The sequence below is a fragment of the Billgrantia saliphila genome (genome assembly GCF_002930105.1).
Classification (GTDB): Bacteria; Pseudomonadota; Gammaproteobacteria; order Pseudomonadales; family Halomonadaceae; genus Halomonas; species Halomonas saliphila.
In genome coordinates this window covers 55838-111041 of sequence record NZ_PJRN01000015.1, presented here as the reverse complement: position 1 = coordinate 111041, position 55204 = coordinate 55838, and the positions used below count along the sequence as shown (strand labels likewise).

The following is a 55204-nucleotide window of genomic DNA, read 5'->3' as shown; positions in this document are numbered from 1 at the left end:
CCTCGAGCACCACCGCGCCGTCGCGGAAGCGCGCGATGCGGATCTTGGGCCCCTGCAGGTCGCCCAGCGCGGCGACGCTCCTGCCCAGGCGGTCGGCGATCTGGCGCACGGCGATGAGTCGGCGGCGGTGGTCGGCGGCGCTGCCGTGGGAGAAGTTGAGGCGCACCACGTCGACGCCGGTGCGGATCATGGCCTCCAGCACGCCCTCGCGGTCGCTGGCCGGGCCCAGGGTGGCGACGATCTTGGTGCGACGGATGGGCTCGTGGATGGGAGCGTGGGGGGGCAGCGTCATGGTGTCCTCGGCAAGACCAGAATGGCACGGAAATCGTTGACGTTGGTACGGGTCGGTCCGGTGACGATGAGCCGGTCCAACGCCTGAAAGAAAGTATACGCGTCGTTGCGTGACAGGTAATCGGCGGGGTCGAGGCCTTGCTCCTTGGCACGAGTCCAGTCATCGGGGGAGAACAGCGCGCCGGCATTGTCCTCGGAGCCGTCGATGCCGTCGGTATCGATGGCCAGGGCATGGATGCCCGGGGCGCCTCGCAGCGCTTCGAACAGCCCCAGCAGGTACTCGACGTTGCGCCCGCCGCGTCCATCCCCGCGCACAGTGACGCTGGTTTCGCCACCGGAGAGAATCAGCAGCGGCGTGGCGATCTCGTCGCGTGCCTCCAGAGCCATGCGTGCCTGGGCACGGCCCAGCTCGCAAGCCTCGCCCTCCAGGTCGTCGCCCAACACGCGCACTATCACCCCGGCCTCCTCCACCACATTCCTGGCGACTTCAAGGGCGTCGTGGGCTCGCGCCAGGATCACGCTGTCGTCGCGCTCGAAGGCTTCGTCGTCGGGCGAGGGTGCCGATGTGTCCCGCTCGAGATGCTGGCGCACGTGCGCCGGCACCTCGATGGCGTAGCGCTCAAGTACCATAAGAGCATCGGCCGGGGTCGAGCGATCGGGCAAGGTCGGGCCCGAGGCGATCTGCGTGGCCACGTCGCCGGGAATATCGGAAATCAGCCAGGTTACCACCTGGGCCGGATGCGCCGCCGCGGCCAGACGCCCGCCCTTGATCGCCGAGAGGTGTCGACGCACGGTGTTCATCTGGCCGATCGGTGCGCCGCAGCGCAGCAGTTCGCGATTGGTGGCCTGCTTGTCGGCAAGCGTGATGCCCTCCGCCGGCAGCGTCATCAAGGCCGAGCCGCCACCGGAGACCAGCGCGATGACGCGGTCGTCCTCGCCCAGGCCTTCGACGGCCTGGAGCATTCGGCGGGCCGCCTTCTCGCCCAGGTCGTCGGGCATCGGGTGGGAGGCCTCGAGCACTTCGATCACGTCGCAATCGGCACCATGCCCATAGCGGGTGACTACCAGGCCGGAGAGCGGCGCATCGGGACAGCGTTCCTGCCAGGCGCGCTCCAGCGCGGCGGCCATGGCAGCTGCCGCCTTACCCGCCCCCACCACCACGGTGCGCCCTGGCGGCGGGTCGGGCAGCAAGTCGGCCACCAGCGTGTCGGGATGCACGGCGGCGACGGCGATGTCGGCGAGGCGGCGCAGCCAATCCGCCACGTCCAGCTCGGGATCGAAGGGAGGAAGTTGGGGAATCATCTTGGGCACACCTCGCAGGGCGACAATCTTCGACGGTAACAGCCGGGAAGGTGAGAAAAAAGCCCGACGGCGGGCGGGGTCCAGCCGGGGATCCCGCCGCCGGGTCAAGGACCGCACGAGGTGCGGTCGGTTGGTGGACGACGACCCGACGCCCACCAGGAGGGAAACGCGGCCTACCGTCTGCGCGACTGGCAGGCCGAACGGCGCTTCCTCGTATAACGAATCAGCGCCCTACCTCATGGTCGGCCAGCGCCTCCAGCGCCCGCAGGATACCGGCGTGATCCCAGTCCTCGCCGCCATGGGCGGCGCAGGCCTGGAACAGCTGCTGGGCGTTGGCTGTGCCAGGCAGCGCCAGGTTGAGGCTGCGCGCGCCCTCCAGCGCCAGGTTGAGGTCCTTCTGGTGCAGCCGGATCTTGAAGCCCGGGTCGAAGGTACGCTTGATCATGCGCTCGCCGTGGACGTCGAGGATCTTCGACTGGGCCAGGCCGCCGAGCAGCGATTCGCGCACCTTGGCCACGTCGGCGCCCGCCTTCGAGGCGAACAACAGCCCCTCGGCCACCGCCTCGATGGTCAGCGCGACGACGATCTGGTTGGCTACCTTGCAGGTCTGGCCGGCACCGTGCCCGCCGATATGGGTAATGGTCTTGCCCATCACCTCGAGAAGCGGCTTGGCACGGGAGAAGCCCTCCTCGGTGGCCCCCACCATGATGGTCAGTGCTGCGTTGATGGCGCCGCCCTCGCCCCCCGAAACCGGCGCGTCGACATATTCGCCGCCGGCCTCATGGATGCGCTTGGCGAAGCCCTGGGTGGCAATGGGGGCGATGGAGCTCATATCGATGACCAGGGTGCCCGGCTTGAGCCCCTCGGCGACGCCGCCCTCGCCGAACAGCACCTGCTCCACATCGGGAGTATCCGGCACCATGGTGATGACCACCTCGGCCTGCTCGGCCACGGCGCGGGGGCTGTCGAGCTCGCGCATGCCCTTCTCGGCCAGGGTGGCGTCCAGCGTGCCGCGCTTGACGGTGACGAGTTCGTGGCCGGCATCCAGCAGATGCCCCGCCATGGGACGGCCCATGATGCCAAGGCCAATGAAACCGATCTTGCTCATGATGCTTCTCCTTTCAGCTTGTCTTTGTGATCGTTGGCAAACATTCTGAAACGCGTCGTGAGCGAAGGCAGGTCGACCGCCGCCTGCGCGCAGCAACCGGAGTTGACTGGGTGCTCAATGAGGATTGCGAGCACCGCCGGCGGCCGAGATGCCGAGCGCAACAGCGTTTCACCGATCCAGCCAGCCCAGCCCTTCTTTCGTTGTCGTGGCCGGCTTGTACTCGCAACCGATCCAGCCGTCGTAGCCCAGCCGATCGAGATGGGCGAACAGGAACGGGTAATTGATCTCGCCGCTGCCCGGCTCGTGGCGGCCGGGGTTGTCGGCCAACTGCACGTGGGCGATACGATCCAGGTGCTTCTCGATGGTCGGCGCCAGGTCGCCCTCCATGATCTGCATATGGTAGATGTCGTACTGCAGTTTCAAGTTGGCACTGCCCACCTCGTCGAAGATCGACAGCGCCTGCTCGGTGCGATTGAGGAAGAACCCGGGAATGTCGCGAGTGTTGACCGGCTCGGCCAGCAGCAGGATGCCGGCGGCCTCGAGCTTGTCGGCAGCATAGCGCAGGTTCTCCACCAGGGTGCGGCGCGCCTGCTCCAGGCTCACGCCTTGGGGCTGGATGCCGGCCAGGCAGTTGACCTGCTTGCAGCCGAGCACGGTAGCGTAGTCGATGGCCTTGTCGACGCCGGCGCGGAACTCCTCGACGCGATCCGGATGACAGGCGATGCCGCGCTCGCCGGCGCCCCAGTCGCCGGCCGGCAGGTTGTGTAGCACCTGGGTCAGGCCATGCTCGTCGAGCCGCGCCTTGAGTTCGACGGCTGAGTAATCGTAGGGAAAAAGATACTCCACCCCCTTGAAGCCCGCGTCGGCGGCGGCCTTGAAGCGGTCGAGGAAATCCTCCTCGGTGAACAGCATGCTGAGGTTGGCGGCGAACTTGGGCATTTGGGTCTCCTTATGCTTGTGCTGTGGCGATCTAATAGCGTCGCGACACCATCCCCAGTGTTGCCGCGACGCTCTTGCTCAAGTGAGCGAGGCGATGGATGTCGGCGCATCCGCGTTGTTCTCGGCCAGCGCCTCGAATTCGTTGATGCCGTCGAGATCGGTGCCCATGGCGATGTTGGTCACCCGCTCCAGGATGATTTCCACCACCACCGGCACACGATGTTCCCGCATCAGGGCTTTCGCTTCTTCCAGGGCCGGGGCGATCCGGTCGGGCTGGGTGACGCGCAGCGCCTTGCAGCCGAGCCCTTCCACCACCGAGACGTGATCGACACCGTAGTCGTTGATCTCGGGGCAGTTGACGTTCTCGAACGAGAGTTGCACGCAGTAGTCCATGTCGAAGCCGCGTTGGGCCTGGCGAATCAGCCCCAGATAGGAATTGTTCACCAGCACGTGAATGTAAGGCAGCTTGAACTGGGCGCCGGCAGCAAGCTCCTCGACCATGAACTGGAAATCGTAGTCGCCGGAGAGCGCGACCACTTCGGCGTCCGGGTCGGCCTTGCACACGCCCAGCGCAGCGGGAATGGTCCAGCCCAGCGGGCCCGCCTGGCCACAGTTGATCCAGTGGCGCGGCTTGTAGACGTGCAGGAACTGGGCGCCGGCTATCTGCGACAGGCCGATGGTGCTGACGTAGCGGGTGTTCTTGCCGAAGACCTTGTTCATCTCCTCGTAGACCCGCTGGGGCTTCACCGGCACGTTGTCGAAGTGGGTCTTGCGCAGCAGGGTACGCTTGCGCTCTTGGCAGGACTCGGCCCAGGCGCTGCGATCCTTGAGCGTGCCCGCTGCCTTCCGCTCACGTGCCAGCTCGACGAACAGCTCGAGCGCCGCCTTGGCGTCGGAGACGATGCCATAGTCGGGGCCGAAGATGCGCCCGATCTGGGTCGGCTCGATATCGACGTGGACGAACTTGCGCCCTTTCGTATAGGTCTCGAGGTTGCCCGTGTGGCGATTGGCCCAGCGATTGCCGATGCCCATCACGAAGTCGGATTCGAGCAGGGTAGCGTTACCGTAGCGGTGCGAGGTTTGCAGCCCCACCATGCCGGCCATCAGCGGGTGGTCGTCGGCGATACTGCCCCAGCCCATCAGCGTGGGGATGACCGGCACGCCGGTGAGTTCGGCGAACTCGACCAGCAGCTCGCTGGCATCAGCGTTGATGATGCCGCCGCCGGCAACCAGCAATGGGCGCTCGGCCTCGTCGAGCATGGCCATGGCCTTCTCGACCTGGGCGCGTGAGGCGCTGGGCTTGTAAGCCGGCAGCGGCTCGTAGGTGTCCGGATCGAACTCGATCTCGCTCAACTGCACATCGATCGGCAGGTCGATCAACACCGGTCCGGGGCGCGAAGAGCGCATCAATTGGAAGGCCTGCTGGAAGGCGCGCGGCACCTGGGCCGGCTCCAGCACGGTGACCGCCCACTTGGTCACCGGCCCGGCGATGGCCTGGATGTCGACGGCCTGGAAGTCCTCCTTGTGCAGCTTGGCGCGCGGCGCCTGGCCGGTGATGCACAGAATCGGGATGGAATCCGCGCTGGCCGAGTAGAGGCCGGTGATCATATCGGTGCCGGCGGGGCCGGAGGTGCCGATGCAGACGCCTATATTGCCGGCCTTGGTACGGGTATAGCCCTCGGCCATGTGCGACGCGCCCTCGACGTGGCGAGCCAGCACGTGATCGACACCGCCGATCTTGCGCAAGGCGGCATAGAACGGATTGATGGCGGCGCCGGGCACGCCGAAGGCGATGTCGACGCCTTCCTTGCGAAGCACGTGAACGGCGGCCTCTGCTGCGGTCATTCGAGCCATGACGGTTCCTCCCGTGAGTGGCGACCAGATTGTTTTTGGAAAATATTTCTGTATACCGAGATTAGAAGTCGGCACGCGCTGCGTCAATATTTTATGGAAAGTATTTTCAAACAATTCAAAGGAGACAAAAAAGCCAAGCCGAATTAACAGCTTGGCCTAATGAAAACCCCACTAGCCGGCTAGGAGAGACTCATGAAGCGCAGCGATGCCCGTTGCCGGGGCAGCTTCGGCGTCACACCGTACCGGTGGCAATGAAGTCAGAACCCCTTGGCTGAGCCGCGTGGCCTGGCGGGCTGCGGCTTGTCGCACTTGAGGAAGCGACCGTACCCCACGTCCACCATGGGTTCGCCGCCACGTGATACCACCCGGCCCCGGCATAGGGTCAGCACCGGGCGGCCGGTGAGCTCCATCCCCTCATAAGGGGTGTAATCCACTGCGTGGTGCAAGGCTTCGTTGCGCACCGTCATCTTCGCTTCGCTGTCCCACAGGGTCAGGTCGGCATCGCTGCCGATGGCGATGGTGCCCTTGCGCGGGTAAAGACCGTAGATCTTGGCCGGGTTGGTGGAGGTGAGCGCCACGAAGCGGGTGGCGTCGATGCGCTGCTTAACGACCCCCTCCGAGAACAGGATCGTAAGGCGCGTTTCCAGCCCCGGTATGCCGTTGGGAACATGGTGGAAGGCGGCATCCTCACCGTGCAGCTTCTTGCCCTGCGGGTCGTCGTAGCGAAAGGGAGCGTGATCGGAGGAGAAGACCTGAAAGACGCCGTTCTCCAGCGCCTGCCAGACCGCCTCCTGCGCCCGCTCGTCTCGCGGTGGCGGGCTGCACACGCACTTGGCCCCTTCGAAGCCCTCCTGGTCCAGGTCGGCAGCGGTCAGCATCAGGTACTGGGGGCACGTCTCGCCATAGACTCGCAGGCCGCGCCCCTGAGCCCAGCGGATCTGCTCGATGGCCTCGGGGCCGGAGACGTGCACGATCAGGATCGGCACATCGATCAGCTCGGCCAGGGAAATGGCGCGGTGGGTCGCCTCGCGCTCGGCGATCGCCGAGTGAGCCTCGCTATGAAAGTACGGCGCCGTCTTGCCCTGGGCCTCGAGCAGTTCGGTTAGATAGGCGATGCAGTCGGCGTTCTCCGCATGCACCATCACCATGCCGCCCTCGCGACGCGCCATGGCCAGCACCTCGAGCACCTCGCGATCGTTGAGCTTGAGGTCGTCGTAGGTCAGGTAGATCTTGAACGAGCTGTAGCCCTCCTGGATCAGGGCCGGCAGCTCCTCCTTGAGCACCGTCTCGGTAGGGTCGGTCACGATCATGTGGAAGGCGTAATCCACCATCGCCTTCCCGTCGCTGCGCCGGTGGTAATCCTCCACCGCGGCGCGCAGGCTCTGGCCCTTCTGCTGCGCGGCGAAGGGAATCACCGTGGTAGTGCCGCCGCATGCCGCCGAACGGGTGCCGGTCAGGAAGTCGTCGGCCATCACCGCGCCGTCGCCGAGGGGCTGATCCAGGTGGCAATGAGCATCGATGCCCCCCGGCATCACCCATAACCCCTGGGCGTCGATGACCTCGTCGGCCCCCTCCAGGCCCTGCCCCAGGGCGACGATGCACCCACCCTTGATGCCGATATCGGCGTCGTAGCTGTCGGCCGCGGTGATGATGCGACCGTTCTTGATCAGGGTATCGAAGCGTGTCATGTCACATACCTTGTGGTTGTCGCCGGGGTCAGCCCATGGCTTCGGGAAGCCAGAGCACCAGGCCGGGCCAGAGAATGATCAACAGCACGAACAGCAGCATGATGGCCAGGAACGGCAGGCTACCGACCATCACGTCGGTGATGGAGCCGCGCCCGCGCACGCCTTGCACCACGTAGAGGTTCATGCCGATGGGCGGGGTGATCAGCGAGATTTCCATCATCACCACGAGGAAGATGCCGAACCACACCGGGTCGAAGCCGAACTGGACGACCATGGGCACCACGATCGGTACGGTGGCGATCATCATCGACAGGGTCTCGAGGAAGCAGCCCAGCACCAGGTAGAAGACCACCAGCGCCAGGATCAACCCAAAGGGCGTGAGACCCAGGTCGGCCACCCAGCGGGTCAGGGTGGTGGGAATGCCCAGGATGCCGACAACGTAGTTGAGGAAGAAGGCCGCCACGATGATCAACATGATCATGGCCGTGGTGCGAGCCATGGAGAGGAAGCACTCGTGCAGCATCCGGAAGGTCAGCTTGCGATTCCATGCGGCGAGACCCAGGGCGGCGACCACCCCCAAGGCAGCCGCCTCGGTGGGCGTGGCCCAGCCGCTGTAGATGCTGCCGATGACGATCGCGAAGACGAACGCCGGCGGCAGCAGGTCCACCAGCGAAGCCAGGCGCTCACGAAGTGAAGCCCGCTCGGAGGCCTTCCCCACCACGCCGGGCCTCAGCAAGGCAAAGGCCATGATGGTGAGCATGAAGGCCCCGGCCAGCGCCAGCCCCGGCAGGATCCCGGCGATGAACAGCTTGCCGATCGAGGTATTGGTGATCGCGCCGTAGATGATCATGTTGATGCTCGGCGGGATCAGGATGCCCAGCGTCGCCCCGGCGGCCAGGGTGCCCAGTGCCAGTCGCTCGCTGTAGCCGCGCTCGGCGAAGGCTGGTAGCGCCACCGTACCGATGGTCGCGGCCGTCGCCACCGAGGAGCCGGACATGGCGGCGAATACCGAAGAGGCGCCAATATTGGTATGCAGCAGGCCACCGGGCAGGCGATCGAGCCATATGGACAAGGCGCTGTACATGCGCTCGGTGATACCGCTGCGCAGGAGCAGCTCACCGAGCAGGATGAACAGCGGAATGGCCGTCAGGATGAAGTCGTTGAGCGTTCCCCACAGCGTGTCGCCGAATGAGAAGAGCAACGGCGTACTCAGATATATCAGGGTGCCCAGGGTGGCGACGGTGAAGATCGCCACGGCGACGTGAATGCCGACCGCCATCATGCCCAGCATGACGAGAAAGCCGATCATTACCTCGAAGGCGCCGATCATGACGTGGCCCTCCCTGGTTCGGCGGTGATGTCGTTGCCGTAGTCCTTGCGAGCCTCGCTCAGTTCGTCGTCGGTAGAGCGCGGTCCGTACTCCCGATCCAGCGCGGCCAGTTGACCGGTGACCAGCAGGACCAGCGCGCGAAAGGCCAGCAGCAGGGTCAGCACACAGAATACCCCGAGCCCCACTACCCACAGGCTCTGCGGAATCCACAGCGGCGTCTGCAGCGGCGTGCTGGCAAGACTGCCGAATTCCAGCGTCTCCTCGAGCGTCTCGATGGCGCGCCACAGCATGAAGGAGGAGAAAGCTGCCAACATTGTAATCGCGACGACATTGAGCGGCGCCTGCAGCAGCCGCGGCAAACGAGTCAGCAGCACATCGACGCGGGTATGAGCGCGGTGCAACAACGCGTAGGCGAAGCTGAACGAGACGCCGATGGCCAATACATAGCCGCCGATCTCATCGACGCCCTGCAGGGAGAAGTGGAACAGCTTGCGTGCGATCACCTCGAAGGTGATCAGCAACGACAATCCGAGCGCGGCATAGCCGGCGGCAATCGCGGCGCCATGAGCCAGCCCGCGGGCCAGCCGATAAGGATGCGGTGTAACCATCGCATTTCTCCATGTCGCCTCGGCTACCCCCAGGCAGCCGGGGCGAGGCAGTGGCTTACTGGGAAACGGACATGCCCGCGGCCTGACCCACCGTCTCGTTCCAGACCTCGACGCAGCCGTCGTACTGAGCGCTGCAGCTCTCGGCCCATACGGGCAGAACGGCTTCCTGGGTGATCGACTCAACCAGCGCGCGTGATTCGGAATCGATATCCACCAGCGTCATGTCATAGGCTTCATGCCGTGCACACTCCGACTGGCCGGTATTGCAGGCGATGGCATCGTCGTTGACCTCGTAGGCCAGCTCCCACATTTGCTCCTCGAGCCGCGCGAAGGCCTCCGTCAAGGCCTGCTGCTGCGCTTCGTCGAAGCGGTTCCAGGTGTCCAGGTTCATGAAATGGCCCTGCACCGAGTAGGAGAGCGGCAGCGGCACGAAGGTATCGGTCACCTCGGGCCACTTGCCGTTGTTGCCGGCGGACGGCGCCGTGACGCCGCAGTCGGCCACGCCGCGCTGCAGCGCCAGGTAGACCTCGCTGAACTGCAGCGTGACCGGGGTGGCACCGAGACCTTCCACCAGCCGCGACATGGACGGAGTGAAGACGCGTACCTTCTTTCCCGAGAGATCGCCGATGTCGTCGATGTCGCCGTTGCAGAACATCATCTGCGGCCCGAAGGGCCACAGCGTCATCAGCTTGGCGTTGAAACGGGACTGCAACCGGGCATCGAATGCCTCGCGCACGGCGTCGACGGCCTCGCGCTGGGCGTGCAGGTCCGGCGAGACGCCGGCCAGATCGATGCCTTCGAAGAAGGGCTCGTCGCGGGACGCCATGCCGATCTGCACCGACATCACGTCGAAGGCGCCGGAGCGGAGGTTGCGCAGCGCATCCGCCGCCTCCACGCCGATGGCATCCATGGTGTTGTAAACCACCGTCATGTCGTCGCGCTCGCCGAGCGCTTCGAAGAAGGGACGCTCCACTTCGTCCACGTGCAACTTGTTGCCGGAGAAATTGCCGACCACGCGCAGGGTCGTTTCGGCCTGGGCCAGACCGCCGGCCAGTACGCTGGCCAGGGAAACCCCCAGCGCCAGGGTCTTGATGGTTGCCTTGCGGGGCATGGTGTCACCTCGTGATTGCTGTTGTTGGTGGGTGTTGCCGATGCGTTGCATTGCGATGCGGTCGTCCCTGTCCGTGCGCGCCGAGGCGCGCATCCTGAGCCTCACGCGCCTAAGCGCGGATCCTGGAACAGCTGGCCCCAGCCGTTGATTCGCGCGGGATCCACCCCGGCCAGCGCCAACGACTTCCACACCGTCACGCTCACCGAGTCGTAGATGGGAATGCCGATCTCCTGCTCCAGCGCCGGGACGATTCCCGCCCCGCGCAGGTTGGTGCAAAGAATGGCGATGGCCTCGGGCTCGGCCTTGGCCACTTCCCGCACGAGCCCGGCCAGCGTCGTCTCGTCGTATTCGGAGAAGGAGAAGTTGCCGCGGTCACCCAGGTGACGCTCTGCGATCACCTCGACCCCCTCAGTGGCATAGTTGGCGACGATTGCCGATTGGATATCGTCCAGGTAAGGCGTCACCAGGCCCAGCCGCGTCACGCCGGTACGCGCCAAGACTTCGTTGAGGGCCAGCACGCTGGTGGTGGCCGGCACTCCAGTGGCCTCGGTGATGGCCGCACACAGCCTGCGATCGGTCTCGAAACCCAGCCAGCTGGCCGAGGTGCCGCTCCAGGCGATGACATCCATGCGCGCATCGTTGAGTAGCCCCGCCGCCGCCAGCAGGGGCGCGGAATCGAACTGAGCCAGAGCGTCGTCGCGCATGGAAATCTCGCGGACGGTAAAGCGCTGGAAGTGGGCGGTGACGTTGGGAAAGAGATCGCGCAGGAGGGCTGCGGTGAAGGGCTCCAACACGGTATTGGAAGACGGCGTCAGCATGCCGATCAGCGTACGTTCCATGGGGTGACTCCGAGTTGTTTTTGGTATTCGGTATACTGTATCCAAGCACGACCTTAGCCTTGCACAGCCGACAAGGATTGCAAGTCAGGAAATCGAAAATCACCAGGAAACGTGTAATTTTAACAATCAAGTATTTGATTAAAATGAGTAATAAAAAATATGGTATCCAGTATTTTGTATTCTGATTGGCAATGACCTAAGGTTCACTAGAGTCGCCCTGGATGACGGGCGGCATTCACCCAACGTGAAGAGAGAGAAGCTCGGATGACAACAACAACCCGCCTTGCCCGTCGCTCCGCCACGGTCCTGCTGGCTCTGGGCCTGAGTTCCCCGCTGCTGGCCGGTGCCGAAACCCTGCGATTCAGCGGTAACTTCACCGACGATCATTCCAGCAGCCGTGCCATGGAGGTCTTTCGCGACGCCCTGGCCGAACGCACCGACGGCACGCTGAACGCCCAGCTGTTTCCCAACATGCAATTGGGCGGCGCCAGCGAGAACGTCGACCAGGTCAGTACGGGATCCATTGCCGGCACCTGGATCGGCATCTCCTATCTCTCGCGCACCGTGCCCGAGCTGGAAGCGCTGAGCCTGCCGTTCGCCTTCGACAGCCGCGAAGAGGCTTTCGAGCTGATCGACGGCGAGGTGGGAGAAATGCTCGACGAGAAGCTGGCCGAGAAGGGCTTTACCGCGCTGGGCTACATGGAGCTGGGTTTCCGTCATGTCACCAATAGCGAACGCCCGATCGAAACCATCGAGGATTTCCAGGGACTGAAGATCCGCCTGCAGCCTAACGAGACCCACCTGGACACCTTCCGCGCCATCGGCGCGAGCCCGGTGTCGATGGACATCAACGAGGTCTATGGCGCGCTGCAGCAGGGCGTACTGGATGGACAGGAGAACCCCTACAGCATCATCAGCACCAAGCGCATGGACGAGGTGCAGCAGTACCTCTCCGACAGCGGGCACTTCTACGACTTCATCGTGGTCGTGACCAACCGCAACACGTTCATGAGCCTGAGCGAGGAACATCAGCAGGCAGTACGCGAGGCGATGGAAGAGGCAGTCGCCTGGCAGCGTCAGACCGCCGCCGAGGAGGACGATGCGGCGCGCCAGACGCTGATCGAGCGCGGCATGGAGTTCACTCCCATCAGCGACGAAACCCGCGCCGCCCTGCGCGACGCCAGCCAAGACGTCATCGGCGACCTGCGCGAAAAGATCGGCAGCGAGATCGTCGACCGGGTCCTCGCGGAGCTCGACGCATGACACCCGCCTGGCAACGGCTGGAGGCGAATGCCTCCAGCCCGGTCAAGCGCCACTTCCTGCATGGGCTGGCGCTTCTCGACCGGACGTCCTACTACACCATTCTGGTCGCCATGGGCATGATGACGCTGCTGGTCTCGGTCCAGGTATTCAGCCGCTACGTGCTGTCGAGTTCCATCGACTCCGCCGATGAGCTCTCCCGGCTGTGCTTCGTGTGGGCGATCTTTCTGGCCATTCCTCACGGCATCAAGGTCGGCATTCACGTGGGCATCGATGCCTTGGTGACTCACTTCCCCGATTCTCTGCAACGACTCCTCGCCCAGTTGATGGCCTGGCTGGGCGCCGCCCTGATGGCCGCGCTGTTCTGGATCAGCCTCGCCGCCGCGATCAGCAAGTGGCAGGAGCTGATGCCGACGCTGCCGATCACTGCCGCCGTCTTCTACATCGCCGTGGTGGTCTGCGCCGGCCACAGCTGCCTGCATCTGGTGGCCCAAGCCCTGCGCCTGGAGCCACTTCCCAGCGCGCCCGAACGATATGAAGGAGCCTCCTCATGACCCCGGCCATCGTCTTCTCCTTCCTGGGGCTCGCCCTGCTGCGCATGCCGCTGGCCTTCGCCCTGGGGGTTGCCTCGCTGGTGGGCCTGTATGTGGGAGGCCTGGATTTCACGGTCCTGCCCCAACGCATGATGCACTCGGTCAATAGCTTCCCCCTCATGGCCATTCCGCTGTTCATGCTGGCGGGCGAGCTGATGGTGGCGGCCGGCATCCTGCAGCGACTGGTGGATTTCGCCAATTCTCTGGTCGGCCGCGTGCACGGCGGCCTGGCCCATGTGGCCATCGTCGCCGGCATGGTGCTGGCCGCCGTGAGCGGCGCTGCCGTCGCCAGCGCCAGCGCCCTGGGCAGTTCCCTGGTTCCGTCCATGCGCCAGCAGTACGGTACCGGCTACAGCAGCGCCGTCGTCGCTTCGGCGGCCAACCTCGGCGCCATCATCCCGCCCAGCAATGCCATGATCGTCTATGCCCTGATGGCCGGTTCCTCGGTCTCGGTAGGCGGCCTGTTCATGGCGGGCGTGATTCCGGGGATCCTCCTGGCGCTCGGTTTCATGGGGCTGGCCAGCTTCATCTCCATGCACCGACGCTATCCGCTGGCCGGCGGAGAAATCGGGCTCAAGCACGTGCTGGTGCAGACCTGGCGCGCCCTGCCCATCCTGCTGATGCCGATCGTGGTCGTCGGCGGCATCGTGGCAGGTGCCTTCACCCCCACCGAAGGTGCCGCCATCGCCGTGGTCTACGCCCTGGTCATCGGTTTCTTCGTGACCCGTCAGCTACGCCTCACCGACCTTCCACGGGCGATGTTCAACGCCGCCGTCACCGCCGCCATGGTGGGCGCCCTGATCGCCTTCGCCTCCACCATGACCTTCGCCTTCACCCTCGACCTGATTCCCATGCAGCTGACCGATTGGCTGCAGAATTTCACTCAGGATCCGCTGGTGTTCCTGCTGCTGGTAATGGCGCTGCTGATCGGCGTGGGGATGTTCATCGAGTCCAACGCCGCCTACATCATGCTGGTGCCGCTGCTGGCGCCGATCGCCCTGGCTTACGGCATCGATCCGTTGCTGTTCGGCTTCCTGTTCGTGATGAACCTGGTGGTGGGCATGATGACGCCGCCGGTGGGCGTGCTGCTGTTCGTGATGTGCGGCATCTCCAAGATCAGCCTCAACGAGCTGATGAAGAGTGCATGGCCTTTCATCGTCTTTCAGTACGCGGTGCTGATCGCCTGCATCGCTTTCCCGGGCCTCGTCACCTGGCTGCCTCGCGCCCTGGGCTACTGAGCCATCGCACCATAACCATAACGATTGAAGGAACACGCCATGAAACTGCTGGTCATCAACCCCAATATTTCAGGCGACGTGACCCGCCTGATCGAGTCTGAAGCGCGCCGCAGCATTCGACCGGGGACCGAGCTGACCATGGCCACCGCCCCGTTCGGGGTGGCCTACATCGAAACACGCGCCGAGGCGCAGATCGGCGGCTATGCCGCCATGCAGGTGGCGGCCGAGCACTATACAGAGCATGATGCAGTCGTGGTGGCGGCCTTCGGCGACCCCGGCCTGGCGGCGTTGCGTGAAATACTGCCGATCCCGGTGGTGGGCATGACCGAGTCGGCGCTGGTCAGCGCCTGCCAGCGAGGCAGCCGATTCTCCGTGATCGCCATCTCTCAGCGCATCCAGGCCTGGTACCGGGAAACCATCGCCGCCTACGGTTTCAGCGAGCGGTTGGCCAGCATTCGCGCCCTCGATGAGCCCTTGGCGCATATCGGCCGCGTGCAGGAGGATCAGGGACAACGGTTGATCGCCCTGGCGGAGCGGGCGGTGCAGGACGATGGGGCCGACGTGCTGATCCTTGCCGGTGCCCCCTTGGCAGGCCTGGCCCGCAGCGTAGCCGACCGCTTGCCGGTACCGGCCCTGGACGGCGTCACCTGTGCCCTGCAACAGGCCCAAGCGATGGTCGATCTCGGTGCCGCCGCTCCCACTGCCGGCAGCTTCGCACCGCCCCCCGAGAAACCCTGCCAGGGACTTCCCGAGGCACTCGCCAGGCTCGTGGGACGGCGCACGACCGAGCCCGTATCAACGGTCGGCTGATTGTGTCCCGATCGACAATTCGGAGACAATCGGCTCGTCTCCTCAGCAGAGAGGAATGGATGACATGACAATGGAAGGTGCCGCCTTGCTCGGGCGACGACGCATCACGACCCCCTCGCTGGCAGAGGAAGCCTATGAGGCGCTGCACGACTTGATCGTCCACGGGCGCCTCGCACCTGGCCAGCGGCTGATCGAGCCGGAGCTGTGCGAGCAGCTCGGCATTTCCCGCACGCCACTGCGCGAGGCCCTTAAGATGCTGGCCGCCGACGGCCTGGTGACACTGCGGCGCAATCGCAATGCCCAAGTCTCGTTGATCGAGCCGCAGGAGCTGGAGCATCTCTTCGAGGTGGAAGCCGGGCTAGAGAGCCTGGCCGCCAGCCTGGCTGCCAGCCGCATGACCAACACCGAACTCAAGCGACTGGAGAACCTCCAGGAGCGCCTGGAGCGGCTGCTGGAGAAGGGTGACCGGAACGCTTACTTCGAACTCAACCAGCGGATTCACGGGCTGATCGTAGCCGGGGCCAAGAACCCGGTCCTCGAAGAGACCCATCGCAGCTTGCTGGGGCGGCTGGAACGGGCGCGTTACCTAGCGCTGGATCATATCGGGCGCTGGGAAGAGTCCACTCGGGAGCACCGCGATATCCTGGAAGCCCTCAAGGCCCGGGACAGCGACTTGGCTCGACGCCTGCTAGCGGATCACGTCCAGCATACCGGCGATGCCATTGCCGCCATCAACCGTCCCCGCCATTGACGTTCCCGGCGAGCCCTCAGCCGGAAGGCTCGCTGAGTTCCCCACGTGCGTATCGTTAGCCCAGGCCCTTTATTCAAGAACGACCCGTAGCGCCAGCGGGTACTCGTCGCAGTTATTGCCCTCGCCGCCGCGATCGACGACGAGGAATTCCCCTTCGCGCTCCAGCACCGACTGGATGGCATGCCAGGTGCCGGCGCGGTAGTTGACGCCTTGGCGGCCGTCGGTGACGAAGGCGCGCACCTCGGCCGGGTCGATGCTATCTCCCGGCGGCGCCACCACGATCACGAAACGCTCCTCGTGCAACGGCATGAATGCCTGGCTGCCCTGGGGATGACGCTCGAGGAAGTCGAGCTCCAGCGGGATCGAGACCGGCTGGCTGACGAAGATGCTGATCAATGCCCTCGCCTGCTCGCCCAGGGTCTCGATTTTGGCCAGGTCGTGATAGCGCCGGGTGCGCCCGGCGTTGATGTGAAAGTAGTCCGCCGTGCGTGTATCGATGACATCACCGAAAGGCGCGAAGGCCTCCGGCGTCAGCGGCTCGGCTTTGAGTTCCAGCATGTCAAACTCCATCTCCAGGCCTCTATTATGGGAGAAACTCTTGTATGGCGAAGCAATGACAGCCACCCGAGCGAGAGGCGCCGGGGACAGGTCGCAGAGGGGGTCCTACGCCAGGGATGGCGTAGGTAGCGCCCAGGGAGGGGTTCACAGCGCCCCCTCGAAGGCCTGTCGCCGGAACAGCCTCAAGCGGCGACACTGCTGCAAGCGCTCCGCCCTGTCTCAGCGAGCCCCGAGCCGCAGCGCCGCATGACGGTTCACGTCCTTGTACAGCAAATAGCGGAACGGCCCCGGGCCACCGGCATAGCAAGCCTGCGGACAGAAGGCGCGCAGCCACATGAAATCACCCGCCTCGACCTCGACCCAGTCCTGGTTGAGGTGATAGACCGCCTTGCCCTCGAGCACGTAGAGACCGTGCTCCATGACGTGGGTCTCGTCGAAGGGGATCACCGCCCCCGGCTGGAAGGTGACGATGTTGACGTGCATGTCGTGGCGCACATCGGCCGGGTCGACGAAGCGCGTGGTGGCCCAGCGACCCTCGGTGCCGGGCATCGGGTTGGGTTCGAGATCGTTCTCGTTGACCACGAAGGCCTGCGGCACCTCGATGCCCTCGACGTATTCGTAGGCCTTGCGCACCCAGTGGAAGCGCACCGGCGCCTTGGATTCGTTGCGCAGCTGCCAGTGACAGCCCGGGGGCAGGAAGGCGTAGCCGCCCGGCGTCATCTCGTGACGCTCACCGGCGATGGTCAAGGTCATTTCGCCCTCGACCACGAACAGTACGCCCTCGGCGGCGGGATCGAGCTCGGGACGCTCGCTGCCGCCGCCCGGACTCACTTCCATGATGTATTGCGAGAAGGTCTCGGCGAAACCGGAGAGCGGGCGCGCCAGCACCCACAGTCGGGTCTCCTCCCAGAACGGCAGGTTGCTAGTGACGATGTCACGCATCACTCCCTTGGGAATGAAGGCGTAGGCCTCGGTGAACACCGCCCGGTCGGAGAGCAGTTGGGTCTGAGGCGGGTGCCCGCCGTGGGGGGCGTAGTAGGTGCGTTGGCTCATGAGAGGTCCTTAATGAAATTGGGCCAACCTTAGCCGCTCTCGGGGCTATCCTGGGAACAGGCCCTCGAGGAGGCGCTGTGAACCCATCCATGGCGCTACATTTGCCATCCATGGCAAATGATCTCCTCATCGGTCTGTCCCCGGCGCCCCTCGTCAGCCAGCCAGGCTGCCTTGTCGGAATTCGATGTCAGCGCGCCGGTGCCGGGTGGTGCTCGATCCAGTGCCGTGCGATGTCGATGCGTCGCGTCACCCACACCCGGTCATGCGCCTCGATATGATCGAGGAAGCGCTGCAGGGCACGGAAGCGGCCGGGGCGACCGAGCAGCCGGCAGTGCATCCCTACCGAGAGCATCTTGGGCGCTTCGTCACCCTCGGCATAGAGCACGTCGAAGGCGTCGCGAAGGTATGTGAAGAAGTGGTCGGCGGTATTGAAGCCCTGGGGCGCGGCGAAGCGCATGTCGTTGCTGTCCAGCGTGTAGGGCACGATCAGGTGATCGTGCTCACTGCCCTGGCTGTCGGCTTCACGGATCCAGAACGGCAGGTCGTCGCCGTAGTAGTCGCTGTCGTAGAGGAAGCCGCCCTCGTCGAGCACCAGGCGGCGGGTGTTGGGGCTGTCGCGGCCGGTGTACCAGCCCTGCGGTTTCTCGCCGTAGAGACGCTGGAAAATCTCCATGGCGCGCTGCAGGTGCTCGCGCTCGATGTGCTCAGGCACTTCCTGATAGTGAATCCAGCGGTAGCCGTGGCAGGCGATCTCGTGGCCCAACTCCTTGAAAGCGTGAGCCACTTCCGGATGGCGCTCCAGCGCCATGGCCACCCCGAACACCGTCAGCGGCAAGCCGCGGCGTTCGAACTCGCGCAGGATGCGCCACACACCGGCCCGCGAGCCGTACTCGTAGATCGACTCCATGCTGAGATGGCGGTCGGGGAAGGCCGGGGCCCCGATGATCTCGGAGAGGAACTGCTCGGAACCGGCGTCACCGTGCAGCACACAGTTCTCTCCACCTTCTTCGTAGTTGAGCACGAACTGGACGGCGATTCTCGCACGGCCGGGCCAGTTGGCGTGGGGTGGAGTTCGGCCATAGCCGATAAGGTCGCGGGGATAGTCACGACTTGCGCTCATCAGGCACCTTCCTCTTGTTTTTCATCGCTTTATCGATCGCTGCGCGGCCGAAACCCTTCCGTATCACTCGACGGCGAACCAGCGCGCGACATAAACTGTATACAATATCAAAAATAGTCTGTATCCAACCTGGTTGCAACCGACCTCGCCCCGCTGCACCCGGTCCTAATGCCCCTTGCCGGTGCATGACCGCAATTTTCGGGGCGATGCTTTTTATTTTGTATACAAAAAATGGCCTTCGATGCAACTTACGCTTCGAAAGAAGAGCCAAGCGGGAGTTTCCTCCTGCCAAGGAGCCGAGCCTGCTAACGACGCGGCGTCAGCTAGCCAGTGCAAGTGTATACACAATCATATCCAAGCAGTCGTCACTTTCGGGGCAAGCCGACCTGTGCCGACCTAAGTCTAATGCTCGCAAGTCGCAATGACGCTCCACAATATCTCTGTAAACAAATGTTTAATAAGAGAAATGCAGTCGCTCTACGAGGTTTCGACAAACCCTTGCGCCCAAGATCTGGAACGCCTATTTTGTGTACAAAGACAAAATTGATTGTTCACAAGCAACGCACCCCGGAGCTCGCATGCGCCTACGCATCATCAATCCCAACACTACCGCCGCCATGACGGCCAAGATCGGCGAAGCGGCTCGTCGGGCCGCTGCGCCGGGCACGTCGATTCAGGCCACTCAGCCCGCCTCCGGCCCGGTCTCCATCGAGAGCCACTTCGACGAGGCGATCAGCGCCGTGGGGGTGCTGGAGGAAGTGCTGGCCGGAGAAAAGGAAGAAACCGACGCCTATGTCATCGCCTGCTTCGGGGACCCCGGTCTGCTGGCGGCGCGCGAGCTGACCCGTGCGCCGGTAATCGGCATCGCCGAGGCGGCCTTCCATATGGCCAGTCTCGTCAGCACCCGTTTCTCGGTGGTCACCACGCTCGGTCGCACGGGCATCATCGCCGAGCATCTACTCGAGCAGTACGGCTTTCGCCACCACTGTCGCCGGGTTCGCGCCGCCGAGATACCGGTGCTGGATCTGGAGGAGAACAGTGCCTCGGCGCTCGGCCGCATCATCGACGAGTGCCGCCGCGCCCGCGATGAGGATGGCATCGGCTCCATCGTGCTGGGCTGCGGCGGGATGGCCGATTTGACCGAGGCCATTTCCCGAGAAGTGGGCCTGCCGGTGATCGAGGGCGTCACCGCTGCGGTGAAGCTCGCTGAAGCCCTCGTCGGCCTGGGACTCGGCACCAGCAAGCACGGCGACTTGGCCTTCCCCCGGCCCAAACCCTTCATCGGCCGCTTCGAAGCGTTCACGAATCTCACACCGGAACGCTGATTGAATCGGCGCTCCTACAACAACAGTCAATGCCGAGAGCACGTCACGCCGCAAGACCCGGTCCACCGGGAATCATAACCACAACAGTTAGCTTCGACTTGCGAGGACATCACCATGCAACACTCCACCCCTCACAGCACGGCATCCGATCCCGTCGTGTCCCCGTTGCCGAACGCGGCCAGTGCCACCAAGGCACTGGGGGATGAGTCGCTCGCGCCCCAGAAGACCCGCATCATGGGGCGCACCTCCTACTTTCTCGCCTGGTTCGGTGGCTGCGTGTCGATCGGCACCTTCACCATGGGCTCCAGCGTGGTGGGCACGCTGAATCTGCTTCAGGCGACGCTGGCGATCGCCATCGGCTGCTTCGTGATCGGTATCGCCCTGGCCGTCAATGGCGCCGCCGGCTACAAGTACGGCATTCCCTTCATGGTCCAGGCACGCAGCGCCTTCGGCTTCGCCGGCACGCGTCTGCCGGGGCTGGTGCGGGCCGTACCGGCGGTGGTGTGGTACGGCTTTCAGAGTTGGATCGGCGCCGGTGCCCTGAACATGGTTTCGGCCACTCTATTCGGCTTCGATAATCTGGTGTTCTATTTCATCACTTTCCAGTTCCTGCAAATCGGCCTGTCGGTGATGGGCTTTCAGGGCATCAAGTGGCTGGAGAACATCGGCAGCGCCTTCATCCTCGCTTCGCTGGTCTACATGTTCTACAGCACGGTGCAGCGCTACGGCGATGTGCTCTCGGCCAACCTGCTGACCATGGAAGGCTCCTGGGGCCTGCCGTTCTGGGGTGCGACCATGCTGTTCCTGGGCATCTACAGCACCATGATGCTCAACGTCGGCGACTACGCTCGTGAGCACAAGCACGGCACCGGCCAGGGGCTGCTGACCACCATCTATGCCATGTCGATCCTGCCCTGCACCCTGTTCATGGGCCTGATCGGCTTCATGGTTTCCGAGGCCACCGGCACTGCCGACCCCATCCAGGTATTCGCCAACGCCGTCGACAATACGCCGCTGCTGATGACCACTCTGCTGTTCATCGCCTTCGCCCAGGTTACGACCAACGTGCTCAACAACGTGGTGCCGCCAACCTACGTGCTGATGGACGTGTTCAAGCTCAAGTTCCGCACCGCCACCGTGATCGTCGGTCTGCTGGCTTTCGCCACCTTCCCCTGGAAGCTGGTGCAGCCGGATTCCGCCGCCGGCCTGCAGCTGTTCGTGCAGACTTATTCCGCGTTCCTGGGTCCGATCTTCGCCGTGCTGGTGGTCGATTATTATCTGATCCGCCGTCGCACCCTAGACCTGGACAAGCTCTACGATGAACACGGGCCCTACCGGGGCGTCAACATGGCGGCGCTGATCGCCACCGGGGTCGGTATCGCCGCCGCCCTGACCTTCTCGGCGGTCTCCTGGTACGCAAGCCTGATCCCGGCCGGTCTGACTTACTACGTCCTGATGCAGCATTGGGCGCCGTGCCAGCGCTTCCGTCAGTAATCTCTCGTGCCCCTGACCCGCCCCTCGGCCAAGCCGGGTGGGCGGCGTTTCTACAACGACAACGGTGACGACGATGAAAGACAACGAGCTGGATATCCAGACCATCGATCCGACGCTGTACAACGACGACCTCGCCCCGCTGAAGCCCAAGGATCGGAACTGGGGCGCCTTCGAGATCTTCAATGTCTGGTCGAACGACATTCAGAGCCTGTTCGGCTACACGCTGGCGGCTTCGCTGTTCCTGACCTACGGGTTGAACGGTTGGGCGGTCATGGCGGCCATCATTCTCGCCGGCGTGATCGTCATGTTCCTGGTCAACCTGACCGGCAAGCCCAGCGTGAAGTACGGCATTCCCTTCCCGGTGATGGTGCGCGCCAGCATGGGCGTGCGCGGCGCCAATTTGCCGGCCATGCTACGCGCGATCATCGGTATCTTCTGGTACGGGGTACAGACCTACTTCGCCTCCACCGCCGTGGCGCTGCTCATTACCGCCCTCTTCGGTGCCGGTGACGGCAGTACCTTCCTCGGCCTCTCGAGCGTGGCCTGGGTATCGTTCGTGATCGTGTGGCTGTTTCAGATCGCGATCTTCTGGTCCGGCATCGAACGCATCAAGCACTTCCTCAACTGGGCCGGCCCACTGGTCTACGTGGTGATGGTCGCACTGATGCTCATCGTCTGGTACCAGGCCGGCAGCGAGCTGCTGCCTGCAGTGAGCAGTATCTTCAGCGCCGACGGCGAACGCAGCGGCAGCGCCGTGGCCGCCTTCATGGCGATCGTCGGCACCATGGTGGCTTACTTCGCTGCGGTGGTGATCAACTTCGGCGATTTCACCCGCTTCGTCAGGACCGAGCGCCAGATGAAGCTCGGCAACCTGCTGGGGCTACCGCTGAACGTGGCGTTCTTCTCGTTCATCGCCCTGATCATCACCGCCGGTACCCTGGTGCTGTTCGGCGAAGCGCTGACCAACCCGGCCGACATCGTTGAGCGGGTCGACTCGCTGCCGCTGACCATCGTCGCCGCATTGACCTTCTTCGCCGCCACCGTGGGGATCAACCTGGTGGCCAACTTCATTCCGCCCGCCTACGATTTGGCCAACCTCTTCCCCAGCCGAATCAGCTTCAAGTTGGGAGGACTGATCACCGCCGTGGTGGCCTTCTTCGTCGGCGCACTGTGGGTCTCGGTGATCAGCCAGATAGGCGTACCGGGCTTCGTCAACGCCCTGGGCGCCGTCGTCGCGCCCTTCTACGGCATCATCGTGGTGGATTACTACCTGGTGAAGCGCCAGCGGCTCGACATGCAGGAGCTGTTCTCGTCCAAGCCGGGCAGCACATATTACTACGTGAAGGGATGGAACCACCGCGCCCTGCTGGCCTTCGGCGGGGCCGCCCTGTTCTCGATCTCCACCGTACTGGTGCCGGCGCTCTCCAGCCTGGGTGGCTACGGCTGGATGATGGGTGCGGCACTCGGCGGGCTGTTCTACTACGGGCTGATGCTGAACTATCGCAGCGTCGCCGTGACTCCGGCTGCCTGAGTACTACCCCGACCGGCGCTGGCGCCTCCGGCCTTGCCGGAGGCGCCATTATTTTGCCCTATGGCAGGCATAGCACAAGTCCATGCCGCTGCCTCCCAGGCGCCTGCTACGCTGATGAAGCGCTATCGCAGCCGCCGCCTGACGCCTGCGGTTCGCCACGCAATCCTCCTGAACAGGACGTAATATGAGGAGCCCGGTATGGACAACCAGGATCGCTTCCTGACCAACCGTCAAGGACACCCCGTCACCAACAATCAGTCCCAGCGCACCGTGGGCAGCCGCGGTCCTGCGACGCTGGAGAATTACCAGTTTCTCGAGAAGATCAGTCACTTCGACCGCGAGCGCATTCCCGAGCGTGTGGTTCACGCCCGCGGTTTTGTCTGCTACGGCGAGTTCGAAGCCACCGGCAAGATCGGCGACGAACCCGCCTCCAGGTATACACGCGCCAAGCTGTTCCAGGACGCCGGCAAGAAGACCGAGCTGGCGATTCGCTTTTCCACCGTGATCGGCGGTCGCGACTCGTCCGAAGTGGCTCGCGACCCGCGCGGCTTCGCCGTAAAGTTCTACACCGAAGACGGCAACTGGGATCTGGTCGGCAACAATCTGGCGATCTTCTTCATACGCGATGCGATCAAGTTCCCCGATGTCATTCACGCGCTCAAGCCCGACCCGGTGACCTTCCGCCAAGAGCCCAATCGCATCTTCGACTTCATGAGCCAGACTCCCGAGTCGATGCACATGCTGACGCACCTGTTCAGCCCGCGCGGCATCCCGGCGAGCTATCGCCATATGGAAGGCTTCGGCGTCAACACCTACAAGATGGTCAACGACAAGGGCGAGACGGTCCTGGTGAAGTATCACTTCCATCCGCGCTGCGGCGTGGCCAGCCTGACCGAAGAGGAGGCCGCCAAGGTGCAGGGCCAGGAGCTCGGTTCCGCCTCCAAGGACCTGTTCGAAGCGATCGAGCGCGGCGACTATCCGAAGTGGGATCTCTACGTGCAGATCATGGAGGATCACGAGCATCCCGAGCTCGACTGGGACCCGCTCGACGATACCAAGATCTGGCCGGAGAACGACTTCCCCCTGCGCCACGTCGGCGTGATGACGCTCAATCGCAACGTCGAGGACTTTCACAACGAGAACGAACAGATCGCCATGGGCACCGGCGTGCTGGTCGATGGCCTCGACTTCTCCGACGACAAGATGCTGGTCGGGCGCACCTTCTCCTACTCCGATACTCAGCGCTACCGGGTCGGGCCGAACTATCTCCAGCTGCCGGTCAACCAGCCCAAGGGCGTGAAGGGCAAGGTTTACACCAACCAGCGCGGCGGCGAGATGTCCTACGGCGTCGACTTGGCGCCCGGGCAGAACCCCCACGTCAACTACGAGCCTTCGATTCACAACGGCTTGCAGGAAGCCGCGCGCGAGGAGCCCAATCAACCGCCCGAGATCACCGGCCGAGTCACGCGCAGCGTGATCGAGCGGCGCAACGATTACGTCCAGGCACGCGGTCGCTTCAATACCATGATGGACTGGGAACGCGACGACCTGATCGATAACATGGGCAACCTGCTCGGTCAGTGCGAGCGTGACGTGCAGGAGCGAATGCTGTGGCACTTCTTCCTGGTGCATGACGAGTACGGCAAGCGGGTGGGCGAGAAGCTCGGCATGACGGCGCAGGACGTCAAGCATCTCGAGCCGCTGCCCAAGCAGGTGCTCACCGACGAGGACAAGCGTCGTCTGCAGAACCTGGGCAACAACGGCGATACCATCGATCCCACGGTGTGGGGCCAGTGGACCAGCTCAGTGCAAAACCATCAGGCCAGGGCCGATGACGTGCTGGCCGGCCACGTGGGCGGTCATGCCTACACCGACCAGGGGCAGGCAAGCCGGGAGACGGCGCCAGCGAAATAACCCGGGCGCTGGCTGACCGGAGACGTTACGACACCGCCGGATGCCCTCGGGCATCCGGCGGTGCTTGTCCGGACGAAACGACGCTCAGCAGCGTAGCGTCGAAGCCCCCTCAGGCGCCGAAGATCTTTTGCAGATCGGGGACGTCCTCCTCCTCCTCGACGATCGAAAGCGAGGCTTCGATGGCCTTGAGGTGGCGGCCCATGAAAGCGGTCGCCCGTTCGCCGTTGCCGGCCTCCAGGTAACCGATGAGGTCGTCGTGGTCGTGTGACTCGCAGCCCAGGTGCCCCGCGCTGCCATAGACGGCAAGGATCAGCGACGAACGTGAGCAGAGCTGGCCGACAAAGGCCGCCAGGGTAGCGTTGCCGGAAAGCTGTGCCAGGCGTTCGTGGAAGGCGGCGGAGAGCTTGATCGCGCTGCTCTGCTCGCCCGACCGAAGCGCCTCGCGCTCACGGCGGGCCATGTCGCGCAATTCGCGCACATCCTCGGGCTTGATTCGGCGGGCGACTTCGGGCATCAGGCCGCACTCCACCATCTGGCGGGCGTCGAAGACATCCTTGGCTTCGTCGGCGGTGGGACGAGTCACGCTGGCGCCTCGCCGCGGTGTCAGGGTGACGAGCTGCTCCAGGGCAAGGCGTTGAAGAATCTTGCGCACGCCGGTACGGCTTATGCCGAAGACCTCGGCCAGGGCATCCTCGCGCAGGCGCGCGCCGGGGCGCAGGCGGTGCTCGATGATGGCATCGCTGATCGAACGATAGATGACCTCATGACGCTCCGCCCCATCGCCGTTCTTGCCCAGGCGTCGAGGCTTCGTACCCGCCTCGCCCTCGGCCAGGCGCTGCCGCTGGTTCATGGTCCCCTCCTGAGTGAGCCCTTCGCTGACTGCCATTGTATACATAATCCCGCGCAACTATCGAACGCCCGACTACGCGAACAGCCCGCCGTTGGCGGGCTGTTCGAACTGTCTTGAGGTAGGGAGTCATTCCGACCAAGCGGCGATCGCTTCGCGTTCCTCGTCGGTCATGCCGGTCATGTTGCCCAGCGGCATGTACTTGCTCGCCACCACCTCCCGGATCTTCTCGCGATGCCCTTCGATCTGGGCGGTGGTGTCGTAGATCACGCCGGCCGGTGCCGAGCTGAAGCCCTCCTGGGTCGGATCGCTGGAGTGGCAGGACACACAGCGCGACTCGATGATGGCTTCGACCTCGGCCAGGCTCGTTCCCTCCTCGCTCGCCATGACATCGCGGGAGGCACCGTTGCCCGGCATGCCGACCCAGAAGGCCACGGCGATCAGCGCCGCGCCGGCCACCGGATAGGCGGGCTGGGTCTTGCCGGCATGCATTACCACGAAGAACTGGCGGATCAAGGCGCCGGCGAAGATGAACAGCGACATGATCACCCAGGCGTACTCGTGGGAGTAGGCGAAGGAGTAGTGGTTGCTGATCATCAGCAGCACCACCGGCAGCGTGAAGTAGGTGTTGTGCACCGAGCGCTGCTTGCCGCGCTTGCCGTCCAGCGGGTTGGGCGCTTCGCCGGCCTTCATCGCCGCCACCATGCGGCGCTGGCCGGGAATGATCCAGAAGAAGACGTTGGCCGACATGGCGGTGGCCATTACCGCGCCGGTGAGCAGGAAGGCGGCCCGTCCGGCGAATATCTGGGTGCTGAGGTAGGCCACCACCACCATCATCACGGCCACGGCCAGGCTAAGTACGCCGTCGCGGTCCATGTTGGGGCTGATGCGCTTGCACAGCTCGTTGTAGACCACCCAGCCGCCCAGCAGGAACAGCAGGGCTACCACGTTGGCCTGCCAACCGCTCAGGTTGGCGGCCCAGGCCCAGCTGCTGCCGGGGTTGACCAGGTAGAAGCCGGGGCTGGTCATGTAGAGCATGACGAACAGCACGAAGCCCGACAGCCAGGTGGTATACGCCTTCCAGAACGACCAGTGCAGGTCCTCCGGCAGCTTGGCGGGCGCCGTGGCGTACTTCTGGTTGTGGTAGAAGCCGCCCCCATGCACGGCCCACATCTCCCCGAACACCCCCTTCTGCCGATCCTCGTCGGCCTTGGGCGTGCGCAGGCTATTGTCCAGCATCACGAAGTAGATCGATTCGCCGATCCAGGCGATGGCCGCGATGACGTGCAGCCAGCGCAGCATGAAGTTGGCAAAATCCAGGAGGTAAGCTTGCATCTGATAGTCTCGGCTTAGTTGTTGTTTACGCCGCGTGGCGGAGCGCAGCCAGCTTCCGGAAACGTAGGGAAGCGTCGAAACCGGCGAGCGGGATGAAGCGCACGGCGAACGGCCATGGACTCAGCGTTTCCTAGCTGCCGCGGTAGGTGGAATAGCCATAGGGCGAGAGCAGCAGCGGGACGTGATAATGCTGGGATGCATCGGCCACGCCGAAGCGCAGCGGAATCACGTCGAGAAAGCGCGGCTCGTCCGCCTGGATGCCCTGCCGACGCAGATAGTCGCCGGCGTGGAAGACCAGCTCGTACTGGCCCGCGGCGAAGTCATCTCCCTCCAGGATGGGGCTATCGCAGCGCCCGTCGTCATTGGTCGTCACCGTCTTGAGCGATGTGCGCTTGTCGCCCTCGAGGCGAAAGACCTCGATGCGGATGCCCTCGCCGGGCCGCCCCTGAGCGGTATCCAGAACGTGCGTGGTCAGTCGTCCCATGGCTTCTGTTCTCCCCGTGGTTGGCCGGGGCAGGGTCGCCCCGGGAATTCGAATCTGCGCGCGAGGTCGCCGCTGACAGGACCTGCTGAAGACAGTTTTAGCCATTTTGGTAGTACATTTCAAAATTTTTTTGTATACACTTTGATGGAGCCCACCATTTTCCAGCCCCTGGAGACGATCATGAACAATCACAGGACGCTCGATCCAAGGCCCAGCGAGCTCGATCGCAACGCTTTCGTGGCGCGCTTCGGCGACATCTACGAACACTCCCCCTGGGTTGCCGAGCTGACCTGGGAGCGCGGCCTGACGAGCGAGCACGACACACCGGCCGGCCTGGCCGAGGCCATGGGCCAGACACTTCGAGAAGCCACGCCGGAACGGCAGCTCGAGGTGATCCGCGCCCACCCGGATCTGGCCGGCAAGGCCGCCATCGCCGGCGAACTGACCGACGATTCGACCCGAGAGCAGGCCGGCGCCGGGCTCGACCAGTGCACACCGGAGGAAATGGCTCGCTTCGAGCGTTTCAATGAGGCCTACAAGGCCAAATTCGGCTTTCCCTTCGTGATGGCCGTCAAAGGCAGCAACCGGCACGCCATTCTCGCCGCCTTCGAAACACGTCTAGTGAACTCCCCCGACGAAGAACGGCGCACCGCCATCGAGCAGATCAATCGCATCGCCCGCTTCCGCCTGGAAGCGCGCGCCGAGGGCTAACCCAAGCCAGGACGCAACGACCCGCGGTGCTCTGCCGCGGGTCGTTGCGTTTATAAAGTCCTCTTCGCAGCGCCCGTCAGATCAAGCCAAGCAATCATCCCGGGCTCGCCGGATCATCGCAGCGCAGCACTGCTCCCAAGGCAGCGAGTCATCGAGCCGGCGTTGAAGAAAGGTCCGGCAGCATGGCGAACGCGAGGCCGTCGGATGAACGGTGGGCAACGGTATCTTCGTGCGGGCGCGGCCCTGCTGACGTCTGCCCATCGAGCCGAAAGCGCGAAACGCCCGCCTGAAGATCGCCGGCCACGCCACTCAGTTGATCGGCCGCTTCGCTGGCCTGCATGACCATGGCGGCATTTTGCTGCGTCGTGTCGTCCATGTCGGAGACGGCGCGGTTGATTTCGTCGATCCCGGCTTCTTGCTCGCGCGAGGCATTTGCAATTTCCCCCATCAGCCGATTGACCTCGTGGATCGACCGGCGAATGGCCTCCACGGCATCGCCCGCCTTGTCGGCACTCGCCGCCCCCGTCCTGACTTGCTCGACCGAGTGCTCGATCAACGAACGAATCTCGGCGGAGGCGTCCGCGCTGCGGGTCGCCAGTTTCCTAACCTCGTTCGCAACGACGGCGAAGCCGCGCCCGTGCTCACCGGCGCGTGCCGCCTCGACCGAGGCATTGAGGGCGAGGATATTGGTCTGGAAGGCGATCTGATCGATCAGACCGATGATGTCGGTGATTCGCTCCGCCCCTTCCCGAACCTGGTGCATCTGGTCAACGAGGCCGACAACGATACGGCCGCCTTCCTCGGCCTGACCGGCGGCGCGCTCCGCCACTTGGCTCGCATCGGCGGCATTCTGACTGTTGCTTCTCACCGTCGCCGTGATCTCCTCCATGCTTGAGGCGGTCTCGGTCAGCGCCGCCGCCTGACGCTCGGTGCGTGCCGAGAGGTCGCGGTTGGCACTCACGATGCGGGAGGCACCGGCATATACCTCTCCACTGCTGTCACGCATGCGCGACACGGTCTCGCGCAGCGCGGACTGCATGTCACCGAGCGCGGAGAGAAGCTTGCCTATCTCGTTGCGGCCCCGCCGCTCGACCACCTCGGCCAGATTGCCCTGAGCCATCTGCTGAAAATGCTCGATGACCCGCTCGAGCGGACGGATGAGGTGCTGGGTCACACCCCAGAATACAACCAAGATCATGCCGATAGCGCCGATGAAGACGGCGACGATGGCCTTGCGCGTGAAATCGACCACCCAGCCGAAGTCGCTGGCCCTTGCAGCCCCCTCTGCCTCCGCCGCGCGGAAAAACCCTACCGCAGCCTGATAGAAATCGTCGTAAGCGGCATAAGCGGCATCCCTCGAGCGCGAATAATCGTCCAACCTGCCTTCGGCCAGGGCACGCAACTGGGGCTCGACGACCCCCTCCAACAGCTGGGTGAAACGGTGCTGGACAGGCCCGATGAGCTCATCCTGCCCGGGCTGTCGCGGCAGCGACGTGAACTCGCCGAAGACCTCGGCGGCCATGGCCAGATGCCGCCGCAGGTCGGCTAGCTGCTCCGTGTCGACCGCCTGCTGGCTCTCCAAGGCCCGCTCGTAGTGTCGTGCCATGTCGAGACGTACGCTCTGCAGCATCGAATTGGCGCGGTTCAAGGTCGCCTGCTGGTTCACGTTCACTGCTTCGAAGGCATCGAAGTTCCGCTGGCTATGGTTGACAGCCCACAGGCCGATGGCGCTCAAGGCCACTAGCATGGTCAGGAAACCAAGCAACACCAGGAACCAACTGGCCCGCACCGTCAGATTTTGTAGTAATCGCATGACACTCACCTTTGTATCCATTTTTTGTATACAACAAGCAATGAGAGCTACCGTACCACGCCTCGTCAGAGAGAGCTGTCAACGCTGCTCACGGTCTCCTTGATGAAAGGAAAATTCAATAAAATCAAATGAAAACTCTGTTTTATCCTGCGTTGACAGGTCCAGCATGAACAATGCTTTCACTAACTCCGTCTCTTCTTGTGCAGCCAATAATTCGACCAATCGGTCAACTGATTATGGATAACTGACTGATTCAAAATATAATTATCAAACAATAAGGTTTGTACACGGCATATGTCTTTTAAACTCAGAAATATTGTGTACATTTACCTTGAGACCTGATGCTCAGATCAGGGAATTCCGCCAAAACTCCTTCTATCCAAGCATCCTTCCACCAACAACAACGAATCGTGAGCCTGCCCATGTCCAGAACCCGCTCCTCCCCTCATCCGCAGCGAAACCCCACACGCACCATCAATCAGGATCCGGACGCCATGCCGCCGCTGTCCAAGGCCATCCCCCTCGGACTGCAGCACATCATGGCCATGTTCGCCGGTAACGTGACCCCGCCGATCATCATTGCCGGGGTCATCGGCGCCAACGCCGGGGAGCAGATCTTCCTGATCCAGGTGGCGCTATTCGTGGCGGGCATCTCTACCCTGATCCAGACCATCGGCATCGGTCCGATTGGCGCTCGCCTGCCGATCGTTCAGGGTACGAGCTTCGGCTTCCTGCCGGTCGCCCTGCCGTTAGCCAAGGCCTTCGGCCTGCCCGCGGTGCTCGGCGCTTCGTTTGTTGCCGGCTTGCTGCAGGTGGTGCTAGGCGCCTTCCTCAAGAAGATTCGACACTGGTTCTCACCGGTGGTGACCGGCATCGTGGTACTGCTGATCGGCATCACCCTCATGCCGGTCGGCCTCAAATATGCGGCTGGCGGCGTAGGCTCTCCGGACTTCGCCTCGCCGACGAACCTGCTGCTGGCGCTGTTCGTGCTGGTCGTGTGCATTGCCGTGCACCAGTTGGGACGCGGCTTCGTCAAGGCCTCCTCGATCCTCTTCGGTCTGCTGGCCGGTTATCTGGCGGCCATTGCGCTAGGCATGGTGGATTTCACCAACCTGCGCGAGGCCAGCTGGTTCGCTCTGCCCAAGCCGCTCGAATACGGTATGGAGTTTCCCCTCACGGCGATCATCGGCATGGCACTGATCATGTTCGTGGTGGGCCTCGAGACCATCGGCAACATCTCCGCCATTACCGCCGGCGGTGCGGGACGCGCGGCCAAGGACCGCGAACTCTCGGGTGGCGTGATGGCCGACGGAGTGGCGACATCCTTCGCGGCGGTGTTCAACACCCTTCCCAATACCGCCTACGCCCAGAACGTCGGCTTGATCACCCTTACCGGCGTCGTCAGCCGTCACGTAGTGACCATTGGCGGGCTGCTGCTGATTGCCATGGGGCTATTTCCCAAACTGGGCGGTCTCGTCGCCGCCATGCCCCATGCCGTGCTGGGAGGCGCCGGTGTCGTCATGTTCGGCATGATCGCGTCGGCGGGCCTCAAGATCATTCAAGAGTGCGAGCTCGATCAGCGCGCCATGCTCATCATCGCCGTATCGCTGAGCCTTGGCATCGGCCTGCCCGCCGTGGATGAGATCTCCGAGACTCTCCCCGGCCAGGTCGGCCTGCTGCTCAAGTCAGGCCTGGTGCCGGCGGCCGTAGCCGCCTTGCTGCTGGATGCGCTGCTGCCCGGCAAACCCCGTCGTCAGCGCGGCGGCGAGGAGCCCTCCGTCGGCGAAGCGGAGAAGCCCAGCGCCGAAGCTTGAACGCTCCTTTGCACGACGACGCGCCGCCCGGTTAACCGGCGGCGCGTTTCCGTCTCCAGTCTTCCCTCCCGCTCGGCACCGCTTTTCGGCACGACGGCTTGCATCACCAACTGACAGCGCCCAGGCGCTTCGAGACAAAATAGGGCCGCCCAATAATGGGCGGCCCTGTTCATTAGCGGTGCATGATTCAGAAATGCCATTCCACTTGCAGGGTGGGCGCATCGGTATCGACGCCCGGCTTGTCATGATTGCCGAACTTGTTGCGCCAGTACTCATAGCCGATCCCGGCCCATAGCTGGTTTTCCTCACCCCATGCCAGTCGGCCCACGTCGAGCATCAGCGCAGTGCGCAGCAGTTGCTCGGACTCGGTGGCGTTGCCTTGGTAGTCGTCGCCCTTCTCGTGGTTGAAGTTGTAGAAGCCCTGGAATTTCAACGGCAGCGCCCCCAGTTCGAGGGGCAGTCCCCAGGCCAGATTGATCTGGTAATAGGGGGCGAACTCGATCTCGTTCACCTCGCAGAATCCGGCACCGCAGTGATTCCACTCATGGGCATAGAAAAGGCTGAGATCGAGGAAACCCTTGGGAAGGTCGAATTTCAGGGTGGGCCCTACCACCAGCATGCGCTTGCGCGGGGCAAATTCGGTGTTCTTGGTGTTGAGATCGAACCCACCGGTCAACCCCACGTCTTTGACCGGGCCGAAGGCCAGCGGCTCGTCGAACAACTTGCCGAAGTGGAGCTGATGGCGGTAGGTGAGGTAGGCCTCGGTGGCGCCGCTCTCGCCGCCGCTGGCCGGGTCGGCGTCGTCCGACTGCAGCACGTCCAGGTTCAGAAAGTTCTGGCCCAGAGAGTAGCCGCTCACATGGGTGAACTGAAGGATATGCTTCTCGACATCGTTCGGATTGCCGGGTTCGGTGAACTGGGTGCCGTACCGATAGCCAAGGAAAGTATCGCTCCAGGTGGCGGCCTGAGTCGTGCCAGCCGCCAGGCCCGCCAGCAGCGCAACGCCTGAGGCAATTCGCCGAGCCGTTCGATCATGCATGAGTAGTATCCTTTTGTTGTGATTGCGATGCGATAATTGGATACATTTAGCGCATCAACTTGAACACATTAAAGTATTCGAAAAATATTTCCAAAAAATAACCAATAACCTAGGGTCTAGACGCGCGGCACGCTGCCGGGTGTCCCTTGTGCTCCATCGAGGCGTGAAGGCGCTGAGCGGCGTGGCGCCTGCCGGTCCGGGCAGCCGGGCTCGCCACTATCATCGCTCGCCATCGCCTCGCGCTCGCGGGCTTCGTCGGCCAGAGTGGTATTCGGCAGCAATAGGTTGAGCGTGAAGGCGGTGATGGCGGCCACCACGATGGGCGCCCCGCCGATCACGTTCTGCAGCCACTCGGGGAAGCGCTCGATTGCCGCCGGCACCTCGGCGATTCCCAGGCTGAGGGCCAGCGCCAGGCCCACGATGGTCATGTTGCGGGCGGAAAGCTCGTCCTTGATCAGCAGCTTGATGCCGGTCATGGTGATCATGCCGAAGACGGTGATGGTGGCCCCGCCGAGTACCGGATAAGGGATGGTGGTCATGATGGCGCCGAACTTGGGACTGAATCCCGCCAGCAGCATGAAGCCGCCGGCCAGCGCCAACACGAAGCGGCTGATCACCTTGGTCATGGCAACGATGCCGACGTTCTGGCTGAACGTGGAAGTTGGCAGGGCGCCGAAGAAGGCGCTCGCCGTCGTGGTTAGTCCGTTGCCCAGCAGGCCGCCGGTCAGCTCCGACGTCTTCAACTCGCGGTTCATCCCGCCCACGGTGGTCGCCGACAGGTCGCCGATGGTTTGCACCGAATTGATCACGCAGATGATCACCATGGCGATGATCGCCGAGGTATGAAATTCCAGTTCGAAGGGCATGAACCGGGGCACCGCGACCCAGTCGGCGGCGGCAACGGCGTCGAAGCTGACCATGCCCAGCGCCAGCGACAGCAGATATCCCACGACGATGCCCACGATGATCGCCGAGAGCTTGATCACGCCCCGGCCGAACTGTGAGGCGGCCAGCACCGTGGTCAGCGTGACGAGTCCCACGATCCAGTTGAGCGGTGCGCCGAAATCGGGCGCGCTGACATTGCCGCTGCCCGCCATGTAGCGCACGGCGATGTCGTAGAGCGACAGGCCGATGACCAGCACCACCGTGCCCGCCACCACCGGTGGGAACAGATGTCGTATGTACTGGATGAAATAACCTACCACCATCATGGTGATGCCACCGATGAGCTGCGCTCCGAGAATGCCCTCGATGCCGAACTGAGCGCCCACCGCGATCAGGGTCGGCACGTAGGCGAAGCCCACGCCGAAGATCGCTGGCAGTCGTGCGCCGAACTTCCATATCCCATAGAGATGAAACAGGGTGCAGACCCCCGAGGCCAGCACTGCGATCTGTATCAGCAGGAGCTTTTCCTGCGGCGTGGCGCCCACCACTCCCGCAATGATGATCGGGGGCGTAATGACCCCCGCGATCATGGCCAGCACGTGCTGTAGCGACAAGGGCAATGCCTTGGTCAGCGAAGGCCGGCCATGGAAATCGAAGATCGAGGTGTTCTGAATCTTTCGCATGGATCCATCCAGTCATTGTTGTGTTTCTGTATACGGAAGCCAAGTGCCGATGATTGTTCGTATTGCGGCCCAAAGACTTGCCGTGCACATACCAAGCTGTGAGTGCTCGTCGCGGTTCGTTAAATCTGTCCGATTGGTCAGAAATGTATCCGCTCCAAAGCCCTTATGGACGACATTACCTCAATTTATTGTATACAGAAATTATTTCCAATCCTTTCTCCCCCTCGTCCGCATCAGGCCGTCTGGTCCCGCCTCTCTTGTAAAGGAGCCCTGGCTACACTGGGGAGGAGACAACGGGGACGGAAGAAAAGGAGACCGGCATGTTTCGCGATCGCATAGAGGCTGCCGAACGGCTTGCCCAGCGACTTGAGCATTTAAAGGACTCATATCCGCTGGTACTGGCCATTCCCCGCGGCGGCGTGCCCATGGCACGCAGACTGGCCGACCTGCTCGAAGGTGAGCTGGATGTGGTCTTGGTGCGCAAGATCCGGGCCCCGGGGCATCCCGAATATGCCATCGGGGCCATCAGCGAGGATGGCAGCATGAAGCTTGACGAGGCCGCGTCACGCTTTCCGCAGCCGGCGGTGGAGCGCGAAGCCGAGCAGCAAAAACAGTTACTCAAGGAACGGCGGCAGCGCTACAGCCCGGTACGACCGCCGATACCGCCCGAGGGACGTACCGTCGTAGTGGTGGATGACGGCAGTGCGACGGGCGCCACCATGGAAGCGGCGCTGAAAACGCTACAAGGACGTACCGAGCGTCTAATCGCCGCGCTCGGCGTCGCTCCTCCCAGCGCCGTGGCGCGGCTGGAAGCGCTGGCCGACGAGGTCGTCTGCCTGGAGGTACCGAGGCACTTCATGGCAGTCGGGCAGTTCTATGCCGACTTCGGCCAGGTCGAGGAGGAGGAAGTGATGGAGCTGCTGGGTCAGTGATCCGGTCGCGCGTCGCGCCGGGGCGAACGAAAAAAGGGCCGTCACCCGAAGGCGACGGCCCTTTTTGCCATCCCGCCGTCTTACTTGGTGGCGGCGCTGGCGCTCTTGACGTTCTGCTCGGCCAGCTGCTGGCCCTTCTGCAGGAATTCCTGGCTCAGGTCGACCACCTTCTTGGTGTCGCCCTGCAGACGCTCGCCGAACTCCTTGACGACCTTCTGCTGAGATTCCACGACCTGCTTGAGGCCTTCGGAATCCTTGACGTCGAGCCAAGCGCGCGCCTGGGCGAGGCTCAGGTCGGAGTAGCTGCGGAAAGCGTCGTACTGAGCCGACAGCAGCTTCTCGTAATATTCCAGCGAGAGAGAGCCATAGGCACGTGCCGGAGCGAAGAAAAGGGTTTCCAGCTGCTGAGTCGTTTTCTCTTGAGTCTTGCTCATGAGACACCTCCATGGTTGCGTTGCCAAGGCAGGAAGGAGCCTTGTTGCAATGCAACATAGCAGCCCTAATGGTGCGATGCAACATTTTTAGTGCGGCGCACAAAAGGGCGGCTAGCAGCGCATCATGCTTTCAACGATAGGCGCCTTCGATGTCGGTAATGCGTACGGCATTGCGACCCAGGCCGCCGTGCAGATCGAGCATCCGCTCGAGCCAACCGTAGACCGGGTCGGCATTGGAGACCAGGTCGGCGGTCGACACCACCCGGGCCCACATGAAGCTGCCGAACACCAGGTAGTCGGCTGCGGCAGGCGCCCCGCCATCGAGAAAGTCATTCTCCTGCAACTGGCCGCGCAGCGGGGCCAGGGCAGCATCGAGCTGGGCCAGCCCCTTGGCCGGCGAGTGGAACTCTTCCAGGGTTCTTCCGAAGCGCTTTTCCCGGGTCTCGCGGAAATAGTCCCGGTCCTTGGGGTCAATGGCGTTGAGCAGGTCCATGATGATGGTGCGCATCATGGCCGGTGCCAGGGAACGCTCGGCGTAATGCTTGAAGAAACGCGCCCGGGCCTCGGCCACCCCATCGCCCAGCAGGGGCGATTCGGGGTAGGCGCGGTCCAGATAGCGCAGGATCTCGTAGCTGTCGGTAACGGTTTCCTCGCCATCGACCAGCACCGGCACCTTGTCGTAGTCGGCGAAGGCGAGCGCTTCCTTGTCGGTGAAGTGCCAGGCACGGGTCTCGAAGTCGAGCCCCTTGTGTGCCAGCGCGTAGCGTACCCGCCAACAGTAGGGAGAGAAGCGGAGCTTCTCGTCGATACCGCAGAGATCGTAGAGAACCCGTGCCATGCTGCCTCCTGGCCAGTGTCTGGGAGTGTTCGATAGTGCCAGTACTGGCTTGCCGCTGCCAAGCGCCCCGTGATCCGACGAAGCCAGGGCTGGCGGCCTGTCCATTAGTCTAAGGGTTATCTACTCACCAATGCTTTGGCCGTGCATCCTCCCTTGAACAAGTTCCTGTTTTCTCATGCTTCCTCGATAATTGGACGCAGCAGGAAAACCACCCCCATATTGGTCAGACCAATTAGCCATTATGGCAAGTTTCGCTCGCACTTCGTATCGTTGCATGCCTTCGGCCGCGTGCGCCGGGCTGCCCAGACGCGCTGTCACGCTGACGGGCCCAACAAGGAGAATCGAGGAAACGTCATGTCGGATACGACCCTAGCTCTACTCGCCTTCACGCCGCTGGTTCTGGCGGGCGTGCTGCTTATCGGCTTGCGCATGGCCGCTCGCACCGCCATGCCGATCGTCTTCGTGGTCACCGCCCTGATCGGGCTGTTCGCCTGGGAGATGAGCTTCAATCGGGTGCTCGCCTCCACTCTCCAAGGCCTTATCCTGACCGTCTCGATCCTGTGGATCATCTTTGGCGCCATCCTGCTGCTGAATACGTTGAAGCACTCCGGTGGCATCGCGGCCATCCGCAACGGCTTCTCCGGCATCAGCCCCGACCGCAGGGTGCAGGCACTGATCGTGGCCTGGCTGTTCGGCTGTTTCATCGAGGGCGCCTCGGGCTTCGGCACTCCCGCCGCCGTGGCCGCACCGCTGATGGTCGCACTCGGCTTTCCGGCTCTCTCCGCCGTGGTGGTGGGCATGATGATTCAGTCCACGCCCGTCTCCTTCGGCGCCGTGGGCACTCCGATCGTGGTCGGCGTCACCGGCGGCGTCAACGCCAGCGCCATCACCGAACAGCTCGAAGCCGGCGGCTACACCTGGCTCGAGTACTTCCGCCTGATCGCGGCGGAAGTCGCCATCGTGCACGGCATCGTGGGTGTCCTGATGCCGCTGATCATGGTGGTGATCATGGTGCGCTTCTTCGGCGCCAACCGCTCCTGGAAGGAAGGTCTCTCCATCGCGCCCTTCGCCATCTTCACCGGCGTCGCCTTCGTGGTTCCCTATATGCTGGCCGGCGTGCTGCTGGGGCCGGAGTTCCCGTCGATGATCGGCGCCATGGTCGGTCTGGCTATCGTCGTGCCGGCGGCGCGCCGCGGCTTTCTGCTGCCCAAGGATACCTGGGACTTCCCCGAGCGTAGCGCCTGGCCGGCCGGCTGGATCGGCAAGATAGAGATCAAGATCGACGATATCGCCGGCAAGACGCCCCTCTCCACCTGGATGGGTTGGCTGCCCTACGTGCTGCTGGCCCTGTTCCTGGTGGCGTCGCGTGTCATCGACCCGCTGCGCGAGGCGCTCAACGCCTTCGCCTTCGGCTGGAGCAACATTCTCGGTGAGGCAGGCGTCTCCGGCAGTATCGCCCCACTCTACCTGCCGGGCGGCATCCTGCTGATGGTGGTGCTGGTTACCGCCGTACTGCATCGCATGCGTGCCGGCGAGCTCCGGGCGGCCTTCAGCGAATCCTCGCGCACCCTGCTCGGGGCCGGCTTCGTGCTCATCTTCACCATCCCCATGGTACGGATCCTGATCAACTCCGGCGTCAATGCCGCCGACCTGGTGTCGATGCCGGTGGCCATGGCGCAGTTCGTCGCCAATAGCGTGGGCGACGTCTACCCCTTCTTCGCCCCCGCGGTGGGCGCGCTGGGAGCCTTCATCGCCGGCTCGAACACCGTGTCGAACCTGATGCTGGCCGAATTCCAGTTCAACGTGGCCGGCGCACTCGGCGTCTCCACCGCGATGATGGTCGCGCTTCAGGCTGTCGGCGCCGCCGCGGGCAATATGATCGCCATCCACAACGTGGTCGCGGCGTCGGCCACCGTCGGCCTGCTGGGCCGCGAAGGCGAGACCATCCGCAAGACGATCCTGCCGACGCTCTACTACCTGATCTTCACCGGTCTGATCGGCCTGATCGCTTTCTATGTCCTCGGGGTATCGGATCCGCTATTGCAAGTCGGCGGCTGATAAATCCGCCGCAAATACGAGCCCCGTGTCCTTACGGATGCGGGGCTTTTTCGTGTTCTGCCAAGCTCAATCAATGCGCTTGAGCTCGCGGGCATGCCGGCTGCCGCGCTCGACGTAGCCCGCCGCATTCTTCGCCAGCCCTTCGACCGCCTCGGCCGAAAGCTCGCGAATCACCTTGGCCGGCGCGCCGACGATCAGTGAATTGTCGGGAAAGGTTGCCCCTTCCTTGACCACCGCCCCAGCGGCCACGAGGCTATTCCTGCCGATGACGGCGCCGTTGAGGATTATTGCCTGGATGCCGATCAGGCTGCCGTCCCCGACGGTGCAGCCGTGCAGCATCGCCTGGTGTCCCACGGTCACGTCATTGCCCACCTTGAGCGGGAAACCGGGATCGGCGTGAAGCACTGCGCCGTCCTGGATATTGCTGCGTTCGCCGACCTCGAGGTGGTCGGTATCGCCGCGCAACACCGCCTGATACCAGACGCTGGCCTGGCGCTTTAGGGTCACCTGACCGATCACGTCGGCGGTTTCGGCCACGTAGACTTCCTCGCCTATCTGCGGCCGATGCTCGCCATACTGATAGATTGCCATGACTTACCCTCCGTAGACTTTTCCCCCAGCCACTGCCCGCCCTAGGCGGTACAGGTGGCAAAGTATGCCTTGAAACTCGCCACGACATGGTGGATGTCACCCACCGAAACGTCGAGGTGCGTCACCAGGCGCAGCGTTGGAGCCGCGGCCACGAGGATGCCCCTCTCGGCCAGAAACGTGCCGAGCGCGGCACAGTGGGACTCGGGAACCGACACGATGACCATGTTGGTGTCGCACGCCCTCACTTCGACCGTTTCTACCTCGCCAAGGCCCTGTGCCAATTGCACGGCGTTGTGGTGATCTTCCGCCAAACGTTCAACGTGATGTCGCAGTGCATACCGACAGCCCGCCGCCAGAATGCCCACTTGACGCATGCCTCCCCCCAACGTCTTGCGCCAGCGTCGAGCACGCCCGATAAAGGCCTCGTTTCCCAGCAAAACCGAACCCACCGGGGCACCTAGCCCCTTGGAGAAGCAAAGTGACACGGAATCGAACCCTTGGCAGAGCGCCACGAGCGGACGCCCCGAGGCCACCGCTGCGTTGAACAACCGCGCCCCGTCCAGATGCGTGGCCAAGCCAAGACTTCGTGCCAGCTCGGTGGCCTCCCGCGTATACGCCTCGGGCAACACCTTGCCGCGAAACGTGTTCTCCAGCGCCAGCAGCCGGGTTCTGGCGTGATGAATGTCCTCTCCCTTGACGGCTCGTCGCAGCCGATCGAGGGCCAGGCTGCCATCGGCCTCGTGGGGCAGCGGCTGAGCTGAGATTCCGCCCAACGCCGCGGCCCCTCCCCCTTCATCCCGATAGATATGGGAGCAGTCGCCCGCGAGGAACTCGTCGCCCCGCTGGCAATGCGTCAGCAGCGCGATCAGGTTGCCCTGGGTCCCCGAGGGCACGAACAGGCCGGCCCTCATGCCGGCGCGCTCGGCCACTTCGGCCTCGAAGGCCGTAACCGTCGGGTCGTCGCGCCAGACGTCATCGCCGACTTCGGCACGGGCCATGGCTTCGCGCATGGCGGCGGTGGGTCGGGTCACGGTGTCGCTGCGTAGATCTATCATTGTGTCGTTCGCCCTCACGGTACCGGGCCGACAGCGGTCGTCCCATGAAGCGATGTTGCCTTGCGGGCTCGCCTCAGGCCAGCGCCTTCTCCAGCAGACGCGCCACGTGCACCGCCTCGCGTCCGCTGCCGTCGTGAATCTGGTGACGACAGCTCGTGCCATCGGCAATCAGCACGGTATCGTCGTCGGCTTGACGAATCGCCGGCAACAGCGACAGTTCGGCCATTCGCATCGAGGCCTCGTAATGCTCCGCCTCGTAACCGAAACTGCCAGCCATGCCGCAGCACGAGGATGCGATCGTCTCGACCTTGAGCCCTGGGATCCAGGCGAGCACCCGCTCGATCGGACGCAACGCATCGAAGGCCTTCTGGTGGCAGTGGCCATGCAGCATCGCCCGCGAATAGTTGACCGGCTTGAGTTCGAGCGCCAACTCCCCCGCGTCGTGTGCCTTGTCCAGGAACTCCTCGAACAGCAGGGCCGACTCGGCAAGTCGTCGCGCCGCGTCCCCGAAGCCATATTGCAGGAATTCGTCGCGCATGCTCAGCAGGCACGACGGCTCGAGACCGACGATCGGCACGCCGCGCTCGACGAAGGGCAGCAGATGGTCGAGGGAGCGTTTCGCCTCGGCTCTGGCCTTGTCGAACTGGCCGGAGGAAAGGTAGGTGCGCCCGCAGCACAATGGGCGTTCGCCCGGCTTGACGTTGAGATGCACGCCATAACCGGCCTTCTCCAGCACCCGTTTGGCGGCGCGGGCGTTTTCGCTCTCCATGTAGTTGTTGAAGGTATCGACGAACAGCAGCACCTCACGGGACGTCTGCAACGATCGGCCCTGGTCCTCGGCCAGGAAATTGCCATGGAATCGGGGAAAGTCACGCTGCCCGGCCAGCCCCAGCGCCTGCTTGACTCGCCGCGAGACGAAGGGCAACCGCTCGGCGGCGTACAGCAAGCCTGAGACTCGGCCCGCCCAGGGTGCGTAGCGCGGCATCTCGCCGACCAGACGATCACGCAGCGAGAGCCCTCTGGCCTTTGCCCGAGCGGTACGCGCCTCGATCTTGAACTTGGCCATGTCGACACCCGTGGGGCAGTCGCGCCGGCAACCCTTGCACGACACGCACAGGTCCAGCGCCTCCTTGATCTCGTCGCTGGCCAACCCTTCGTCACCGAGCTGGCCGGACAGCACCAGGCGCAGAGTATTGGCACGTCCACGCGTCAGGTGTTGCTCATCGCGAGTGATGCGGTAACTGGGGCACATGGTACCGGCATCGAACTTGCGGCAGTGGCCGTTGTTGTTGCACATCTCCACCGCCATGGCGAGGCCGTGGGTGCCATCCCCGCCAGTCCCGGGTGCGCTCTGCTCGCCGGTCAGTGGGTCGCGCTCGACGTCCCACGACGACCAGTCGAATACCGGGGTCAGCGGGATCCTGCGATAAGAGGTCGGAAAGCGGAAGTAGTCTTCGTCGTCCATCTTCGGCGTGTCGACGATCTTGCCGGGATTGAAGAGATTCTCCGGATCGAAGAGCTGCTTCACCTCCTTGAAGGCGCCATTGAGGGTGCTGCCGAATTGCCAGGCGACCCATTCGCCACGACACAGACCGTCGCCGTGCTCACCGGAATATGCCCCCTTGTACTCGCGAACCAGCGCCGAGGCCTGCTCGGCGATCTCGCGCATCTTCTTGGCGCCATCGCGGCGCATGTCGAGAATCGGCCTAACGTGCAGGGTGCCGACACTGGCATGGGCGTACCAGGTGCCCTCGGTGCCGTGGCGATGGAACACTTCGGTCAGCTTGTCGGTGTACTCGGCCAGATGCTCGAGCGGCACCGCGCAGTCCTCGATGAAGGAGACCGGCTTGCCGTCCCCCTTCATGCTCATCATGATGTTGAGCCCCGCCTTGCGCACGTCCCACAGCGCCTTCTGCTCGGCCGGCTCCGGCATGTCGACCACGCACCCCGGCAGCCCCAGGTCGGCCAGCAATTCATTGAGGCGGGCCAGAGATGCCAGTTGGGCGTCGCGGTCGGCGCCGGCGAATTCCACCAGCAGGATCGCCTCGGGCTTGCCGATCAGCGCTCTCTCGATGACCTGGCGGAAGGACGGATTCTCCAGCGACAGCTCGATCATCGTGCGGTCGACCAGCTCCACCGCGGTGGGATCCAGGGTGACGATGTGCTGGGTGAAGTCCATCGCCTGGTAGAAGGTCGGGAAGTTCACCACGCCAAGCACCTTGTGCTCGGGCAGGGGCGAGAGTCTGAGCTTGATGCGACGGCTGACCGCCAGGGTCCCCTCGGAGCCCACCAGCAGGTGCGCCAGGTTGGCCCGCCCGTCCGGGTCGTAGGGCTTGGGGTTCTGGCAGTTGAAGATATCGAGGTTGTAGCCGCCCACCCGCCGGAGCACCTTGGGGAAGTGCTCGCCGATCTCCGGGTCGATGCGCTCGGCGATCGCCTGCACACGCGCGGCCAGCAGGCGAACCTTGCCATTGCCGTCGAGCTCGTCGATGAAGCCGAAGCTTGCCTCACCCCCATCGGCAAGCCAGGCATCGATGGCCAGGACGTTGTGCACCATGTTGCCGTAGCGTATCGAGCGCGACCCGCAGGAGTTGTTGCCGGCCATGCCGCCGATGGTGCACTGGGCACTGGTGGAGACATCCACCGGGTACCACAGGCCATGGGGCTTGAGCCAGGCGTTGAGGTGGTCGAGCACGACGCCGGGCTCGACCACCACGGTGCGCGCCTCGGCGTCGAACTCGACGATCTGATTGAGCCAGCGGGAATTGTCGATCACCAGCGCCTCGCCCACCGTCTGGCCGCACTGGCTGGTGCCGGCGCCCCTCGCCAGCACCGGTACGCGGGCATCGCGGGCGATGTCCAGCGCCAGCTTCAGGTCCTCCTGGTCGCGTGGGACCACCACCCCGATCGGCATCACCTGGTAGATAGAAGCATCCGTCGAGTAGCGGCCTCGCGAGGCGTGATCGAACAGCACCTCGCCCTGCGTCTCGCGCGCCAGCCGGGAAGCCAGCTCGCTGACCGGCTTGACCCTGGCATCCCGTGACCGGGCGTTATCCTTCAGGGACGTCATCCTTCCCTCCTAGCCGTGCTGGTCGAAGCCGCTGGTCAGCGGGAGCCATTCAGCGGATGGTTGGCGAAATATTCGAGCGCGGCACTCGTGCCACTGCCCGCCAACGGCACACCGGCGAGCTTCATGCCCGCCTCGCAACCGCCCAGGGTGGCGATCAGTGTCAGGTCGTTGCAGTCGCCCAGATGGCCGATGCGAAACATCTTGCCCTTGGCCTTGCCCAGGCCGGTGCCCAACGACAGATCGAAGCGCTCGTAGATGAGCTTGCGCACCTCGTCGGCATCGATACCTTCGGGCATTACCACGCCGGTCAGCACCGGCGAATAGACGGCAGGATCCTGGCACTGGATCTCAAGGCCCCAGGCCTCGACCGCCTGGCGCACGCCGGCGGCCCAGCGCTGGTGGCGCGCCAGCACGTGGTCGAGCCCTTCATCCAGCAGCATGTCCAGCGACTCGTTGAGTCCGTAGAGCAGGTTGGTGCTGGGGGTATAGGGCCAGTAGCCGTTCCGGTTGGCCTCGAGGATCTCGTCCCAGGCCCAGAAGCTCTTCGGCATGCGGTTGTGGCGGCTCGCCTCGATGGCCCGCTCGGAGACGGCGTTGAAGCTGATCCCCGGAGGCAGCATCAGGCCTTTCTGGGAGCCGGAGATGGTCACGTCCACGCCCCATTCGTCATGCCGATAGTCGGCGCTGGCCAGCCCCGAGATGGTATCGACCAGCAGCAGCGCCGGGTGGCCGGCGGCATCGATGGCCCGACGCACGGCGGCGATGTCGCTGGTCACCCCGGTGGAGGTTTCGTTGTGGACTACGCAGACGGCCTTGAGCTCATGCGCCGTGTCTTCCTTCAGGCGCGCCTCGATCATGTCGGCCTGGACGCCGTGGCGCCATCCCTCGTAACCGGGCAAACCGATAAACTCGGGCTCTAGCTGCAGGCGTCGCGCCATCTTGTGCCACAGAGTGGCGAAGTGACCGGTTTCGAACATCAACACCCGGTCGCCCGGGGACAGGGTATTGGAGAGAGCCGCTTCCCAGGCGCCGGTACCGGAAGCTGGGTAGATGATCACCGGATTCTTGGTCTTGAAGACTTCCTTGATTTTTTTCAGCAGCGTGAGCCCCAGGGCGCCGAACTCCGGGCCGCGGTGGTCGATGGTCGGCAGGCTCATGGCGCGCAGGATGCGGTCCGGTACCGGCGAGGGGCCGGGTATCTGAAGGAAATGACGACCGGATGGATGGAAATCGAGCTTCAACATGACTATCTCCGAAGACTATTTTGTATTTTTGATAATGAATTCATTTCCAGACAGCAAAATCTACTTGATGCAGCCGGCGTCGCGCAGCGTCTCGAGTTGCTCTGCGGAGAGGCCCAGCTCTGCCAATACTTCGTCGGTATGCTGTCCGAACAGCGGCGCCGGGCTTCTGATCTGCGATGGGGTCCGGGAAAACTTGCTCGGAAAGCCGATGGTCTTCATCTTTCCGATAACCGGGTGTTCCATCTCCTGCACCATGCCGCGGGCCTGATAGTGTTCGTCATGCATGGCCTGGGCGAAGTCATTGATCGGCCCGGCCGGTACACCGGCCTTGTCGCAAAGATCCAGCCAGTAATTCATTTCCCGCTCGACCATGATTTCCTCAAGCACCGACTCGAGCTCCTCGACGTGTTGGCCACGGTCGTGGTTGGTCAGGAAGCGCGGCTCGGCCATCAGGTCCTCGCGCCCGAGCACATCCCGACAGAAGCGTTCCCAGGTACGCTGGTTGGCACAGCCCAGCATGATGTAGCCGTCGCTGGCCTTGACTGCCTGATAGGGCGCCGACACACGATGTCGCCAGCCGGTGGGCTCAGGGACTCTGCCCTCGGCGAAATAGGCGGCCGCCTCCCAGGTGAACCAGGGCAGGCCACATTCGGTGATGGCGATATCGATGTGCTGCCCCTCACCGGTAGTCATCCTGTGAATGTATGCGGCCAGGATCGAGTAGACGGCCGTGATCCCCGCCCCAATGTCGTAGACGGCGATGCCGGTCTTCAGCGGACGTCGGCCCGGTTCGCCGGTCATCGACATCAAGCCGGTCATGCCCTGGGCCACCAGGTCGAAGCCGCCGCGATGACTGTAGGGCCCGGTCTGGCCGTAGCCGGAAATCGAGCAGTAGATGATGCCGGGATTGATCGCCTTGATGGTGTCGTAGTCGATAGCAAGCGACCGAGTCACCCCGGTGCGATAGTTCTCGACGATGACGTCGGCGTCCTTGGCCAGGCGGTAGAAGATCTCCCGGGCACGCTCATCCTTGAGATTGAGCGAGATGCTCTTCTTGTTGCGGTTAATCTGCGAGAAGCAGGTCGATTCGTCGTTGACGTAAGGGCCCATCTGGCGGCTGTCATCGCCACCGTTGAGCTTCTCGACCTTGATCACCTCGGCCCCCATGTCGGCCAGCACCATGGTGCAGTAGGGTCCGGCCATGATCTGCGAGACGTCCAGTACCTTGAGTCTTTCCAGGGGAAGCATGGGCTTCACCTCGCTTGTGTGGTTCGCGTGTCTGCCGCAACGCGCCAATGTCAGCGGCCGGTCCACTCGAAGGGTGTCTTGTGCAGGAACTTGTTCACCGCCGCCTGGAAATCGTCGCTCATGTAGCAGGTGGTAACCCAGTCGTCGCCGGCGTCCGCGGCGGCCCTGCGCCCCTCCAGGACCCGCCCCACCAGCGCCTTGCTGGCCTGGACGGTGAGCGGCGCGCGCCGGCCGAATTCGGCAGCGATGGCGGTCACCTCGTCGACGATCGTTTCGGGAGCGAAGACGCTGTTGACCAGCCCCGCCTGCCGAGCCTCCTCGGCATCGAACAGCTTGGCCATCATCAGCGCTTCCTTGGTGCGGGCGACGCCGATCATGTCCACCATTCGCGATACGTTGGTCATCGACAGGGTGTTGCCCAGCGTCCTGGCGATGGGTACGCCGAATTTCATCGAAGGCGTGCAGTAGCGGAAGTCACAGACCAGTGCCAAGGCTGCCCCGCCGCCCACGCAGGCGCCCTCGATCAGGGCGATGGTGGGCTTGGGCAAGCGCTCCAGCTTGCCCACCACCCGGTCAATACGCCGCTCATAGCCGATGGCGTCCTCGGGAGCGTTGAAGTGGGCAAACTGGGAGATATCGGTGCCGGCCACGAAGGCCTCGCCGCCAACGCCATGCAGCACCACCGCCTGGATGTCGTCGTCCTCGGCCAGCCGGTCGCAGCAGGCCTCGAGCTCGTCGTACATCTCCCAGGTCATGGCGTTGCGACTCTCGGGCCGGTTGAAGCCGATCCAGGCGAGGTTGCCCTCGCGCCGGAAGATCAAGGAATCCGCCATTTGAAGCCTCCTAGCAGGATCGTCAGGCACATCAGGATAGGGATTCACCGGTAGAACAACTCAACCAGGCCCATCGGGAAGATCGGCACGTAAGTCACCAGCATCAGCAGGATGAACAGCAGGATGACGAACGGCACGTTGGCCTTCGATACCTCCCAGATGTCCGCCTTGGCCACGGAGCAGGCCGTCATCAGCACGCTGGCCACCGGGGGGGTCTGCTGGCCGATCGCCAGGTTGAGGGTGACGATCATGCCGAAGTGGACAGGATCGATGCCGACCATCATCACCAGCGGCATGACGATGGGTACAGTGAGGATGATCGCCGCCGCCGAATGCAGGATCATGCCGATCAGCAGCAGGAAGAGATTCAGCAGCGCCAGTACGGCGAACTTGTTGTCGGTGAAGTCGCTGATCATCATCGCCAGCATCTGCGGCAGCTGGGCGCGGGTGAGGAAATCCCCGAGCAGAGCCGAGCTCGCCACCAGCAGCATCACCACGGCGGTCTGCACGCCGCCTTCGACCATGGCTGCGCGCAGCTTCGCCCACCGCAGCTCGCCGTAGCGGAAGCTGATCAGCAGCGCAGCCAGCACCGCCAGGGCCGCCCCTTCGGTAGCGGTCATGAAGCCGCCGAAGATCCCGCCAAGGATGACCAGCGGCAACACGAAGGCCAGACCCGCCGCCTTGAAGGTGGTCCACACTCGCTTCAATTGGAAAGTATGCTCCACGGGCCAGTTGTAGCGGACCGCGAAGTACCAGGCGAGCACCATCATCAAGACCCCGCCGACCAGGCCCGGCACGATACCGGCGACGAACAGCTGCACCACCGAGGTATCGGCCATGGCGGCATACAGGATCATGGGAATGGAAGGCGGGATGATGATCGCCAGCGAAGCCGAAGAGGAGGTAATAGCGGCGGCGAACGGGGCCGGATAGCCCTTGCGCTTCATCTCCGGCATCAGAATGGAACCGAGGGCGGCCACGTCGGCCACGGCAGATCCGGAGATCTCGGCGAAGAACAGCGAGGTGCCGACGTTAACCATGGCCAGCCCGCCGCGGATGAAACCGAGCAGCGCTGAAGCGAAGTCGATCAGCCGTCGAGAGATACCTCCGGTGTTCATGATGGCGCCGGCCAGGATGAATAGCGGGATGGCGATCAACGGGAATTTGGTCGAGCCCTCGAACATCACCAACGGGAAGCCGAGCAGGCTGTTGGTGCCCTGAATCCACAGCATGGCAACGATGGATATCGCGCCCAGGGCTACGGCGATGGGGATATTGATGAAGATCATGGCCAGCCCGGCCAGCAGGATCAGTGCCGTCGTCATTGCAACTCCTCCGCGATGTCCTGCTCCGAGGGTGGCCGCTTGCCTTCCCAGGCCTCACGCAGGATGGCCGGGAGATTGAGCAGCTCGGCGATGACATAGAGTGCCGCACCGATCGGAATGGTCGACTGGGTGACGGCGATCGGAATCGGTACGCTGACCAGGGTCGAGCCGCTGAGGACACCGATGACGTAGACGCCATAAACGGCGAGCAGCACGAAGAAGGCGATGATGATGGCTTCACCCAGCGCCACCAGCGCCATGCGCACGGCACGGGGTTGCGAGTAGACGAAACCCGGGACGCTGATATGGGCGCGCTTGAGGGCAGCGAGAGCGGCGCCGTAATAGGTCACCCAGGCCAGCATCACGGCGGCAACCTCGTCGTACCACCCCAGGGAGTTGCCGCTGAAGCGGAAGGTGACGCCAAGCAGCACGACCACTGTCAGGGAAACCACCAACAGCATGGTGATGACTTCGAGCAGCCACTCGAAGCCGGATCGCAGTTTCACGAGGGACATGAAAGCCACTCCGTCGAGCAGGGGAAGAACCGCCCCGAATGGGGCGGCCGTGCATTCACTCAGTGAGGTTCAGTCGTCCTCACCGAGTGCCAGGACGCGGTCGACCAGGTCGCCGCCGCCTTCCACTTCCTCGTCGAAGCGCTCGTAGATGGGGCCACTGGCGTCGATGAAGGCCTGCTGGTCGGCCTCGTTGATCTCCATGCCGGCCGCCTCCATCTCGCCGAGGAGCTCCTCATCCTGCCTGGCGGCGGTCTCGTAGACGAAGTCCTGGACCTCCTGGGCAGTCTCCTCGAGGATATTGCGAACGTCTTCCGGAAGATCCTCCCAATGGCGCTTGGAAACCACCACGTACGCGGGCGTGTAGACGTGGTTGGTCATGGACAGGTAGTCCTGGACTTCCTGAAACTTCTGGGAGTGGATCTGCACCAGAGGATTCTCCTGGCCGTCCATGGTGCCGGTCTGCAGCGCCGTGAAGACCTCCGAGAGCGCCATGGGGGAGGGGTTGGCGCCGTACTCCTCGAACATGCGTACCCGCCAGGCGCCCTTCGGCGTACGCAGCTTCAGGCCCTCCAGGTCCTCGGGCGTCTGGATGGGCCGCTCGTTGTTGGTGATCTGACGGAAACCGTTCTCCCACACGGCGAGAATCTTGTAGCCCTCCTCCTCCACCAGCGGATAGAGATCGGATTCGATGACCTCGTCGATGACCCGCTTCATGTGCTCCCGATCCTTGATCAGGTAGGGCATCTCGAACAGGCCAAATTCATCGACCACCGAGGACATCACGGTGGAAGGCAAGGTGAAGGTGAGCTGGCCGAGCTTGAGCTTCTGCATCATGGAATCGTCGCCACCGAGCTGGCTCGATCCGTAGACCTCCACCCTGTAGTCATCGCCTAGACGCTCATTGGCCCGCTCGGCGAACTCATTGGCGGAAGCATCGAACAGCGAACCGGGATTTCCCACGTGACCGAACTGCAATTCGGTTTGGGCCATACCAAGCCCTGGCGTAAGGCTCAGCGCCAGGGCGGTGGTCACGAATGCCGTTTTGATCATCTTCATCGGATACTCCAGCTGACTTGTTGTTGTAGGCGTGCTGCCCGGACGTGACATTCTTTCGAGGGCAGTCTCCTGGCCATGGCGGCTCCTGCAGGGCCGCGGGAGATATCCCGACGGCCCGAGCATCCTCGGCCATCCAACGGCTCGGTGGGTCCGACCGTCATCAATTCAATTTGAATTCAAAATTCATTATTCGGTATTAAACTTTGGTCGATCAATCGTTGCGACCGCTGACTTCGCCGGCTCAAGTGGGCTCCAACCCCCAGGTCAGTCCCGCCGCCTCGATACCGGCGATAGCGGCGGTCTCATCCTCAGCCGAGGATGCGCCGCTGGCGCCCACGGCGCCGATGACACGGGATTCACCGTCGAGGATCAGCACGCCTCCCGGGACCGGAACGAAGCGGCCATTCGAGACGGCAGCTACGCTGGCGAGGAAGGCCGGTCGCTCCGTATTGCGGGCCCCGACCACGCCGCTCGAGGCGCCATTGCCCAGGGCGGCGAAGGCCTTGCCCTGAGCCACGGGGAAGCGCAGCGGTGCACAGCCGTCCTCGCGCTCGGCGGCGACAACGTGACCGCCACCGTCGATCACCACCACGGTAAGAGGCTCCATCGAGGCATCGCGCGCCTTGGCGAAAGCCCCGTCGAGGATGGCTCTGGCCTGGGAACGACCAAGCTGAAACTGACTGCGGAAGACTTTGCCGGCCATGGGAGACTCCTTATTATGGGCAGGTAGTAGATATTAGTTGAATTTTGAATTCATAATATCTTCTGTGAAAGAATGCCAGTCGGACCCGTTTCCGCCGAGATGAATCAAGGCCCGGCGACGCGGCGGGAACGCCGGCCGGAACCATCGGGACGCTATTGCCTCTAGGAATTCATGCCATGAGCAAAATCCAGCATCGCAGCCTTTATCTGGAAGTGGCCGACCGCGTCCGGGAACTCATCGAGCAGGGAGATCTCGCACCGGGAGAGCGCATATCGGAAAAGCAGCTCTGCGAGCGCTTCGGAGTGTCCCGTACGCCGCTACGGGAAGCGCTGAAGGTTCTCGCCTCCGAGGGCCTGATCGAGCTGCTGCCCAATCGCGGGGCCAGGGTCATGCGCCTGACGCTGAAGATGGTGAAGGATACCTACGATCTAATGGGGGCTCTCGAGGGGTTGTCCGGCGAACTCGCCTGCCAGAACATCAGCGACGAGGGCATCAAGGCCATTCGTGCGCTGCATGACGAGATGCTCCGGCACTACCGCGACCGCAACCTGCCGGACTACTTCCAGGTCAACCAGAAGATCCATGAGGGGATCCTGGCCGCCTCGGCAAACGAGGTACTGCAGGAGATGTACAGCAACCTCAGTCAACGCGTAAAGCGGGTCCGCTACTCGAAGAAGATGACCGACGACTATTGGCGCAGGGCCGTGCAGGACCACGAGCACATGATCATTGCCCTCGAGGCGCGAGATGGTAAACGATTGGGGCAGATACTCCGCGATCACCTTTGCAATAAACTCGAAGTCGCCTCGCTCGCCGGCGTGATCGAGGATGAACACGCGCTCAATGCGGTCAACGCCTGACGTCTATTCCCATACTCCGAGCCGCATCGCCGAGCGCTCGAGGCGCTGATCCTCCGCCTCGATCTCGCGCAACTGCTCGCCGATACCGGTAAGGTGCTCCACCGCCGCACGCCGTGCGACCTGCGGCCTGCCCTCCATCACGGCCCGATACAGTCGCGCATGTTGCCGGTTGATCATCCGGCGCGGCGCCTCGCGGTGATAGAGGTTTTTCACCGAGGCGAACACCGAGCGCAGCAGCAGATCGGTCAGCGATTGCAGCGTGTGGACCAGCACCGGGTTGTGCGAAGCCTGGCAGATCGCCAGGTGAAAGGCGTGATCGAGGTGCGCCAGCTGCTCCACATCGATCTCGACTCGCTCGACGTACTCGGCCATGGCTTCGTAACGACGCTGAATAAGCACGCGGTCGGCCGGCGTGGCGCGCTCTGCGGCCAGCCTGGCCGACTCGCCCTCGAGCAGTGAGCGCACCTCGAGCAGATCGAACAGGGTCCGTGGGTGGTCGCGAAACAGGTGCATCAGCGGGCTATCGTCGCGCCCCGGCACCAGTGCCGCCACCACCGAGCCCTGCCCCTGCCGGGTGACGATGATGCCTTTGCTGCGTAGCACCCGCAGGCCCTCGCGCAATGAAGTCCGCGAAACGCCGAGGCGCTCGCACAGGCGTCGCTCGGAAGGCAGCAGCTGTCCCGGGCGGAACACGCCGTCGAGAATGAGTTGCTCGAGGTTGGCCGCGACCGAATCGGGCGTACGGGCCGGCAATGTCAGTTCCTCACGCGCCATTGACGTCTCCTGGGCATCGGTCGGCCGAATCGGATTGACCCGGTGGCCTCGAGCGGCCCATGATGTAACTTGAAAATATTTTCCATAATCACTCATCAAACTGGTCATACCAGTGTACCAAAGGCTGGACAACGAACCGAAGGTCGCGCAGATTGGCAGCCAATAGACTCCCTTGCCGCCACGACACCCACGAGGCGTTTCATGGACATTCTCTACGACGAACGACTCGACGGCCCAGTACCGAAGCTGGACAAGGCTGCCATCCGCGACACGCTCCGCCAGGCCATCCCCGACTTGACCCTGCTGCACCGCGAAGAGGATATGCGTCCCTTCGAGTGTGACGGCCTTTCGGTCTACCGCACCCTGCCGCTGCTGGTCGCGCTGCCCGACTCGATGGCGCAGGTCGAACGGCTGCTCAAGGAGTGCCATCGCCTCGGCGTGCCGGTGGTGACCCGCGGTGCCGGCACCGGACTCTCCGCCGGTGCGCTGCCGCTCACCCACGGCGTGCTGCTGGTGATGTCGCGCTTCTCGCGCATTCTCGAAATCGATCCCGAGGCGCGCATCGCCCGGGTCGAGCCCGGCGTGCGCAATCTGGCGATTTCCGAGGCAGCCTCGCCCTACGGTCTCTACTACGCGCCGGATCCCTCGTCGCAGATCGCCTGCTCGATCGGCGGCAACGTGGCCGAGAACGCCGGCGGCGTGCACTGCCTGAAGTACGGTCTCACCGTGCACAACGTGGTCAAGGTGGAGGTGCTGACCATCGAGGGCGAGCGCATGACGCTGGGCAGCGACGCGCTGGACGCCCCCGGCTTCGACCTGCTGGCGCTGTTCAACGGCTCCGAGGGCATGCTCGGCGTGGTCACCGAGATCACCGTCAAGCTGCTGCCCAAGCCCGAGGTTGCCAAGGTGCTGATGGCGAGCTTCGACGACGTGGAGAAGGCCGGCAACGCGGTGGGCGCCATCATCGAGGCCGGCATCATCCCCGGCGGGCTGGAGATGATGGACAAGCTCGCCATCGTCGCCGCCGAGGATTTCATCGGCGCCGGCTACCCGGTGGAAGCCGAAGCGATCCTGCTGTGCGAACTCGACGGCGTCGAGGCCGACGTCGACGATGACTGCGAGACCGTGCGGCGCGTGCTCGAGAAGGCCGGTGCCACCGGCATCCAGCAGGCTCGCGACGACGCCGAGCGCGCCAAGTTCTGGGCCGGGCGCAAGAACGCCTTTCCCGCGGTGGGGCGCATGTCGCCCGACTACTACTGCATGGACGGCACCATCCCGCGCCGCGAGCTGGCCCGTGTGCTCAAGGGCATCGCCGAGCTGTCACAGCGCTATGGCCTGCGCGTGGCCAACGTATTCCACGCCGGCGACGGCAACATGCACCCGCTGATCCTGTTCGACGCCAACCGCGAGGGCGAGCTGGCCGTGGCCGAGGCGCTAGGCGGCGAGATCCTCGAGCTGTGCGTTCGGGTCGGCGGCACCATTACCGGTGAGCACGGCGTCGGCCGCGAGAAAATCAACCAGATGTGCGCTCAGTTCCGCCCCGACGAGCTGGCCACCTTCCGCGCCGCCAAGGCCGCCTTCGATCCCCGCGACCTGCTCAACCCTGGCAAGAACATCCCCACCCCGGCGCGCTGTTCGGAATTCCGCACCATCAAGAGCGCGGCCGCCGACACCGCACAGCAGGGCTGAACGGAGCGACCATGACAAACGCAACGACTCCCCACGAGCAGGATGCCGGCGCGGCCCTGGCCGAGCGCGTCCGCCAGGCCAGCGCCGACGCCACGCCGCTGCGCATCGCCGGCGGCGACACGCGCGGCTTCTACGGCCGCGAGGTGGAAGGCAGCGTGCTCTCCGTCCGCGAGCATCGCGGCATCACCTTCTACGACCCGGTGGAGCTGGTGGTCTCGGTACGCGCCGGCACGCCGCTGGCCGAGCTTGAGGCGGCGCTCGCCGAGCATGGCCAGATGCTGCCCTTCGAGCCGCCGCGCTATGGCGAGGCGAGCACCGTGGGCGGCATGGTCGCCACCGGCCTCTCCGGCCCGCGGCGCCCCTGGGCCGGCAGCGTGCGCGACTTCGTGCTCGGCACACGGGTGATCAACCACGAGGGCATCGAGCAGCGCTTCGGCGGCGAGGTGATGAAGAACGTGGCCGGCTACGACCTGTCGCGGCTGATGGTGGGCGCCCAGGGCACCCTGGGGCTGATCACCGAGGTTTCGTTCAAGGTGCTGCCGACTCCCGGCGCGACCCGCAGCCTGCGCTTGTCGCTGCCACTCGACGAGGCCCGCCTGCGTCTGGTCGAGTGGGGCCGCGAGCCGCTGCCGATCAGCGCCGCGGCATGGCTCGACGGAGCCCTGCATCTGCGCCTGGAAGGCGGCCCCAGCTCGGTGGCCGCCACCCGCGCTCGCATCGGTGGCGACGAGCTCGACAATGCCTTCTGGAGCGCCCTGCGTGACCAGCGCCTGGCCTTCTTCAGCGAGGGAGAGGCGCCGCTGTGGCGACTCTCGCTGCCCCACCGCGCGCCGACGCTGGACCTGCCCGATGTCGATGAGAGTCTGATGATTCACGACTGGGCCGGTGCCCAGCGCTGGCTGCGCACCGAACTGAATGCCGAGACCGTGCGCCAGGCCTGCCAGGCCGCCGGCGGCCACGCCACCTGCTACGGCCCCCGCCCGGCCGCCATCGAGCCCTTCACGCCGCTGCCCGAGGTGGTCACGAAGTATCACCGCAACCTCAAGGCCCAGCTCGACCCCAAGGGAATATTCAACCGCGGCCGACTCTACGCGGCGTTCTGAGACGCACAGGATTTCTAACATGCAGACGCACTTCACCGAGGAAGCCCTCAAGCAGCCGCACATCCAGGAGGCCGACCGCGTCCTGCGCAGCTGCGTGCACTGCGGCTTCTGCAACGCCACCTGCCCCACCTACCAGCTGCTGGGCGACGAGCGGGACGGCCCCCGCGGGCGCATCTACCTGATGAAGCAGATGCTGGAGAATCCGGATGACAACGAGAACGTCACCGCACAGACCCGCCTGCACCTGGACCGCTGCCTGACCTGCCGCAACTGCGAAACCACCTGCCCGTCGGGCGTGGAGTATCACAAGCTGCTCGACATCGGCCGCGCCGAGATCGAGCGCCGCGTGCCACGCAGCGCCGCCGACCGCGCCCAGCGCTACGCCCTGCGCAAGGCACTGGTTGAGCCCAAGCGCTTCCAGGCACTGCTCAAGCTGGGCCAGACCTTCCGCCCGCTGGTACCCGGCAAGCTCAAGGACAAGCTGCCGCCCGCGCCGGTGGATGCCGGTGCGCGCCCCGATTACAAACGTCACGAACGGCAGATGCTGA

General features: G+C 63.9%; 49 protein-coding genes (1 of these 49 only partly in view). 17 read left to right on the top strand and 32 right to left on the bottom strand.

Features of this window, described 5'->3' with window-relative positions; all coding sequences use genetic code 11:
- The 10 genes from CYJ07_RS16225 to CYJ07_RS16180 form a co-directional block, all read right to left on the bottom strand.
- Positions 1–292: pyruvate kinase (locus tag CYJ07_RS16225; protein ID WP_231489664.1), on the bottom strand; the 292-nt coding region annotated here is incomplete at its 3' end.
- Positions 289–1593, bottom strand: a complete 1305-nt coding sequence (locus CYJ07_RS16220; RefSeq protein ID WP_104204754.1) for a glycerate kinase type-2 family protein — start codon at positions 1591–1593, stop codon at positions 289–291. The genes CYJ07_RS16220 and CYJ07_RS16225, both read right to left, overlap by 4 nt.
- A gap of 223 nt (positions 1594–1816) precedes the next feature.
- Positions 1817–2701, bottom strand: a complete 885-nt coding sequence (locus CYJ07_RS16215) for a 2-hydroxy-3-oxopropionate reductase (protein WP_104204753.1) — start codon at positions 2699–2701, stop codon at positions 1817–1819.
- A gap of 168 nt (positions 2702–2869) precedes the next feature.
- Positions 2870–3640, bottom strand: a complete 771-nt coding sequence (gene hyi, locus CYJ07_RS16210; protein WP_104204752.1) for a hydroxypyruvate isomerase — start codon at positions 3638–3640, stop codon at positions 2870–2872.
- A 78-nt stretch (positions 3641–3718) separates the two neighbouring features.
- Positions 3719–5494: a glyoxylate carboligase gene (gene gcl, locus CYJ07_RS16205; RefSeq protein ID WP_104204751.1), complete on the bottom strand. Its 1776-nt coding sequence runs from the start codon at positions 5492–5494 to the stop codon at positions 3719–3721.
- A 257-nt stretch (positions 5495–5751) separates the two neighbouring features.
- Positions 5752–7182 carry a dihydropyrimidinase gene (gene hydA / locus CYJ07_RS16200; protein WP_104204750.1) on the bottom strand — a complete coding sequence of 477 codons (1431 nt, stop codon included), beginning with the start codon at positions 7180–7182 and terminating at the stop codon, positions 5752–5754.
- Positions 7183–7210: 28 nt separating this feature from the next.
- Complete coding sequence (locus CYJ07_RS16195) at positions 7211–8512, bottom strand: TRAP transporter large permease (protein ID WP_104204749.1); 1302 nt, start codon at positions 8510–8512, stop codon at positions 7211–7213.
- A complete protein-coding gene (locus CYJ07_RS16190) occupies positions 8509–9120 on the bottom strand; it encodes a TRAP transporter small permease subunit (RefSeq protein WP_104204748.1) in 612 nt (203 codons plus the stop codon). The genes CYJ07_RS16195 and CYJ07_RS16190 overlap by 4 nt, the downstream gene beginning before the upstream one ends.
- A gap of 55 nt (positions 9121–9175) precedes the next feature.
- Positions 9176–10231: a TRAP transporter substrate-binding protein gene (locus tag CYJ07_RS16185; protein ID WP_104204747.1), complete on the bottom strand. Its 1056-nt coding sequence runs from the start codon at positions 10229–10231 to the stop codon at positions 9176–9178.
- Between the two features lie 101 nt (positions 10232–10332).
- Positions 10333–11070, bottom strand: a complete 738-nt coding sequence (locus CYJ07_RS16180; RefSeq protein ID WP_104204746.1) for a maleate cis-trans isomerase family protein — start codon at positions 11068–11070, stop codon at positions 10333–10335.
- A 264-nt stretch (positions 11071–11334) separates the two neighbouring features.
- Between CYJ07_RS16180 and CYJ07_RS16175 the strand changes: the two genes are divergently transcribed.
- The 5 genes from CYJ07_RS16175 to CYJ07_RS16155 all read left to right on the top strand — a co-directional run bounded on the left by CYJ07_RS16175 (position 11335) and on the right by CYJ07_RS16155 (position 15722).
- Positions 11335–12333 (top strand): TRAP transporter substrate-binding protein, encoded by a 999-nt coding sequence (locus CYJ07_RS16175; RefSeq protein ID WP_104204745.1) that lies wholly within the window; start codon positions 11335–11337, stop codon positions 12331–12333.
- On the top strand, positions 12330–12884 hold the full coding sequence (locus CYJ07_RS16170) for a TRAP transporter small permease (protein ID WP_104204744.1): 555 nt from the start codon (positions 12330–12332) through the stop codon (positions 12882–12884). The genes CYJ07_RS16175 and CYJ07_RS16170 overlap by 4 nt, the downstream gene beginning before the upstream one ends.
- Positions 12881–14161: a TRAP transporter large permease gene (locus CYJ07_RS16165; RefSeq protein WP_104204743.1), complete on the top strand. Its 1281-nt coding sequence runs from the start codon at positions 12881–12883 to the stop codon at positions 14159–14161. Before CYJ07_RS16170 ends, CYJ07_RS16165 begins: the two co-directional genes overlap by 4 nt.
- A gap of 39 nt (positions 14162–14200) precedes the next feature.
- Positions 14201–14971, top strand: a complete 771-nt coding sequence (locus CYJ07_RS16160) for an aspartate/glutamate racemase family protein (RefSeq protein ID WP_104204742.1) — start codon at positions 14201–14203, stop codon at positions 14969–14971.
- Positions 14972–15035: 64 nt separating this feature from the next.
- Positions 15036–15722, top strand: a complete 687-nt coding sequence (locus CYJ07_RS16155) for a GntR family transcriptional regulator (RefSeq protein WP_231489663.1) — start codon at positions 15036–15038, stop codon at positions 15720–15722.
- A 69-nt stretch (positions 15723–15791) separates the two neighbouring features.
- Here the strand turns inward: CYJ07_RS16155 and CYJ07_RS16150 are convergent, their stop codons facing one another.
- The 3 genes from CYJ07_RS16150 to puuE all read right to left on the bottom strand — a co-directional run bounded on the left by CYJ07_RS16150 (position 15792) and on the right by puuE (position 18453).
- Entirely contained in the window at positions 15792–16280 is a 489-nt protein-coding gene (locus CYJ07_RS16150) for an ureidoglycolate lyase (protein WP_104204740.1), read from the bottom strand.
- Positions 16281–16499: 219 nt separating this feature from the next.
- Complete coding sequence (locus tag CYJ07_RS16145) at positions 16500–17333, bottom strand: bifunctional allantoicase/(S)-ureidoglycine aminohydrolase (RefSeq protein ID WP_104204739.1); 834 nt, start codon at positions 17331–17333, stop codon at positions 16500–16502.
- A 187-nt stretch (positions 17334–17520) separates the two neighbouring features.
- A complete protein-coding gene (gene puuE, locus CYJ07_RS16140; RefSeq protein WP_104204738.1) occupies positions 17521–18453 on the bottom strand; it encodes an allantoinase PuuE in 933 nt (310 codons plus the stop codon).
- 578 nt (positions 18454–19031) lie between these two features.
- Between puuE and CYJ07_RS16135 the strand changes: the two genes are divergently transcribed.
- From CYJ07_RS16135 to CYJ07_RS16120, 4 genes are all read left to right on the top strand, one after another.
- Complete coding sequence (locus CYJ07_RS16135) at positions 19032–19778, top strand: aspartate/glutamate racemase family protein (RefSeq protein WP_104204737.1); 747 nt, start codon at positions 19032–19034, stop codon at positions 19776–19778.
- 114 nt (positions 19779–19892) lie between these two features.
- Positions 19893–21272 carry an NCS1 family transporter gene (locus CYJ07_RS16130; protein WP_197038409.1) on the top strand — a complete coding sequence of 460 codons (1380 nt, stop codon included), beginning with the start codon at positions 19893–19895 and terminating at the stop codon, positions 21270–21272.
- Between the two features lie 73 nt (positions 21273–21345).
- Positions 21346–22803 (top strand): NCS1 family nucleobase:cation symporter-1, encoded by a 1458-nt coding sequence (locus CYJ07_RS16125; RefSeq protein ID WP_104204736.1) that lies wholly within the window; start codon positions 21346–21348, stop codon positions 22801–22803.
- A gap of 198 nt (positions 22804–23001) precedes the next feature.
- On the top strand, positions 23002–24717 hold the full coding sequence (locus CYJ07_RS16120; RefSeq protein ID WP_104204735.1) for a catalase: 1716 nt from the start codon (positions 23002–23004) through the stop codon (positions 24715–24717).
- A gap of 109 nt (positions 24718–24826) precedes the next feature.
- Here the strand turns inward: CYJ07_RS16120 and CYJ07_RS16115 are convergent, their stop codons facing one another.
- The 3 genes from CYJ07_RS16115 to uraH form a co-directional block, all read right to left on the bottom strand.
- Entirely contained in the window at positions 24827–25567 is a 741-nt protein-coding gene (locus tag CYJ07_RS16115) for a GntR family transcriptional regulator (protein ID WP_197038408.1), read from the bottom strand.
- Between the two features lie 126 nt (positions 25568–25693).
- Entirely contained in the window at positions 25694–26899 is a 1206-nt protein-coding gene (locus CYJ07_RS16110; protein WP_104204734.1) for a urate hydroxylase PuuD, read from the bottom strand.
- Positions 26900–27029: 130 nt separating this feature from the next.
- Positions 27030–27383, bottom strand: a complete 354-nt coding sequence (gene uraH / locus CYJ07_RS16105; protein WP_104204733.1) for a hydroxyisourate hydrolase — start codon at positions 27381–27383, stop codon at positions 27030–27032.
- Between the two features lie 180 nt (positions 27384–27563).
- On the opposite strand from uraH, the gene uraD reads away from it, so the two are divergent.
- Positions 27564–28094, top strand: a complete 531-nt coding sequence (gene uraD, locus CYJ07_RS16100) for a 2-oxo-4-hydroxy-4-carboxy-5-ureidoimidazoline decarboxylase (RefSeq protein WP_104204732.1) — start codon at positions 27564–27566, stop codon at positions 28092–28094.
- Positions 28095–28242: 148 nt separating this feature from the next.
- Here uraD and CYJ07_RS16095 read toward each other — a convergent pair whose 3' ends face one another.
- Positions 28243–29907 (bottom strand): methyl-accepting chemotaxis protein, encoded by a 1665-nt coding sequence (locus tag CYJ07_RS16095; RefSeq protein WP_104204731.1) that lies wholly within the window; start codon positions 29905–29907, stop codon positions 28243–28245.
- 422 nt (positions 29908–30329) lie between these two features.
- On the opposite strand from CYJ07_RS16095, the gene CYJ07_RS16090 reads away from it, so the two are divergent.
- Entirely contained in the window at positions 30330–31721 is a 1392-nt protein-coding gene (locus tag CYJ07_RS16090; RefSeq protein ID WP_104204730.1) for a uracil-xanthine permease family protein, read from the top strand.
- A gap of 187 nt (positions 31722–31908) precedes the next feature.
- On the opposite strand, the gene CYJ07_RS16085 is transcribed toward CYJ07_RS16090, so the two are convergent.
- Positions 31909–32760: an outer membrane protein OmpK gene (locus CYJ07_RS16085; RefSeq protein WP_104204729.1), complete on the bottom strand. Its 852-nt coding sequence runs from the start codon at positions 32758–32760 to the stop codon at positions 31909–31911.
- 116 nt (positions 32761–32876) lie between these two features.
- Positions 32877–34328, bottom strand: coding sequence for a uracil-xanthine permease family protein (locus CYJ07_RS16080; RefSeq protein ID WP_104204728.1), 1452 nt, complete (start codon positions 34326–34328; stop codon positions 32877–32879).
- Between the two features lie 320 nt (positions 34329–34648).
- Between CYJ07_RS16080 and CYJ07_RS16075 the strand changes: the two genes are divergently transcribed.
- Positions 34649–35260 (top strand): phosphoribosyltransferase, encoded by a 612-nt coding sequence (locus CYJ07_RS16075; RefSeq protein ID WP_104204727.1) that lies wholly within the window; start codon positions 34649–34651, stop codon positions 35258–35260.
- Positions 35261–35340: 80 nt separating this feature from the next.
- Here CYJ07_RS16075 and CYJ07_RS16070 read toward each other — a convergent pair whose 3' ends face one another.
- Together CYJ07_RS16070 and CYJ07_RS16065 are read right to left on the bottom strand one after the other, a co-directional pair.
- The gene (locus CYJ07_RS16070) at positions 35341–35694 is read right to left on the bottom strand and encodes a phasin family protein (RefSeq protein WP_104204726.1); all 354 of its coding nucleotides are present in this window, start codon (positions 35692–35694) and stop codon (positions 35341–35343) included.
- 130 nt (positions 35695–35824) lie between these two features.
- Positions 35825–36532, bottom strand: a complete 708-nt coding sequence (locus CYJ07_RS16065) for a glutathione S-transferase N-terminal domain-containing protein (protein WP_104204725.1) — start codon at positions 36530–36532, stop codon at positions 35825–35827.
- Positions 36533–36886: 354 nt separating this feature from the next.
- Here CYJ07_RS16065 and CYJ07_RS16060 point away from each other — a divergent pair, with 354 nt between their 5' ends.
- A complete protein-coding gene (locus CYJ07_RS16060) occupies positions 36887–38590 on the top strand; it encodes an L-lactate permease (protein ID WP_104204724.1) in 1704 nt (567 codons plus the stop codon).
- Positions 38591–38656: 66 nt separating this feature from the next.
- Here the strand turns inward: CYJ07_RS16060 and CYJ07_RS16055 are convergent, their stop codons facing one another.
- The 10 genes from CYJ07_RS16055 to CYJ07_RS16010 all read right to left on the bottom strand — a co-directional run bounded on the left by CYJ07_RS16055 (position 38657) and on the right by CYJ07_RS16010 (position 50230).
- Complete coding sequence (locus tag CYJ07_RS16055) at positions 38657–39181, bottom strand: gamma carbonic anhydrase family protein (RefSeq protein ID WP_104204723.1); 525 nt, start codon at positions 39179–39181, stop codon at positions 38657–38659.
- Positions 39182–39222: 41 nt separating this feature from the next.
- Positions 39223–40236, bottom strand: a complete 1014-nt coding sequence (ltaE, locus tag CYJ07_RS16050; protein ID WP_104204722.1) for a low-specificity L-threonine aldolase — start codon at positions 40234–40236, stop codon at positions 39223–39225.
- 73 nt (positions 40237–40309) lie between these two features.
- A complete protein-coding gene (locus tag CYJ07_RS16045; protein WP_104204721.1) occupies positions 40310–43306 on the bottom strand; it encodes an FAD-binding and (Fe-S)-binding domain-containing protein in 2997 nt (998 codons plus the stop codon).
- A 35-nt stretch (positions 43307–43341) separates the two neighbouring features.
- A complete protein-coding gene (locus CYJ07_RS16040) occupies positions 43342–44550 on the bottom strand; it encodes a pyridoxal-phosphate-dependent aminotransferase family protein (protein WP_104204720.1) in 1209 nt (402 codons plus the stop codon).
- Positions 44551–44610: 60 nt separating this feature from the next.
- Positions 44611–45798, bottom strand: coding sequence for a CaiB/BaiF CoA transferase family protein (locus tag CYJ07_RS16035; RefSeq protein WP_104204719.1), 1188 nt, complete (start codon positions 45796–45798; stop codon positions 44611–44613).
- A gap of 50 nt (positions 45799–45848) precedes the next feature.
- Positions 45849–46631 (bottom strand): enoyl-CoA hydratase/isomerase family protein, encoded by a 783-nt coding sequence (locus CYJ07_RS16030; protein ID WP_104204718.1) that lies wholly within the window; start codon positions 46629–46631, stop codon positions 45849–45851.
- A 44-nt stretch (positions 46632–46675) separates the two neighbouring features.
- Positions 46676–47956 carry a TRAP transporter large permease gene (locus CYJ07_RS16025; protein WP_104204717.1) on the bottom strand — a complete coding sequence of 427 codons (1281 nt, stop codon included), beginning with the start codon at positions 47954–47956 and terminating at the stop codon, positions 46676–46678.
- Complete coding sequence (locus CYJ07_RS16020) at positions 47953–48471, bottom strand: TRAP transporter small permease (RefSeq protein ID WP_197038407.1); 519 nt, start codon at positions 48469–48471, stop codon at positions 47953–47955. The genes CYJ07_RS16025 and CYJ07_RS16020 overlap by 4 nt, the downstream gene beginning before the upstream one ends.
- 69 nt (positions 48472–48540) lie before the next feature.
- Positions 48541–49527, bottom strand: coding sequence for a TRAP transporter substrate-binding protein (locus tag CYJ07_RS16015; protein ID WP_197038406.1), 987 nt, complete (start codon positions 49525–49527; stop codon positions 48541–48543).
- Between the two features lie 241 nt (positions 49528–49768).
- Positions 49769–50230 carry a GlcG/HbpS family heme-binding protein gene (locus CYJ07_RS16010; RefSeq protein WP_104204716.1) on the bottom strand — a complete coding sequence of 154 codons (462 nt, stop codon included), beginning with the start codon at positions 50228–50230 and terminating at the stop codon, positions 49769–49771.
- A 176-nt stretch (positions 50231–50406) separates the two neighbouring features.
- Between CYJ07_RS16010 and CYJ07_RS16005 the strand changes: the two genes are divergently transcribed.
- Entirely contained in the window at positions 50407–51090 is a 684-nt protein-coding gene (locus CYJ07_RS16005; protein ID WP_104204715.1) for a GntR family transcriptional regulator, read from the top strand.
- Between the two features lie 3 nt (positions 51091–51093).
- On the opposite strand, the gene glcC is transcribed toward CYJ07_RS16005, so the two are convergent.
- Positions 51094–51864: a transcriptional regulator GlcC gene (gene glcC / locus CYJ07_RS16000; protein WP_104204714.1), complete on the bottom strand. Its 771-nt coding sequence runs from the start codon at positions 51862–51864 to the stop codon at positions 51094–51096.
- Between the two features lie 201 nt (positions 51865–52065).
- Between glcC and glcD the strand changes: the two genes are divergently transcribed.
- The 3 genes in view from glcD to glcF are tightly spaced (at most 19 nt apart) and all read left to right on the top strand, a layout consistent with a single transcriptional unit that may run on beyond the window.
- The gene (gene glcD, locus CYJ07_RS15995) at positions 52066–53553 is read left to right on the top strand and encodes a glycolate oxidase subunit GlcD (protein ID WP_104204713.1); all 1488 of its coding nucleotides are present in this window, start codon (positions 52066–52068) and stop codon (positions 53551–53553) included.
- Between the two features lie 11 nt (positions 53554–53564).
- Positions 53565–54656 (top strand): glycolate oxidase subunit GlcE, encoded by a 1092-nt coding sequence (gene glcE, locus CYJ07_RS15990; protein WP_104204712.1) that lies wholly within the window; start codon positions 53565–53567, stop codon positions 54654–54656.
- 19 nt (positions 54657–54675) lie between these two features.
- Positions 54676–55204 carry the start of a glycolate oxidase subunit GlcF gene (glcF, locus tag CYJ07_RS15985; RefSeq protein ID WP_104204711.1) on the top strand. The gene runs 743 nt beyond the window's last position, so only the first 529 of its 1272 coding nucleotides appear in the window; it begins with the start codon at positions 54676–54678; its stop codon lies beyond the right edge, outside the window.

Excerpts from the sequence above, each read along its gene's own strand:
- CYJ07_RS16005 (WP_104204715.1), top strand. The coding sequence starts at position 50,407 with ATGAGCAAAATCCAGCATCGCAGCCTTTATCTGGAAGTGGCCGACCGC.
- puuE (WP_104204738.1), bottom strand. The coding sequence starts at position 18,453 with ATGAGCGCAAGTCGTGACTATCCCCGCGACCTTATCGGCTATGGCCGA.
- CYJ07_RS16180 (WP_104204746.1), bottom strand. The coding sequence starts at position 11,070 with ATGGAACGTACGCTGATCGGCATGCTGACGCCGTCTTCCAATACCGTG.
- CYJ07_RS16150 (WP_104204740.1), bottom strand. The coding sequence starts at position 16,280 with ATGCTGGAACTCAAAGCCGAGCCGCTGACGCCGGAGGCCTTCGCGCCT.
- CYJ07_RS16015 (WP_197038406.1), bottom strand. The coding sequence starts at position 49,527 with ATGAAGATGATCAAAACGGCATTCGTGACCACCGCCCTGGCGCTGAGC.
- CYJ07_RS16110 (WP_104204734.1), bottom strand. The coding sequence starts at position 26,899 with ATGCAAGCTTACCTCCTGGATTTTGCCAACTTCATGCTGCGCTGGCTG.
- CYJ07_RS16045 (WP_104204721.1), bottom strand. The coding sequence starts at position 43,306 with ATGACGTCCCTGAAGGATAACGCCCGGTCACGGGATGCCAGGGTCAAG.
- CYJ07_RS16080 (WP_104204728.1), bottom strand. The coding sequence starts at position 34,328 with ATGCGAAAGATTCAGAACACCTCGATCTTCGATTTCCATGGCCGGCCT.
- CYJ07_RS16115 (WP_197038408.1), bottom strand. The coding sequence starts at position 25,567 with ATGAACCAGCGGCAGCGCCTGGCCGAGGGCGAGGCGGGTACGAAGCCT.
- CYJ07_RS16020 (WP_197038407.1), bottom strand. The coding sequence starts at position 48,471 with ATGTCCCTCGTGAAACTGCGATCCGGCTTCGAGTGGCTGCTCGAAGTC.
- CYJ07_RS16160 (WP_104204742.1), top strand. The coding sequence starts at position 14,201 with ATGAAACTGCTGGTCATCAACCCCAATATTTCAGGCGACGTGACCCGC.
- CYJ07_RS16085 (WP_104204729.1), bottom strand. The coding sequence starts at position 32,760 with ATGCATGATCGAACGGCTCGGCGAATTGCCTCAGGCGTTGCGCTGCTG.
- CYJ07_RS16040 (WP_104204720.1), bottom strand. The coding sequence starts at position 44,550 with ATGTTGAAGCTCGATTTCCATCCATCCGGTCGTCATTTCCTTCAGATA.
- CYJ07_RS16010 (WP_104204716.1), bottom strand. The coding sequence starts at position 50,230 with ATGGCCGGCAAAGTCTTCCGCAGTCAGTTTCAGCTTGGTCGTTCCCAG.
- glcE (WP_104204712.1), top strand. The coding sequence starts at position 53,565 with ATGACAAACGCAACGACTCCCCACGAGCAGGATGCCGGCGCGGCCCTG.
- CYJ07_RS16090 (WP_104204730.1), top strand. The coding sequence starts at position 30,330 with ATGTCCAGAACCCGCTCCTCCCCTCATCCGCAGCGAAACCCCACACGC.
- CYJ07_RS16185 (WP_104204747.1), bottom strand. The coding sequence starts at position 10,231 with ATGCCCCGCAAGGCAACCATCAAGACCCTGGCGCTGGGGGTTTCCCTG.
- CYJ07_RS16035 (WP_104204719.1), bottom strand. The coding sequence starts at position 45,798 with ATGCTTCCCCTGGAAAGACTCAAGGTACTGGACGTCTCGCAGATCATG.
- CYJ07_RS16025 (WP_104204717.1), bottom strand. The coding sequence starts at position 47,956 with ATGACGACGGCACTGATCCTGCTGGCCGGGCTGGCCATGATCTTCATC.
- CYJ07_RS16135 (WP_104204737.1), top strand. The coding sequence starts at position 19,032 with ATGCGCCTACGCATCATCAATCCCAACACTACCGCCGCCATGACGGCC.
- CYJ07_RS16130 (WP_197038409.1), top strand. The coding sequence starts at position 19,893 with ATGCAACACTCCACCCCTCACAGCACGGCATCCGATCCCGTCGTGTCC.
- CYJ07_RS16190 (WP_104204748.1), bottom strand. The coding sequence starts at position 9,120 with ATGGTTACACCGCATCCTTATCGGCTGGCCCGCGGGCTGGCTCATGGC.
- CYJ07_RS16125 (WP_104204736.1), top strand. The coding sequence starts at position 21,346 with ATGAAAGACAACGAGCTGGATATCCAGACCATCGATCCGACGCTGTAC.
- CYJ07_RS16170 (WP_104204744.1), top strand. The coding sequence starts at position 12,330 with ATGACACCCGCCTGGCAACGGCTGGAGGCGAATGCCTCCAGCCCGGTC.
- CYJ07_RS16075 (WP_104204727.1), top strand. The coding sequence starts at position 34,649 with ATGTTTCGCGATCGCATAGAGGCTGCCGAACGGCTTGCCCAGCGACTT.
- uraH (WP_104204733.1), bottom strand. The coding sequence starts at position 27,383 with ATGGGACGACTGACCACGCACGTTCTGGATACCGCTCAGGGGCGGCCC.
- ltaE (WP_104204722.1), bottom strand. The coding sequence starts at position 40,236 with ATGATAGATCTACGCAGCGACACCGTGACCCGACCCACCGCCGCCATG.
- CYJ07_RS16120 (WP_104204735.1), top strand. The coding sequence starts at position 23,002 with ATGGACAACCAGGATCGCTTCCTGACCAACCGTCAAGGACACCCCGTC.
- glcD (WP_104204713.1), top strand. The coding sequence starts at position 52,066 with ATGGACATTCTCTACGACGAACGACTCGACGGCCCAGTACCGAAGCTG.
- CYJ07_RS16060 (WP_104204724.1), top strand. The coding sequence starts at position 36,887 with ATGTCGGATACGACCCTAGCTCTACTCGCCTTCACGCCGCTGGTTCTG.
- CYJ07_RS16155 (WP_231489663.1), top strand. The coding sequence starts at position 15,036 with ATGACAATGGAAGGTGCCGCCTTGCTCGGGCGACGACGCATCACGACC.
- uraD (WP_104204732.1), top strand. The coding sequence starts at position 27,564 with ATGAACAATCACAGGACGCTCGATCCAAGGCCCAGCGAGCTCGATCGC.
- CYJ07_RS16175 (WP_104204745.1), top strand. The coding sequence starts at position 11,335 with ATGACAACAACAACCCGCCTTGCCCGTCGCTCCGCCACGGTCCTGCTG.
- CYJ07_RS16165 (WP_104204743.1), top strand. The coding sequence starts at position 12,881 with ATGACCCCGGCCATCGTCTTCTCCTTCCTGGGGCTCGCCCTGCTGCGC.
- CYJ07_RS16195 (WP_104204749.1), bottom strand. The coding sequence starts at position 8,512 with ATGATCGGCGCCTTCGAGGTAATGATCGGCTTTCTCGTCATGCTGGGC.
- CYJ07_RS16215 (WP_104204753.1), bottom strand. The coding sequence starts at position 2,701 with ATGAGCAAGATCGGTTTCATTGGCCTTGGCATCATGGGCCGTCCCATG.
- gcl (WP_104204751.1), bottom strand. The coding sequence starts at position 5,494 with ATGGCTCGAATGACCGCAGCAGAGGCCGCCGTTCACGTGCTTCGCAAG.
- CYJ07_RS16065 (WP_104204725.1), bottom strand. The coding sequence starts at position 36,532 with ATGGCACGGGTTCTCTACGATCTCTGCGGTATCGACGAGAAGCTCCGC.
- CYJ07_RS16220 (WP_104204754.1), bottom strand. The coding sequence starts at position 1,593 with ATGATTCCCCAACTTCCTCCCTTCGATCCCGAGCTGGACGTGGCGGAT.
- CYJ07_RS16095 (WP_104204731.1), bottom strand. The coding sequence starts at position 29,907 with ATGCGATTACTACAAAATCTGACGGTGCGGGCCAGTTGGTTCCTGGTG.
- CYJ07_RS16055 (WP_104204723.1), bottom strand. The coding sequence starts at position 39,181 with ATGGCAATCTATCAGTATGGCGAGCATCGGCCGCAGATAGGCGAGGAA.
- hyi (WP_104204752.1), bottom strand. The coding sequence starts at position 3,640 with ATGCCCAAGTTCGCCGCCAACCTCAGCATGCTGTTCACCGAGGAGGAT.
- CYJ07_RS16070 (WP_104204726.1), bottom strand. The coding sequence starts at position 35,694 with ATGAGCAAGACTCAAGAGAAAACGACTCAGCAGCTGGAAACCCTTTTC.
- glcC (WP_104204714.1), bottom strand. The coding sequence starts at position 51,864 with ATGGCGCGTGAGGAACTGACATTGCCGGCCCGTACGCCCGATTCGGTC.
- hydA (WP_104204750.1), bottom strand. The coding sequence starts at position 7,182 with ATGACACGCTTCGATACCCTGATCAAGAACGGTCGCATCATCACCGCG.
- CYJ07_RS16030 (WP_104204718.1), bottom strand. The coding sequence starts at position 46,631 with ATGGCGGATTCCTTGATCTTCCGGCGCGAGGGCAACCTCGCCTGGATC.
- CYJ07_RS16145 (WP_104204739.1), bottom strand. The coding sequence starts at position 17,333 with ATGAGCCAACGCACCTACTACGCCCCCCACGGCGGGCACCCGCCTCAG.